The following is a 56,708-nucleotide window of genomic DNA, read 5'->3' on the forward strand; positions in this document are numbered from 1 at the left end:
GCGGCTGGAACCGGTAACCAGGATGGTGTCAGGCATGGGGAGACTCCTGCGGGCCAGCTTCGCCCAGGTAGCTGGCCGCCTGCGGCGGGCTGAAAACGTTCAAGCGGGCCGTGGCATGAATACCCGGACCGTGCAGATGACATTCGAATACACCCATGCCGTTCTCGTCTTCGAGCGAGCGTTGGGCATGGATGTGCAGTTCGGCACCGGCGGGAAAACACTCGACGTTGCATTCGAACTTGCGGGTGCCGAGCAAAAAGCCCAGCCCTGCGGGTTTGCCCTGGGCGCGGGCGCGGCAACCGGCGAAGGCGGCAATGCTCTGGGCCATCAGCTCGATGCCGACCCAGGCCGGCAGGCTGCCGTCGAGGCGATTGAACAGGCCGCCAGGGCGCACGGTCAAGCGGGTCTGAACCTGCTCCTCATCGAAGGATTCGACCGCATCGATCAGGATCATGTCGCCGGCATGGGGCAGAAGTTCGGCCAGGGGCCAGGTGATCATGACGCGTCTCCGAGTATCAGGCTGACATTGTTGCCACCGAAGGCGAACGAATTGCTCATCAGTCGCCGCGGCCCTGCAGCGGGCAGGCGCTGGCTGGCGTCGATCAGGTTCAGTGCCGGTAGTTGCGGGTCGATCGCACCATCCCAGACGTGAGGCACCAGGCGCCCCTCGGGATTGTGCGCCGACAGGCTCAACCAGCAGAACGCCGCTTCCAGCGCGCCGGCCGCACCCAGGGTGTGACCGGTCATGGGTTTGCTCGAAGAGCAGGCCAGCAGGCTGCCGAACAGGGCATGCACGGCCTGGCTCTCCATGGCGTCGTTGTGCGCAGTGGCGGTGCCGTGCAGGTTCAGGTAGTCGATCTGGGCAGGCTGCAGACCTGCATTGTCCAGTGCCTTGGTCATGGCCTGCAAGGCGCCCTTGCCCTGTGGGTCGGGGGCCGAGATATGGTGCGCATCGGAGCTGGCGCCGGCGCCCAGCAGGGCAACAGTGGGACCTTCCCGGTTGGCGTCGCGGGTCATCAGGAACACCGCAGCCGCCTCGCCAATAGTAATGCCGTCGCGGTTGATCGAGAACGGATTGCAACGTTGTGCGCTGACCGCCTCCAGTGCGCTGAAGCCATTGAGGGTGAGCTTGCAGAGGCTGTCGACACCACCGCAGATCACGGCATCGCACACACCCAGGTCGAGCAACCGGCGGGCGCTCATCAGGGCGCGGGCACTGGAGGTGCAGGCAGTGGAAATCACATAGGCCGGGCCGCGCAGTTGCAGCCAGTCGGCGAGGAAATTGGCCGGGGCGCTGAGCTCTTGCTCGGCATAGTCGTAGCCAGGCGGGAACTGTTGATCACGCAGGTAATGAGCGATACCGTCGCCCGCTTCGGCGATGCCCGAGGTACTGGTGCCCAGGACGATGGCCACGCGCTCGCTGCCGTGGCAGGCGATGGCTGCGCGGATAGGCGCGATGATCTGCAAACAGGCTTCGTACAGCAGTTGGTTGTTGCGGCTGTGCCGTGACTGCAGTGCTTCCGGCAACGCCAGCAGCGCGCCTCGAACAGCGGCAACCGGTACGCGCTTCTGCGGTACCCAGCCCACTTCTTCGCGCACCCCGGCGCAGTCGCCGGCAAACAGCTTTCGGGCGACATCGGCCTGATCGCGCCCCAGGGCGCAGACCAGGCCCAGGGCATTGAGAAAGGCGGTCATGGCGGCGTCTCGCTGGGTAATGGGCTGACTAGATAACGCAGGCCCTGCCCAAGGTTCAAGGTGAAGTCATCGACTTCACGGTAATCGACCCGCCAGCGTTCGCCCAGCCAGCGCTGCTTGCCTTGCTGACGGGCATCGGGATAGCGCTGTTGCAGTTGTGCGTCGGGTGTCAGGGCAAACAGCAGGGCAGCAAACAGTTCCCGCGCCGCCGGGTTGGGTGGCAGCAGGCCGTCAGCTTGCCACAGGCCGTGGTCGAGCAACTGCCGCGCCTGGGGAATACCCAGCAAGTCGAGCATCGACCAGCGCAGGCTGCTGCCCTCTTGCTGGATCACCAGCAACCAGTCCTGGCGTAGCTCGGCCTGCTCGCGCCGGATGTGCAACTGCATCGGCAGCGCCAGTGCAGGCAGTTTATCGGGCAGCGGCGGCTGGCTGGCGCAGGCACTGAGCAGGGCAAGGGCAAGTGTCAGCAACAGGTGTTTCATGGCTGCTCCTTGTGCCGGATGGCGGCCCAGGGGGCGAGAAGGAAGCTGAACACCAGCCCCAGGCTCACCGCCAGGCCAAAATTGCTTACCGCCGGCGTCTGGGACACTGCCAGCAGGCCGAACGACAGCCATGTCGTGGTGGCGGCCAGCAAGGTTCCCAGCAGACTGACTGCGGCGCCGCCAATCTGTTCGTGCATGAGGATGGCGTAGTCGACGCTGATGGCGGTGACCAGCAGCAACCCGAACAGGCTGAACAGGGTCAGTGGCTGGCCCAGCCAGCCGAGGCTGGCCAGGCTGCACAAGGCGGCCAGCAGTGGCAGGGCGACGATGCGCAGGGCTCCGCCCCTGCCGAACGGAACGATCAGCAGCACCACGATCAGCGCACAGGACAATAGCTTGAGTTCGGCGGCGCTGACTTGGGTAGCGGCGAACACCCGGTTCAACTCGCCGAGGCGGTCCACCGGTTGTACGCCTGCCAAACCATCGGCCTGTCTCTGCAGCGAGGCCGGGTCAGTCAGGCCCTGCAGGCTGACCATCGCCGCGACGCCCTGAGTGTCGGCGCCCAGCCACAATGTGCGCCAGGGCTCGCCCAGAGGGCCGCTGAGGGCCTGATCGATGCCCAGGGGTGGCAGTGCCTGCAGCTGGCTCAGCTCCGCCTGCAATGCGCCTAGGGGCACGCCCAGGGCCAATAGCGGCTGCCAGTGCGCGGGCAGCTTGCCCAGCGCATCGCGCAACTGCTGTTGTTCCACGGTGCTGGCGACCAGTTGGTTGAGCATCCTGTAGCCCTTGAGCTTGCCGGCTTCGACCAGCGCGTCGAGACGCTCGCCCAAGGCGCTCAGGCGGCCAAGCAACTCGGCCTCGTCGGCAGCGCGCACCAGGTAGAACTGGCTGGTCGGCTGGTAGCCGGTAATGCGCGCGACGGCGCGGGCTTCAGCGAGCAGTTGCGGCGAACTGTCGACCCATTGGCGGATATCGTTGCGGCTGTCCAGCCGCCACATGCCGGCGGCGCAGAACAGGACCAGCAGGCCGAGCAGTACCGGGCTGGGCACCTTGGCCAGAAGCCCGGCGCGCAGGTTCATCAGCCACTGCGCAACCTGCAGCGGCCATTGTGCCGGTTGCAGGTTGACGCCCTTGAGCAGGGCTGGCAGCAGGCACACGGCACTGAGGTAGGCGCCGAGCAGACCGGCGGCGGAAAACACCGCGATCTGGGTCAGCGCCGGGAAAGGGGTGAAGGCCAGCGCCAGGTAGCCGATGCAACTGGTGACCAGGCTCAGGCTCAGCCCTGGGAGGGTCAGGCGCAGTGCTGGCCAGGCCTGCCAGGGGCGCAGGCTCCAACTCTTCGAGAGGTAATGCAGCGGATAGTCCACTGCCACACCGATCAGGCTCGAGCCCAGCACCAGGGTAATCACATGCATCTGGCCGAACAGGGCGACGCAGGCCACGGCGCCGAACAGCATGCCAACCATTACCGGGACCAGCGCCAGTAGCACGCGCAGGCGCCGGAAGGCCAACAGCAACAGCAGCACGATGCCGACTGTAGCGCCACCGCCGACCCAAGTGATTTCCTGGCTGGCCTGGCGCTGGCCGTTGGCGGCGTACAACAGGCCGCTGGCGGCCAGCAACTGGGCGCCTTGCCGGGTGGCTTGCCGACGACTGTCGTCGAGCAGGCCGGCCACCTGCAGCGGCAGTTTCACATCGAAGGCGTTGCCCTGGGTGTGGGCACGCAGCAACACCCAGGTCTGGCCGTCGGCCTCGGCCAGCAGGGTACCGCTGGCGGTATCCAGTTGCACCGAAGCCGGCCGCGGTTGGCTGCTCTGGATGCGTGCAGCGAGGCCCAGCCAGTCGTCCTGGCTGGGCACCAGGCTGATCCCGGCGAACGGGTCATAAAGGCTCTGCACCCGCTGTTCGACAAAGGCCTGGGGATCATCGGTCAGGACCTGGCGGTCAGTGGGTGAGAGCATCGCCAGGCGGCCTTGCAGCAATTGCTCGCGCACCGCCTGCAGGTCGGCCTGCACGTTCCATTGGACCTTGTTGAACACGCCGCTGGCCTGCCACTGCTCACCCAGTTGCCGAGCCAGGGCGATGGCCTGTTCGCGTTGCGGATGGCCGACCAGTACCAGCATTTCGCTGTTCAAGGGTTCCTGCATGCGCTGTTCGGCGCGCTGCACCAGTGGGTCCTGGGCGTCGCCGGGCACCAGGGTCATCAGGTCGGCATTGAGCGGCGCCCCGCGATGCCACTGCCAGCCGGCCAGGGCCAGGACCGCGACCAGCAGCACCAGGAACAGCCGCGGCAACCAGCGCTCACTCGGCAAAGTCGCGGCGCTCCGTGTCGCTCAATTGGCTGGCGCTGCTGCTCGAGGGCAAGCGCAGCACGGTGCTGTCGCCCTGGGTTTCGAGCATCTGGATGCGCTCGACAAATTGGCCGCCGTCGATGTCGATCTGTTTGAACACCTGCTTGAGCAGCATCGAACGCGGTGTCAGGCGCAGTTGCCAGTGTTGCGCATCACCTTGCAGGCTGAGCTCGAAGTCGCGCTGCAGGCCGCTGCTGTCGCCTTGCAGCACGGCGAAGAACAAACGGTTCTGCTCGGCACCGGCGCTCTTGTTCGGCAGCGTCTGCCAGCCCTGCGGATCACGGCGTGAGATGCCCTTAGCATCGAGGCGGTAGTCCTGCTTCAGCGGCGTTTGCAGCAGCCAGAGCAACCCATGGTCGCGGGCCAGCACGAACTGGCCCTTGCTCACCAATGGCTGGGGCAGGGCGCGCAGGTGTTTTTCCTGGATGAACGGGCCCTTGACCACTGGCGGCTCACCGAGCTGCCTGCTCAGCTCATCCAGGCCAAAGGCCTGGGCCAGGCCATAGGCAAGCATGAGGGTGGCGGCCAGCAAACTGCGCAGCAGTGCCTTCATGCGAGCACCCTGGCCACGGCGTCGAGCATTGCCTGGGGCGAAGCCAGCTGCATTTCGCCGCTGGCGATCTCTACCGCCACTTGCACGGAGCTGGCGCGGGTCATGCGCTCGCCGGTGACGGCGTCGCTGATCAGGTAGTTGATCTTCAGGCGGTTCTCCCATTCCACCAGGCTGGCGCGTACGGTCAGGCGCTGGCCGAAAATGGCACCGCGCACGTAGCGCAGCTGCAGGTCGATCACCGGCCACGCGTAGCCTGAATCGCGCATCTGCAGGTAGTTATGGTCGAGCCGGTCGAGCAGCGCGCAGCGCGCCACTTCCAGGTATTTGACGTAGTGGCCGTGCCAGACCACCTGCATGCTGTCGACATCAAAAAACGGCACCTGCACTTCGCTGTCGACGTGCAGCACTCCCTTACTGCGCATGCAGCCTCCAGTGTTGTTCGGCAATTCGGTTCAGGCACAGGCGCAGGTCGCCGTCCAGGGCACGGTCTTCGATGACCGGGGCGAAGTCGGCCAGCAGTTCGTGGTGCATGGCAGCCAGGGCCGGCGGCAGGTCGCGGGCATTAACTTCGCGGCTGCGCAGCCACACGCCTTGATGGGCCGCCAGCAGGGTTGCGGCGGCCACCTGTTCGGTCAGTTCCAGTACCCGCAACGCGTCGCGGGCGGCGATGGTGCCCATGCTGACTTTGTCCTGGTTGTGGCACTCGGTGGAGCGCGAGAACACGCTGGCTGGCATCGTCTGCTTGAGGGCTTCGGCGGTCCAGGCGCTGGCGCCGATCTGCACGGCCTTGAAACCATGGTTGAGCATCGCTCGCTCGGCGCTGGCGCCCGACAGGTTGCTGGGCAGGCCATGGTTGTAGCGCACATCCACCAGCAAGGCGAACTGGCGGTCGAGCAGGTCGGCGACGTTGGCCACCAGGTTCTTCAGGCTGTCCATGGCAAAGGCAATGTGCCCGCCATAGAAGTGCCCGCCGTGCAGTACACGTTCGGCGTCGGCGTCGATGATCGGGTTGTCGTTGGCGCTGTTGAGTTCGGTCTCGATGAAGCCGCGCAACCAGCCCAGGCTGTCGGCCAGCACGCCTAGCACATGAGGTGCGCAGCGTAGCGAATAGCGGTCCTGCAGGCGGTGCAGGGGCGCGGTGGGGGCGTCGATGGCCAGGTCCCGGCGTAGCCAGGCGGCGACCTGCATCTGCCCGGGGTGCGGCTTGGCGGCGAACAGGCGCTCGTCGAAGTGTTCCGGGTTGCCTTGGAGGGCGACCACGTTCAATGCAGTGATGCGGGTGGCCAGCTTGAGCAGGTAGTCGGCGCGGGCGTAGGCCAGGCAGGCAAGGCCGGTCATCACGGCGGTGCCGTTCATCAGCGCCAGGGCTTCCTTGGGGCGCAGCACCAGGGGCGTCCAGCCCAGTTCACGGTGAACGTCGGCGGCGTTGCGGCGTTCGCCGTTGTACATGACCTCACGTTCGCCCGATAGGGTGGCAGCGACGTAGGACAGCGGCGTCAGGTCGCCACTGGCACCCACCGAGCCTTCTTCCGGGATCATTGGCAGGATGTCGTGGGCGAGGAATGCCTGCAGGCGCTCCAGCAGTTCCACCCGCACCCCCGATACCCCCTGGCACAGCGACTGCAGCCGCGCCGCCAGCACTGCACGGGTCGAAGGCGCATCCAGCATCCGGCCCAGGCCGCAGCCATGGAAGGTGTACAAGTGCCGGGGCAGGGCCTCGACATGTTCCAGGGGTACTGCCACCACGCACGAGTCGCCGTAGCCGGTGGTCACGCCGTAGATCACCCCTTCCTGGTTCAGCAAGGTGTCGAGAAACTGCGCGCCACGGGCGATGCGGGCACGGTAGGGGGCGTCGTCCTGCAGGCGGCTCGCGGCCTGGTGATGGGCCAGGGCCAGAACGTCTTCAATCGCAAGCGGCGACTCGCCGAAGGTGACAGGCTCATGCACGGGCATCGTCATCGGTCTTCCAGAAAGGGTAGAAATTGAACCATTGCTGCGGTGCCTGCAGGCAATAATGCCCCAGGCGTTCGGCGTAGCGCCCGGCCCACTCGACGATCACCTGGTCGCGTTGGCCACGGCGCCATTCGATGGCGGTGGCGAAAGGTTCGAGCATCACCTGATAGCGCCCTTGCTGCTTGAGGCAGAACAACAGGTTGAGCGGGCACTTGAGCAGCCCGGCCAACAACCAGGGGCCCTGGGGAAACGCCGCCGGATGGCCGAGAAAGTCTACCTCGACGGTACGCGCGCCGTGCAGCGGCACGCGATCACCGGCAATCGCCAGCCACTCGCCGCGCTCCAGGCGCTCGCTCAGTTGCAGCATGATCGCCGGGTCCAGCTCGCTGACCTGGATCAGGCGCAAGTGCGTGGCCCCGGCTTCGCCGAGCAGGCGATTGAAGCGTTCGGCATGCTTGGTGTGGACCAGCACATTCATGGTCACCTGTTCACCCAGTTCGGCCAGGGCGCGACAGACTTCCAGGTTGCCCAGGTGGGCACCGACCAGCATCTGACCGCGCGCGCCGCGCAATTGCTGGCGCAGCTGGGCCGGGTCGATGATTTCGATCTGCTCCAGGCGCAGCTTGCCGTTCCACACGTCGAGCTTGTCGAGCAGGGCATCGGCAAATGCCATGAACTGGCCAAACACCCGCCAGTGGCTGGGTCGCAAGGCAGGGCGGCTGCTCCAATCGGCCAGGCGCTGCTGGTATTGCCAGGCGCTGCGCCGGGCTTGTCGGCCAAACAAAAAGAAGTACAGCACCACGCCGTAAAGGATCGGGCTGAGCAGGCGCCTGCCAAGTACCCGGGTGCCCAGGGCGGTCAGTTTCATCAGCCAGAAACTGCCCCGCTCCTGTTGCTCGGCCCAGTGTTGTTCGCTGCGGCTCATGCCTGCCACCGCCGCCAGAGAATTACCGGGGCACGCAGCAACATGCCGAAGAACAGCTTGGCGTGCATCCGGGAAATCAGCGCGTTGTCGTGAACCAGGCGGAAGTGCGACAGGCCGTCGGCCGGGTAATGGACCCGGGTCGGCAGCCAGTGCATGGGCTGGTTGCGCCAGGCCAGGCGCACGAGAATCTCCGTGTCGAAGTCCATGCGCTTGCCCAGCTTCACCGAATTGATCAAGGCCAAGGTGGGCATCAGCGGGTAGACGCGAAAACCACACATCGAGTCGCGGATCTGCAGGGACAGGGTGTTGATCCATACCCACACATGGGTGAGGTAGCGGGCATACAGGCGACCCTTGGGCACACTGGCATCGAACTGTGGATAACCGCAGATCAGCGCCTGCGGGTGTACCTCGGACTGTTCGAGAAAACGGCGGACATCGCTCAGGTCGTGCTGGCCGTCGGCATCTACCTGCAGTGCATGGCTAAAGCCCAGGTGCGCGGCCTCGCGCAGGCCGACCATGACCGCGCCCCCCTTGCCCTGGTTGACCGCAAGCGACACCAGGTGAACCTGCTGGTGGTCGGCCAGTTGGCGCAGTACCGTGGCACAGGCCGGGCTGCTGGCGTCGTCCACCAGCACGCAGGGCAATCCGCCAGCCAGCAGCTCGGCGACCACTGCCGGTACGGCGCGCTCATGGTTGTAGACCGGGATCACCGCACAGGGCTTATGCACCGATGGCCTCCAGCACGATGCGGCCGCTGGAGCAGGTTTCACCCGCAGCACTGTAGGTGAAGTAGAGCTTGCCGCGCTCGCTGTCGAAGCGCAGTTGCAGCTCCAGCAGGTCGCCTGGGCGCACCACGCGCTGGAACTTGATCACTTCCATGCCGACAAAGCGCCGAGGACAGTCCAGCAGCGCCTGGCCCAGTTCGATGGCCCAGTCGACCTGCACCACGCCAGGCAGCACCGGCGTCTGCGGGAAGTGCCCGCTGAAGTAGGCAAGGTCGGCCGACACGGCAAGTTGCAGGTGCAGTTCGTGGCCTTGCTGCGTCTGGCTGACGACCTCGGGGCCGGTCGTGCGCGGTGCGTGCAGCAGCGTTTCGACGTCAGCCTGGGGCAGTTTGCCCTGGCTGTTGAACGGCAATTGACGCAGCAGGCGCCAGCGTCGCGGCAGGGCGAGGGCTTCGCAGTGCTGGCTCAGGTGCGTGCGCAAACCTTCGGTGATGGCGCGTCGGCCCTGGTTGCGCAGAGCGTGCAGGCCGGCCGCACTGAGCACCAGCAAGGCGCCCAGCGAGGCGCGGGCTTCCTGGACCACGGCCAGCCGTGTGTCTTCGACCCAAGGGTGTTCCAGCAGGGCTTTTTCCAGCATCGGCAACGAGATGCGCTTTTCTTCCAGTTTGACGATGCGGTCCAGTCGCCCGAGCAGGCGAAAGCGTCCATCGGCGGCGAACTCGACGGCATCGGCGCTTTGCTCGACGTGCCCTGCGGGCAGGTAGGGCGACGCGATACGCAGTGCTCCTTCGGCGTTCTGGCCCAGGTGTACACCGGCGAACGGCTGCCACAGGCTGTCGCCCTGGCGCCAGGCGATGCCGCCGGTCTCGGAACTGCCAAGAATTTCGGTGGGCCATTGCCCCAGGCGTTGCTGCAAGGCGCGTGCGGCCCCGGCAGGCAACTCGCCCCCGGAGGAGAACACCCGGCGCACCTGGCTCAGGGCAGGCCAGTCGAGGTTGTCACTCATGCGTTTGAGCAGGGCGGGGCTCGCGACCCAGGCGAAGGCCGGGTGCTGGCGGCTGGCGCGCTGCAGGTCTTCGGGGAAGGGCAGTTGGCGACGCAGGAACGGCCGGCCTGCGCACAGAGGCCAGAGCACGCGAAACAGCAAGCCGTAGATGTGCTGGGCGGCGACACTGCCGATGATGCAGGCCGTGCCCAGCTCGGCGCCCCAGCAGTGTTCCAGGGCCAACACTTCGTTGGCCAGTTGGCGCAGGGTCTTGTCGATGCGCTTGGGTTCGCCACTGGAACCGGAGGTACACAGGCTCAGGCGGCAGGTATCGAGGTCGAGGTCGGCGGCGGCCAGGGGCGCTTGGTACAAGGTTTCAAGTGCGTGGTCCTGTTCGCTGACCCACAGATCGACAGCGTCGTGCCAGCGCAGGCGGGTCTGGGGCTGCAAGTCGGCGGGCAGGAGCACCTGTACACCGGCGCGCCAGGCCCCCAGCAGAGTAATGGCGAGATCCGCGGCATCCTCCAGGTGTACGGCAACGCTGCGAACGCCACGGCGTTCCAGGCCCGCAGCCAGTTGCAGGGCTTTGGCACAAAGCTCGGCATGGTCCAGCGCCGGATCCAGAGTGACCGGACGCGGCGCAGGTGCCGGGTGCAGGAGTTGCTCAAGGTTAAGCCAGCTCATGAGCGTCCTCGCACGCGTTGTCGTATCAGCCGTTCAATGGCGAATAGCAGGCCCATCAAACCGTAGGCGATCAGGCCGTTGTACAGGGTCCACCAGCTCAGGGGCGCCCACAGGGTCAGTGCCGTGGCGACCAGGCCGTTGGCCAGGAAGAACACGCACCAGGCCTGAGTGACCTGGCGCGTATAGCGGATTGCCGCTTGGGGCAGTTGCGGCTCGCGCAGCCGCGCCAGACGCTCGACTACTGGCGGGCCGAACTTCAGGCTCAGGCCGAACAAGCCGAGCAGGCAGGCATTGATCAGCACCGGGTACCAGCGCAGCAGCGCCGGGTTGTCGAGCAGTGCCAGCACGGCACAAAAACCGATGGCCACCGCTGCCATCCAGTGGCTGCCGGCGCGGCGCGGTTCGCTCAGGGCGCGGGCCAGCCACAGCCCTGCCAGCAGCAGGCCGAATTGCCAGGGGGCAAAATGGGCCATGCCGAAATACACCGCAAAGGGGTACAGCAGACCGGCCACGACCAGGCCGAGGCCGACCAGGCGCTTCATGCCGCCGGGCTGACCAGGCGGTACACCGCCTCGACCACGTCATTGACGGTACGCACGGCCTTGAAGTCTTCAGCGGTGATTTTCTTGCCGGTCTGGCGTTTGATGTGATCGAGCAGGTCGACCGCATCGATGCTGTCGATTTCCAGGTCCTTGTACAGGTTCGAGTCCAGGCTGATGCGCTCGGGCTCCAGTTCGAACAATTCGACCAGGGCATCGCGCAGGGTATTGAAGATGTCTTCGCGGGTTTGCATGGTGCTGTCTCAGGCGGCCTGTTTGGCAGTGACGAAAGCGGCGAGGCTGGTCACGCTGGTGAAATGGTTGCGGGTGTCCTTGGCGTCGGCATCGATCTTGATGCCGTACTTTTTCTGGATGGCCAGGCCAAGTTCCAGGGCGTCCACCGAATCCAGGCCAAGGCCTTCGCCGAACAGGGGCTGATCGTCGTCGATATCCTCGGCGCTGATATCTTCCAGACCCAGTGCCTCGATGATCAGCAGCTTGATGTCACGGTTAAGGTCTTGCTGTGGAACGCTCATCTGTGGCGAGCTCCTTGATGAAATACTGGTGCAGGTAATCGTTGAGTTTACGTGAGGCCTGGGGGGCAGGCCCGAGGGCTGCAAATGCCTGAGGGTCGATATCCTCGCCGATCTGCAGGCTGAAGTGCACTCGGCGCAATGGGATACGGTACCAGGCCTCGGCCTTGGTCAAGGTGGTGGGGGTGACCTTGATGGTCACCGGTGTGATGATCTTCGCACCGCGCAGGGCGATTGCGGCCGCACCGCGATGAAAGGCGGGCGTCTCGCCGGGCGGGGTGCGCGTGCCTTCGGGGAAGATGATCAACGTCTGGCCTGCGTGCAAGGCGGCGGCCGCGCTGTCGAGCATGTCCATGCTGCCGTCGTTGCTGATGTACTGTGCCGCGCGCACCGGACCGCGGGTGAACAGGTTGTGGAACAGGCTCTGCTTGACCACGCAGTTGGCCTGGCGTACCCGGCCGATCAGAAACACCACGTCGATCAGTGACGGATGATTGGCGAGGATCATCTGGCCGGGACGCCCGAGCGTGTTTGCGCCACGCACCTCATACGTCAGCACGCCGCTCACCGCCATGAAACGCACGAAGCGCCAGAACAGCCAACTGATGGTATGCCGGGTTCGCTGGCGAAGGCGCGTGCTGTCGCCGGGCAGGCACGCCAGCAGCGGGATGACCAGCACCCGCAGGCACAGGCTGCCGACACCGAACAGACCGAAACTGAATGCGGTGGCGAACAGTCGCCAATAGTAGGCATCCCGTGGCCGGTTCAAGGCTTGCGCCGCCAGGTCCATGAACGGCGCTTCCCGGTATGGGTAAAAGTGACCTGGCCAGTCAGCAGGTTGCGCAGCCAGCACAGGGCGTGTGGTTCGTTGTCGGGGTGCGAGGTGGTGCTGCTCTGCTGGGCCAGGGTCCAGGTGTCACCGGGGGTCAGCAGCAGTGCCAGCGCATAGTCGAACGGCACGTCGTCGACCCAGTCGCGGTAAGCCTGGGGCGGAAGTTCTTCAACGACGATCAGCAGCACCGCCGGTGCGCCATCGTGCAACAGGCCGGCGGCTTCCAGCACGCCTTGCTCGAAACCGTCACCGGCGCCGGCAAGGGCGGTCATTTCGGCGCTGGAGTCGCGCATGATCGACCACAGGCCGATCACGGCGTTATGCACCGAGAGGCTGAACTGGGTGGGGGAGAGCGGTTGTTCCCGGGCCAGGTCGCTGAGGAGGGCGAAGGTGCGTGGGGTTTCCCCGTGTCGGCAGACGAACACCAGCGGCAGGTCCTCCAGCCCTTCGGCCAACGGCCAGCCGACGGCGAAGGCCATGCGTGCCAAGCGGCTCAGGCGTCGGCGCTGCATGGCAGGCAAAAACGACACATCCGGCGCCTGATCGGTCGGCGCTAAGGGCTGGCTTGCCTGGCTCCAGTGCTGCCAGTCGGCAGTCGTCTGCAGGCCTGGCGCCCAGGCTCGCCACTGGCTGATGTCGAATGTGATCACGATGGTTGTTTTCCGCCCTGAGGGACTGCCTTGCCGAGGGTGCTGCAGCTGTTGAACTGGCAGGGTTTGGCGCTAAAACCGAGTGGCGCGCATTATCCCGGTGACTCCGGCGGGTAGCAAATGCTGGTTGCACATTCGCCCGCCAGTAAAAGACCTCGAAGGATCTGCTTCGTCAGACTAGCCTGTTTTTTCCCGACAGACGGTAGCAAGCGGTTGTCGGTCGATTCCTTGGCATCTTGAGCATACGGTGCTGGTCAAGCCTGCGCCGGCACCACATACTCGGTCATTCCCTGATACACGGAGGTCATTCCATGCGGCGCGTGGTGTTCAATCAGAAAGGTGGCGTGGGCAAGTCGAGCATTGCCTGCAACCTGGCAGCGGTGAGTGCCAATGAAGGCTATCGAACCTTGCTGATCGACCTGGATGCCCAGGCAAACTCGACCCAGTACCTGACCGGGTTGACCGGTGACGACATTCCCATGGGGATTGCCGATTTCTTCAAGCAGACCCTGTCTTCGGGCCCGTTTGCCAAGAAGAACAAAGTCGATATCTACGAAACCCCCTTCGACAACCTGCATGTGGTGACCGCCACCGCCGAGCTGGCCGACCTGCAGCCCAAGCTTGAGGCCAAGCACAAGATCAACAAGCTGCGCAAACTGCTCGATGAGCTGAGCGAAGACTACGACCGGATCTACCTGGACACACCGCCAGCGTTGAACTTCTACGCCGTTTCAGCGCTGATTGCGGCAGATCGTGTATTGATTCCTTTCGATTGCGACAGCTTTTCCCGCCAGGCGCTGTATGGCCTGCTGGCCGAGATCGAGGAACTCAAAGACGATCACAACGAGGATCTTCAGGTTGAGGGCATCGTCGTCAACCAGTTCCAGGCCCGTGCCAGCCTGCCCCAGCAGATGCTCGACGAGCTGTTGGCCGAAGGCCTTCCGGTGTTGCCGGTCTACCTCAACAGTTCGGTGAAGATGCGTGAATCACATCAGGCCAGCCTGCCGCTGATTCACCTGGAGCCCCGGCACAAGCTGACGCAGCAGTTTGTCGAGCTGCATGCCTTGCTTGAAGAGAACGCCTAGTAATTGATCGCGGGGCAAGCCCGCTCCAACCTGTAGGAGCGGGCTTGCCCCGCGATGGCTTTCAAATTCCCTGGCTACGCAGCCACTCCAGCAACTGCTGAAGTGGAAACGCACCGCTCTGGCGCGCTACTTCCCGGCCATTCCTGAACAGGATCAGGCTGGGAATCGACCGAATCCCCAATTGCCCCGACAACTGTTGATTGGCCTCGCTGTCCAGCTTGGCCAGGCGGCACCGGCCGCTCAGCTGCTTGGCCGCTTGTTCAAAGATCGGGGCAAAGGATTTGCACGGCCCGCACCAATCGGCCCAGACGTCGATCAACAGCGGCAGGTCGCCCTTGATCTGGCTGGCGTAGTCGCCCTGTTTGAGCTCGAAAGGCGTGTTCAGCAGTACCGGGCTTTTGCAGCGACCGCATTTTGGCGAATCGCCCAGGCGCTCGCCCGGGATACGGTTCAGCCCGTTGCAGTGCGGGCAGGGGATCAGCAGGGGTTCAGTCATCAAAAAAACTCCGTAGCAGCGGCGGTGCGACGCTTCGACTTGCCTCGCGATTGTCAGGATGAGCAACTGATTGCCAGGTGCTTGCCCCACTCGGGCGGACGCTCGGCATAGGCCGCCATTCCCGCCTGTTCTTCAAACGGCTTGCACAGTACCTGGTGCAGGCGCCGCACTTCTTCGTAGTCACCGCGTTCAGCTGCTTCAATAGCACGCTGGGCCAGGTAGTTGCGCAGGATATACAGCGGGTTGACCGCGTGCATGCGCTCGCGCCGGCCCTCGGCATTGCCGGGTTCGCGGGCTACACGGGCCAGGTAGTCCTCTGACCAGCGATCGAAGCCTGCAAGGTCGATGAAGTCGTCGCGTACCACCCGCAGTGCCTGCTCGGCATCCTGGTCTCCCAGTTTGCGGAAGAACAGGGTGTAGTCCACCGCGCCCGGTTGCATCAGTTGCAACAGCCGTTCTATCAGTTGCTTGTCGTCATCTTCTGCCTCGGTCAGGCCCAGGCGACGGCGCATCAGGTGCAGGTAGTGGGCTTCGTACAGGGGCAGGAACAAGGCCAGGGTGTCCTTGAGCGCCTCGACGCTGATGAACGGCGTCAGGGCCTGGGCCAGGGCGCTGAGGTTCCAGTGGGCGATCGGCACCTGGTTGCTGTAGCTGTAGCGGCCCTGGTCGTCGGAATGGTTGCAGATGAAGTTGGCGTCGAAATCGTCGAGGAAGGCGAACGGGCCGAAATCGAAGGTGATGCCCAGGATCGACATGTTGTCGGTGTTCATCACCCCATGGCAGAAGCCATAGGCCTGCCACAGCGCGATCAGCTCGGCATTGCGCTCGACAATGCTGCGAAACATCGCCAGGTAGGGCTCGGGTTCGGTTTGGCATTCGGGAAAGTGCAGGCTCAGCACATGCTCGGCAAGCTGCCTTTGTTGCTCGGGCTGGCGGGTGTAGTAGAAGTATTCGAAGTGGCCGAAGCGCACATGGCTCGGTGCCAGGCGCAACAACATGGCGGCGCGCTCCTGGGTTTCGCGCCATACCGGGGTGCTTGAGCCGATCACGCACAGGGCGCGACTGCTGGGAATGCCCAGGGCATGCAGGGCTTCGGAGGCCAGGAACTCGCGAATCGAGGAGCGCAGTACGGCGCGGCCATCGCCCATGCGCGAGTAAGGCGTCTGGCCTGCACCCTTGAGGTGCAGGTCCCAATGCTCGCCGGCATCGTTGTACACCTCGCCCAGCAGTAGGCCGCGGCCGTCACCCAGGCGCGGGTTGTACGAACCGAACTGATGCCCGGAATACACCATGGCCCGGGGTTCGGCCTCGCTCCACAGTTTGTGCCCGCCAAACAGCTCGGCGAACACCGGGGAGTGTGCTTCGGTGGGGTCAAGGTCGAGCAGTGCCATGGCCGAGTCGCTGGCCACCACCAGGCGTGGTTCGGCGATCGGCTCGGGCAGCACGGAAGTTGAGAACGCATCGCCCAGGCGGGCGAAGCGGTTGTCGAAGGTCAGTTCGTCGAGGGCTTTCAACGGCCATCTCCTGCAGAATATCCGATCATTCTGCAAGGGTATGGCCGTTGGCGTCCAGTCAGGCCGGCTTGGCGGGTGCGTCGCCGTCGGGCTTGCTGTCGTCGGGGCCGGTAGGCAGTACGGTCTTGTCCAGGCTTTCGACCGGGACCATCTTGTACTCCTGACCCTGCATGTTCTTCAGGTAGATCTCCATCTGCCGGAACGAGATGTTGATCTTCTGCTTCTTGAACTCTTTGTTGATGAAGCGGTTGATCTCATCCAGCACCGGGTTGCGGTCGCCCAGGTCCCTTACGTGCATGCGCAGTTCGTGGTCCAGGGTGCTCTCGCCGAAGTTCAGGAAGTAGACAATCGGCTCAGGCTCCTTGAGCACCCGTGGGTTGTCGTTGGCTGCCTTGAGCAGCAGGGTGCGCACCAGGTCCAGGTCCGAGCCGTAGTCGACGCCGAGTTTGAGGGTCACCCGTGTGATGGTGTCGGTCAGCGACCAGTTGATCAGTTGTCCGGTGATGAAGGTCTTGTTCGGGACAATGATGTCCTTGCGGTCGAAGTCGGTGATGGTGGTGGCGCGGATACGGATCTTGCTCACCGTACCCGACAGGTTGCCGATGGTGATGGTGTCGCCGATCCGCACCGGGCGCTCGAACAGGATCATGATGCCGGAGATGAAGTTGGCGAAGATTTCCTGCATACCGAAACCAAGGCCGACCGAGAGGGCTGCGACCAGCCACTGCAGCTTGTCCCAACTCACACCCAGGGCCGACAGCGTCGAGACGAACCCGACGCCGGCAATCACGTAGGACAGCAGGGTGGTGGTGGCGTAGGCGCTGCCCTGGGCCAGGTTCAGGCGCGACAGCACCAGCACTTCAAGCAGGCCCGGCAAGTTGCCGGCCAGGGCAATGGTGATGCCGATGATCACCAGCGCGCCCAGCAGGTCGCTGAGGCTGATCGGCACCATGCTCATGGTCGCGCCCGTGCCGCTGGTGTACTCGTACAGGGTGATGTTGTCGAGGTAGGCCACCACGCTGATCAGGTCGGACCAGACCCAGTACAGCGCCGCGATGAAGCCGCCCAGCAAGGCCAGGCGGATCAGGCGCAGGGACTGCTGGTTGACCTGCTCGATGTCCAGGGTCGGTTCTTCGACGATGACTTCGCCATCGAGCCCTTCCTTGGTGGTCTGCTGGCGCTTGCTCAGTGCCCGCTGGTAGGCCAGGCGCCGTGCGGCTACCGCCAGGCCGCGAACGAAGGCGGCCTCGATCACCAGCCAGAACATCAGGAGGTAGAGGGTATCGATCAAACGGTCGGTGAGCTTGAGCGCGGTGTAGTAGTAGCCAAAGCATACGGCGATGAACAGGGCCACTGGCAGCACGGTGAAAGCCACGCCGACGAACTTGCGAAACAGCGAGGTGTTCTGGTGGGTCGGGCTGCTCAGCAACAGGCGGCTGAGCAGCCAGGCCATCAGGGCATAGCAGGTCAGCACCACACCGATGCCCAGTACGTCGTCCGCCAGTGCCGAAGGTTGGTGTTCAGCCACCGCCACCACGCCGACCAGGGCCAGCACCACGGTACCGAGGCGACGAATCCAGCCACGCAGGAACTCGACCTGGGGCTTTTCCCAGCGGAAATGCAGTTCGGCCACGCCGCCAGGCGCCAGGATCCGGTAGGCGGTGTAGAACACCAGCCAGGCCTGGGCGATCTGCAGCAGGGCCGCGCCGAGGTTGGCGTTCTGGCCACGGGCATCGATCTGCAGGGCCAGGCCGCACAAGGCCAGGCCCAGGCTCAGTGGCATGGCCAGGAGAATGTTGACCAGAATCGCCTGGGGTGTGTGCCACTGGCTGTCGCGCTTGAAGTGGCCAACGTCCTGGTGAACCTTGTTCAGGCGCGCATACAGGTACTTGCGTCGCCACAGCAGGGCGCCGATCAGCAGCAGCAACGGCAGGAACAGCAGCGGCCGCTGGCTCAGGCCATCGGCCAATTCCTTCAGGCCGGAGCCCCAGGGCAGGCTGACCACTTGCTTTTGCAGGCGCTCGGGGACTGTGCGCAACCACTCGAAATCCAGCGGCTTGTTGCTGGGAATCCAGAACATCTGCTCATCCAGGGTGGTGCGCAGGCTCTGCGAGGTGCTCAGCAGTTGCTTCTGGTTCAGTTGCAGGGTGATGGATTCGTTGAGCAGGGCGCTCAGTTCGCGGTTCAATCGTTCCAGCAGGTCACTGCGGGTGATCGCCACTTCCAGCAAGGCTTTGCGCAGCTGCGGGGTGACGTCCTCCTGCGGCTGGTTGGCCAGCAACTTGTCGACATAGCTGCTGGGGCTGCTGATTTGCTCGCGCTGCTGGTTGACCTCGAACTGGTACAGGCGGATGTCGGCAATCTGGTCGGCCAGGTCGCGGTCGACTTTCAAGTGCGGCAGTGCCTGCTTTTGCTTGTAGAGGATCTTGGACAGCAGCAGGCTGCCCTTGAGGACGCTGATCTGTTCGTCCAGGGCCTGGTCGGCCTGCGTCAGGCTGTCGAGCTGCTGCTTGGTCTTGAGGTTCTGTTGGGTCAGTTCATTGAGCCGGTCGGTACTGCGCAGCAGGTAATCGGAAAGCTTGAGGTTGGCCGCGCTCTCGGTGGCCAGCAGGGTGCTGCCACCGGCTTTCTGGGCTTCAAGGGATTGCTCGGTAACGGTTTGCTGGGATTGGGCGAGGCGCTTCTGGTTGATCAGCGTCTGCAGGTCCTGGATCTCTTGCTCCATGCGGGTGACGCGTTCGATCAGCAAGTCGTGCTGGCTGTTGCCCAGGTCCTGCAGCAGGCTGTTGCCGGCCAGCTCCTGGCGGCGCAGCAGGGTCACGGCATTGAGGGCGGCCAGCTCGGCATTGAGCTGGTTGCGCTGGTCGGCAGTCAACGGCTTGCCGGCGTCCTTGCCCGCCTTGAGCGTGTTGTTGATTTGCTGGGTGCGGGTCTGGTTGGCGCTGATTTCGGCCTGGGCCCGCTCCGGGCGGGTTTGCGAGGTGATGGTCAGACTGTTGGCTTCCGACAGCGCCTTTTGCAGCTCACCCTGCTGGGTGGTGCGCTCGGCCAGCATCTGCTCCAGCTGCGGCACGCTCAGGGCTGCGTAGCGCTGGGCCACGGGAATCACTTTGCTGTCGTTGAGCTTGGCCAGTTCGCGTTGGTTTTCGCGGGTCTGGTTGGGTGCGTCACTGAGCTGTTGCTTGAGGGCGGCGAGCTTTTTCTCGCTGTCTTCCTTGCTGCCAAGGAAGGTCAGGGTCTGCTCCAGCACTTGCTGCAGGGCTTTCTGTTCAGCCTCGGGCAGCTTGCGCTCGGCGATCTTGTCGAGGCTGGACTGGATGGACGCACTGGTCGGCGGTTCTGCCGCCCAGGCGAAGGAGAGGGACAGGCACAGCCCGAGCAGGGCTGCGCAAACATAAATGCGCAGGGACATAGGCAGAAAATTCATGCAACCAGAGGCGAAGTTCGGAGTTTAAAGGAACAATCCGGGGCCGGGTCGAGTTCCTTCGGGGAATTTGACGCCCACTTTGAGGATCTTGTTCCCTTCCATCACCGCCACCGTCCATAGCGTGTTGTTCCATTCGATCTGGTCGCCCACCACTGGCGCGCCGCCAACCTTCTGCGCAATGAAGCGGCTGAGCGGCATATGCGGGTCCTGGCCGTCGAGCTGCAAACCGTACAACGCCGCTACAGCCCCCAGTTCTGCGTCACCTTCGAGCACGAAGTCACCAAAGAAGCGCAGATCCAGACCGCGCTGCGGCGCCTGGCTGAACAACTTGCCGAGGGCCGGAAGGTTGTGTTCGTGACCGATCACGCAGAGCAAGTCATCGACTTCCAGGGTGGTACTTCCCGACGGGTGGAGCAGTTGCTGGCCGCGAAACAGGGCAGCGATACGGGTGCCCTCGGGCATTTTCAGCTCGCGCAGGGCGGCGCCGATGCACCACTTTTCCGCGCCCAGGCGATAGACGAACAGCTCCCACTCACTGGTGATATGGACTTCCAGGGCCGAACGGGAGATGGGCGCAGGGTCCGGTGGTACGGTGACCTTGAGCAACTTGGCCATCCACGGCAGGCTGGTGCCTTGCACCAGCAGCGAGACCAGCACGATAAAGAAGGCCAGGTTGAAGAACAGCTGGGCGTCGGGCAGCCCGGCCATCAGTGGGAACACAGCCAGAATGATGGGAACCGCGCCGCGCAGGCCGACCCAGGAGATGAACGCCTTTTCCCGGCCATGGAAAGCCTTGAACGGCAGCAGGCTGGCGATCACCGACAGTGGCCGGGCGAAGATGATCATCCACAGCGCCAGGCCCAGGGCCGGCAGGGCGATGGGCAGCAGGTCGTGGGGGGTGACCAGCAGGCCGAGCACCAGGAACATGCCGATCTGCGCCAGCCAGGCCATGCCGTCGAGCATATGCAGGATGCCGTGGCGGCTGCGGATCGGGCGGTTGCCCAGCACCAGGCCGCACAGGTACACCGCGAGGAAGCCGCTGCCGTGCAGGGCGTTGGTGAGCGAGAACACCACCAGGCCGCCGGCGATCACCAGGATCGGGTAGAGACCGCCGGCCAGATTGATCCGGTTGACCAACTGCAGCATCAGCCAGCCACCGCCCAGGCCCATCAGGCCGCCGATACCGAACTCGCGCAGCAGGTGGCCGAGCAGGCTCCAGTGCAGGCCGGTCTGGCCGCTGGCGATCATCTCGATCAGGGTGACGGTAAGGAATACGGCCATCGGGTCGTTGCTGCCCGACTCGATCTCAAGTGTAGCGGTGACCCGCTCGTTCAGGCCCTTGCCACCCAGCAGCGAGAATACCGCCGCAGCGTCGGTAGAGCCGACGATGGCGCCGATCAGCAAGCCCTGGATCAGGCTGAGATCAAACAGCCAGGCAGCGACCATGCCGGTCAGGCCCGTGGTGATGAGCACGCCTACGGTGGCCAGCGACAGGGCTGGCCACAGGGCCACGCGAAAACTCGCCACCCGTGTGCGCAAGCCGCCGTCGAGCAGGATCACGGCCAGGGCCAGGTTGCCCACCAGGTAAGCGGTTGGATAATTGTTGAAGATGATGCCGCCACCATCCACGCCGGCCAGCATGCCGACGGCCAGGATGATGACCAGGATCGGGATGCCCAGTCGGGAAGACAGTGAGCTGACCAGAATACTTGCACCTACCAGCAATGCGCCGATCAAGAACAGGCTATTGATGGTGGACGCATCCAAAGGCGGTACTCCGGGGAAAAGCAGAAAGGGGACCGGCTTGAACAAGCAGGTCGCATGCCAACTGATTCTAACCTGAGGGCTTGGCGAGCTGTAAAGCGTTCCGTGGCGTTGATTTCAAATGCCTGGTGCGGTGGTGGATAGATGACACCTCGTCGCAGGGGCACTGGGTTGAAGTGAGGGCCCTTCCATTGCGCCAAGGTCCCACGCCATGCCCGACTATGCCCTTACTCCCGTTCAGCCGCAGGCCAATGCCACGCTGCAAGGCATCGCTGAGCGCTATACGGCCAACTTTCCCACCCTGCATAGCCTGGCGCGCCAGGCTGCCGGGCACATCGTGCGCGACCAGCTGGGGTACTGGATGGACCCCGACCGCATCTACTGGCATCGCTTCAATGCTGCGATCAGCAGTCACCTGACCTATACCGGTTGGCGGCATGAGGGCAGGCCACTGCGTTCGATGACCTTGAGCGAGCTGACCCTGCGGCGTTTTCTGGTCGATGAACAATCCAACAGCGATCTGCTCAGTCTCTACGGTGGCTTCTACCGGGTCGATGGCGCCTTCGGCCGATATGACCAAACCTGCGAAGTGAGGCTGCTGCCGGCAACAGTGCAGCAGGCCTTCTGGGCGCTGGATTTCCAGCCCGTCTACCTGGAAGCGGTAACGAAGTTCTGGAGCGATGCAGGTGAAGACTTCTGTTTGCTGGCACGGGCGGGTTTTCTTGCCGCGGTTGCGCGCGCCAGGTTGGCGCGAGAGGACGCCGAGGCGTTGTGTGCGGCGGTCGTGCCGGGCGCGGTGCTTCCTGTGGGCCTGCAGCAACTGCGCAGTAAGCCTGCGCTGGCGCGCGACTCGCCGTTTCGCCATTGCCTGCTGGGTGGCTACCGGGCCCGCGACCTGTTCTGGCTGACGCTGCCGGGCGGGCGCCAGGTGCTGTACCTCTGCGGGCAGGGTGGCAGCGAGTTGCAGGTGTTCGCCAGCACGGCGGACTTGAACACCTGGGTTCGCCGGCAAGTGCATGACACACCGAGCCGTGAGCGCTTCATCGCTCATTTCCTTGGTGACGCGGCGGCGCTGGCCGATCACGGTGATGCCCTGCAACGACTGTGTGATCAATTGCAGAGCGCAACGGTTTCTCTGGTTCGGGCCCGTCAGGCGATTCGCGGGGATGTCTTCGACAGCGTGTACCGGTCGGCTGTTGACCAGCTGGTACGTGATGCCCGGGCACGCACCACGTCAAACAGCGCGCTGGACAAGGCCCAGTGGCTGGAGTACCTGAAGCTCGTTCCACGCTTTGCCACGCCTGCGGCCCTGCTCTGGTGGCCGTTGGCAGGCCTGGCCCTGGGCGCCGGTGTCGGCAACCTGGTCCTGCATGTGGATCAGGCATTGCACGCGCCGCTGCAGGCGCAGCGGCGGGCGGGATGGGTGGCGGCGTTCATTGATGTGCTGTTTATCCTGATCGATTCGCAGATGCTCCGGGCTGGAGAAGTAGTGGAGTCGCCCGGGTTGATCGATGCACCGGCCCTGTTGCCTGAGCAAGGTTATGTGCCCGGCTCGCTGCGCACGTTGGAAGGTGGGGGGCAGGCTGTGCCGGGGTTGGATGGCCCGTTCTGGGACTTGCACATGCGCGCCTCGGCGGATGAACTGCTGGCGGTTTCCGATCTGGCCCTGGCCCGCCAGCGTGCGTTGCTGGTGCAGGTGCCACGCGCCGACCTGGATGCCTTCGGCCAACCGTTTCGGGTGTACTGCGATGAGCTGGGGTTCCATGCGCGCAACATCAGGCAGTACACCCACTCGCCGCAGCGCTACAACAATCTGCTGCGGGGCCTGGCAATGGAGGACGCGCCGGCTGCCAACGTAGCCAGGGTTCATGATCTGGCCGAGGAGCTGGAGCTGCTCGGGGGCGACAATCAGGTGCGCCTGTACCGGGTCGGCATTGGCGGCAGGGAGACATCCGGGGCGTACTGGCGTGAGGGACGGGTCAAGGTCGGGGACCGTTTGCTGACCACGGATTTCACTTCGTTCACGGAGAACCCGTACATGGCCTGGGAGTTTTTCAACCAGCCGACAGTAAAAGCGGGTACCGCCTTCGAGGAAGGTGCCGTTGTGTATGTGCTGGAGCCAGGTGGAGCACGGTGTGCGGTGCCGGTGGCGGCGTTTTCCGACTTGCCGCATGAGGCCGAATCGGTAGTGCTGCCTGGAAGCTATTTGCAGGTGGAGGGCATTACTGAAGTCAGCGGCGAGCATTACCGGTTTATGCAGGTACGGTTGCGGGCGCTGGAGGCGGGGGGCGGGGACGCGTACGAACTGCGTACCGGGCAGCCGTTTGATCGGGAGCGGTTTGCGCAGCGTCTGGGGGAGGATGGAGGTTCAGTGGTGGAACGATTTTTTCTGCGGTATTGAGTATCGCCGGGCAAGCACGCTCCTACGGTGTAGGAGTGCGCTTGCCCGGCGAGGGTATTACGCCTGCTTCACTTCACGCATCGGCTTGCCTTTGACCGGCGCGCCGTTGGCCACGTAGTACTTGGCATTGCTGCGCGGCAGCGGCTGGCGGCCACGGATCTTGTCGGAGATTTTCTCGGCGATCATGATCGTGGTGGCGTTCAGGTTACCGGTGATGATGATCGGCATGATCGAGGCGTCGACCACGCGCAGGCCTTGCATGCCATGCACGCGACCCTGGCCATCGACCACGGCCATCTCGTCGTCGCCCATCTTGCACGAGCACGACGGGTGGAACGCGGTTTCGGCGTGTTCGCGGATGAACGTGTCCAGCTCTTCGTCCGTCTGCACGTCGGCGCCCGGGCTGATCTCGCGGCCACGGTACGGGTCCAGTGCTGGCTGGGCCATGATTTCGCGGGTCAGGCGGATGCCATCGCGAAATTCCTGCCAGTCCTGCTCGGTAGCCATGTAGTTGAACAGGATGCTCGGGTGCTGGCGCGGGTCCTTGGACTTGGCCTGGATGCGGCCGCGGCTTGGCGAACGCATCGAGCCCATGTGGGCCTGGAAGCCGTGTTCCTGTACGCCGTTGCTGCCGTTGTAGTTAATCGCGACAGGCAGGAAGTGGTATTGGATGTTCGGCCACTCGAACTCGGGACGGGTGCGGATGAAACCACCCGCCTCGAACTGGTTGCTGGCGCCGATGCCGGTACCGTTGAACAGCCACTCGGCACCGATGGCCGGCTGGTTGTACCAGAGCAGCGACGGGTACAGGGAAACCGGCTGGGTGCAGGCGTATTGCAGGTAGAGCTCGAGGTGGTCCTGCAGGTTCTCGCCAACGCCTGGCAGGTCGTGGACCACCGGGATGTCGAGGTTCTTCAGCAGTTCGGCCGGGCCGACACCGGAACGCTGCAGCAGTTGCGGCGAAGCGATGGCACCGGAGCAGACGATGACTTCCTTGCGGGCACGGGCTTCGACGCGCTCTTCGCTGGCGCCGACCAAGTAGGTCACGCCGATGGCGCGCTTGCCGTCGAACAGCACACGGTCCGTCAGGGCGTGGGTGACGATGGTCAGGGTCGAACGCTTCTTGGCGGTGTCCAGGTAGCCACGGGCGGTGCTGGCGCGACGGCCTTTTGGTGTGACGGTACGGTCCATCGGACCGAAACCTTCCTGCTGGTAGCCGTTCAAGTCTTCGGTACGTGGGTAACCGGCCTGCACGCCGGCTTCGACCATGGCATGGAACAGTGGGTTGTTGCCGGCTTTTGGCGTGGTCACGCTGACCGGGCCTTCGCCGCCGTGCCAGTCGTTCGGGCCGATGTCACGGGTTTCGGCCTTGCGGAAGTACGGCAGGCAGTCCAGGTAGGTCCAGTCTTCAAGGCCTGGCAGTTGTGCCCAGCCGTCGAAGTCCAGGGCGTTGCCGCGGATGTAGCACATGCCGTTGATCAGCGACGAGCCACCCAGGCCTTTGCCACGGCCGCATTCCATTCGGCGGTTGTCCATGTGCGGCTCTGGGTCGGTCTCGTAGGCCCAGTTGTAGCGACGACCCTGCAGCGGGAAAGCCAGGGCGGCCGGCATCTGGGTGCGGAAGTCCATGCGGTAGTCGGGGCCACCGGCCTCCAGCAGCAGGACAGTGACGCCTTCGTCTTCGGTCAGGCGGGTCGCCAGGGTGTTACCGGCCGAGCCGGCACCGACGATGATGTAGTCGAATTCATGGGACATGTTCTGTTCCCTCTTTGGCAGTAGGCAGGAAAAACGGGAAGCGCCCGGGCCTGTGCGGCCCGGGCGCGGCTACAGGGGTGCTTAGAACACCGAGTTGTAGTTGCCCAGTTCTACCTGTACCGATTTGATGCGCGTGTACTGAGCCAGCGAGCTCACGCCGTTCTCACGGCCGACACCGGATTGCTTGTAGCCACCAACCGGCATTTCGGCTGGCGACTCGCCCCAGGCGTTGATCCAGCAGATACCGGCTTCAAGCTGGTGGATGATGCGGTGGGCGCGGCTGATGTCGTTGGTGCATACGCCAGCGGCCAGGCCGAAGTCGGTGTCGTTGGCACGACGGATGACTTCTTCTTCGCTCTCGTAGGAGAGGATGCTCATCACTGGGCCGAAGATTTCTTCCTTGACGATGGTCATGTCGTCACGGCAATCGGTGAATACGGTTGGGGCCACGAAGGCACCCTTGGCGAATTCGCCGTCGGTCAGACGCTCGCCGCCGCACAGGACGCGTGCGCCTTCTTCCTTGCCTTTGGCGATGTAGCCCAGCACGTTTTCCATGTGGGCGAAGCTGACCAGCGGGCCGAAGTTGGTGTTCTCGTCTTCAGGGTTGCCAACGCGGATGCGGGCAACGCGCTCGGCGATCTTGGCTTCGAAGGCGGCTTTCATCGAGGCGGGCACGAATACGCGGGTACCGTTGGTGCAGACCTGACCGGAGCTGTAGAAGTTGGCCATCATGGCGATGTCGGCGGCGCGATCCAGGTCGGCGTCTTCGCAGATGATCAGTGGCGACTTGCCGCCCAGTTCCATGGTGACTTCCTTGAGCGAGGAGCTCGAGGCGCTGGCCATGACTTTCTTGCCGGTGTCGGTGCCGCCGGTGAACGAGACTTTTTCGATGCGTGGGTGCTCGGTCAGCCAGGTGCCGACTTCACGGCCGCTACCGGTCAGGACGTTGAACACGCCGTCGGGCAGGCCGGCTTCGGTGTAGATCTCGGCCAGTTTCAGGGTGGTCAGCGAGGTGACTTCGCTCGGCTTGAAGATCATCGCGTTACCGGCCGCCAGGGCAGGTGCGGATTTCCACAGGGCGATCTGGATCGGGTAGTTCCAGGCGCCGATACCGACGGTCACGCCCAGCGGCTCGCGGCGGGTGTAGACGAACGAGCTGTCTCGCAGCGGGATCTGCTCGCCTTCGATGGCAGGTACCAGGCCGGCGTAGTATTCCAGCACGTCAGCACCGGTGACGATGTCGACGTAGCGGGTTTCGGAGTAGGACTTGCCGGTGTCCAGGGTTTCCAGGGCGGCCAACTCATCGTTGCGCTCGCGCAGAATGTCGACGGCGCGGCGCAGGATGCGCGAACGCTGCATGGCAGTCATGGCGGCCCAGACTTTCTGGCCGCGCTCGGCGCTTTCTACTGCGCGCTCGACGTCTTCTTGGGTGGCACGTTGCACCTGGGCGAGGACTTCGCCGTTGGCCGGGTTGATGGCGTCGAAGGTAGCGTCGCTGGAAGCGTCGACATAACCACCATCAATGTAGAGTTTTTGCAGTTCGAAACGGGCCATAGTGTCCTCGCAAGTGCATTGTGTAAGTGGCTATCCGAGCGTCGCTCCTGCTTTTTTGGCATTTGCGGCGCGTAGTGGTTCAGAGGCCCGTGCTTGTGTGTTCGGGCTCGTCTGCTTCGCCAGTTGTAGATCCATGTATTCGTAAGCGATTTGTTTCGCCTGGTCGGTGTCGAAGGCCTCTCCGGACAACGCTCCGCGCAGCCACAGGCCGTCGATCAGGGCTGCCAGTCCTCGGGCTGCGGTGCGTGCCTCGGACAACGGCAGGACGCGGCGGAACTGGCAACACAGGTTGGAATACAAGCGGTGATCGTTGATCCGCTGCAACCTGTGCAAAGACGGCTGGTGCATGCTGGAGGCCCAGAAGGCCAACCAGGTTTTCATTGCCGGGCCGTTGACCTGACTGGCGTCGAAGTTGCCTTCGATGATCACCTGCAGGTGGGCACGCGGGCTGTTGTCCTTGAGCGCCTGCCGGTTGGCGACGACGTTCTCGCTCAGCACGCTCATCAAGTACTGCATGGTCGCTGCGATCAGGCCGTTCTTGTCCTGAAAGTAGTGACTGATGATGCCATTCGACACACCGGCCAAACGGGCGATCAGCGCAATGCTGGCGTCACCCATCCCGACCTGGTCGATTGCCAGCAACGTGGCTTCGATCAATTGCTGGCGGCGAATGGGTTGCATACCGACCTTGGGCATCTTGCAAATCTCCTCAGGCCTGCGAGCAGTCGACGAGCGGCTGCCTCGGCAAAGGCCAGTCTATTTTGTTTTGATTGAACGTTCAATCAACAAAGAATAAGCTCTGCGACAATCTGTGCCATTGACAGACTTTTCCTACAGTCTGCGAGCACAAATTGGCACCCCAAAAAGACGTGTAACCCCCGGAATACAAGGTGTTGACGGGTGTAAGCGGCGCGTTGAACAGATCTGCCGAGCGGTACTGCACTGCCCGGCCAACCCTTGGAGCGGGGTGTCAGGCCTGTTTTTTTTCAACGTATTCGATTCGGGATCACGGTTTTTCAAGGTGCTTTTATAACACCTGACGCAGTGGGGCTATTGCACCATTTGCGCAGGCAACGGTTGTTTCGTTTCTCTCGCACTGCCCGGAGCCTATGTGCAATGAGTTCTGCCTCCCTAATCAAGACCCCTGCCGAGAGGGTCCGGGTCAATAGCGTGGTGTTCTACACCTCGACGCTGCTGATCCTGCTTCTGACTGCCTTGCTTATCGCTGTACCCGAAACCGCTGGCCAACTGCTGGGTCAGGCGCAGGCCTGGCTGTCGCGCAGTTTTGGCTGGTACTACATGCTGGTGATTGGCGGCTACCTGGTATTCGTCATCGTTCTGGCGTTCTCCAACTTCGGCAAGCTCAAGCTTGGCGGCAAGGACGACACGCCGGATTTCAGCTACGGCGCGTGGGCCGGGATGCTGTTCTCTTCCGGTATTGGTATCTCGCTGCTGTATTTCGGTGCCTCCGAGCCGCTGGACCACTACTTCAATCCGCCGCAGGGCTCGCCGCAGAGCCTGCAGGCGGCCCGTGAAGGGTTGCAGCTGACCTTCCTGCACTGGGGCCTGCACGGCTGGGCCATCTATGCTCTGGTCGGCCTGGCCGTGGCTTACTTCGCCTACCGTCACAACCAGCCGCTGGCCCTGCGCTCGGCGCTGTATCCGCTGGTGGGTGAGCGTTGGGTCAAAGGTGCTGCCGGCCATACCGTCGACATCTTCGGTATGTTCGTGACCCTGCTGGGCCTGGTGACCAACCTGGGCATCGGCTCGATGCAGGTGTCCTCGGGCCTGGAATACCTGTTCGGCATGGAGCACAGCAACACCAACCTGCTGATTGTGATTCTGGTCATGAGCACCGTGGCGACCATTGCTGCGGTGTCGGGTGTGGAGAACGGCATCCGTCGCCTGTCCAACCTGAACATCATCCTGTTCAGCGGCCTGTTGCTGTTCGTGCTGCTCAACGGCCCGACCCTGCACCTGCTCAACAGCTTCGTGCAGAACATCGGTGATTACCTCAACGGTGTGGTGCTCAAGACCTTCGACCTGTACGTGTATGAAGGCGATGGCGCCAAGTCCGAGCGCTGGCTGGGCCTGTGGACCCTGTTCTACTGGGCCTGGTGGATCTCCTGGGGCCCGTTCGTCGGCATGTTCATTGCCCGTATCTCCCGTGGCCGTACCGTGCGCGAGCTGGTGGCCGGCGTGCTGCTGATTCCGCTGGGCTTCACCCTGGCCTGGCTGTCGATCTTCGGCAACACCGCGCTGGACCTGGTAATCAACCAGGGGGCGGTGGAGCTGGGACGATCAGCGCTGGAACAACCGTCGATGTCGATCTACCAGCTGCTCGAGCACTTCCCGGCAGCCAAGATCGTCGTGGGTGTAGCGGTGTTCGTCGGCTTCGTGCTGTTCCTGACCCCGGCCGACTCCGGCGCGGTGATGATGGCCAACCTGTCGTGCAAAGGCGGTAACGTCGACGAAGACGCACCGCACTGGCTGCGTATCCTCTGGTCGGCCATCATCACGCTGGTGACCATCGGCCTGCTGTTTGCCGGTAACTTCGAGGCCATGCAGACCATGGTGGTGCTGGCCGGCCTACCGTTCTCGGTGGTGCTGGTGCTGTTCATGTTCGGCCTGTACAAGGCCATGAAACAGGACAGCCAGGTCGAGCAGGAGCAGGCTGAACTGGCCGCCCGTGGTCGCCGTGGCTTCAGCGAGCGCCTGAGCCAGCTGGATCTGCAACCGACCCAGGCGGTGGTGCAGCGCTTCATGGACAAGCGCGTCAGCCCGGCCTTGAAGGAAGCTGCAGCACAGTTGCAAGTGCTGGGCTTCCAGGTCCAGACCCGGGTCGGCCAGTCGCGTTCGGCCATGGGCCTGCGCATCGAAATGGATGAGGGCAACCCTTTCGTCTATGAAGTCAGCCTCGACGGCTACCTGGCCGCGCCAAGCGAGGCGCCGGTCGAAGGCGAGAGCGAGGTACGCCAGCGCTTCTATCGCGCCGAGGTGTACCTGCACAACGGCAGCCAGGAATACGACCTGATGGGCTTCACACCCGAGCAGATCACCCGTGATGTGCTGGATCAGTTCGAAAGCCACCGCCAGTTGCTGGGGCGTGTCTACAGCTGATAAAGGCTGATTGACGGCAGAGGGCCCTGTTCCAAGGAACAGGGCCCTTTTGGTTTGTGCGCGGTACCAGGCTGGACAGTCACACAGGGGACCGGCACTCTTGGCGTTGCCAAGGAGCCCGGTGCCATCATGTTCAAGCGTCTTGTTCTGTTGCTGTGCAGTTGCCTGTCGTTCGCCCACGTTGCCCGCGCGGACGACCCCATGGTGCTGCTGACCGAAAACTTCCCGCCCTACAACATGTCAATCAACGGCAAGAGCTTTGCCCGCGACGAGGGCATCAACGGTATCGCCACCGACATCGTGCGCGAGATGTTCAAGCGCGCCGGGGTGCCTTACACCCTGACACTGCGCTTCCCCTGGCAGCGTATCTACCAGCAGGTGCTGACCACGCCCGGCCATGGGATTTTCGTCATGGCCCGCCAGCCCGAACGTGAGGCGCTGTTCAAGTGGGTGGGGCCGATCGGCCCGGATGACTGGATCCTGCTGGCGCCAGAAGACAGCGACATCAGGCTCGACAGCCTGGAGGACGCCCGGCGCTATCGCATTGGTGCCTATAAGGGCGATGCCATCGGCAACTTCCTCACCAATAAAGGGCTAAAGCCGGTGTTGGCGCTGCGAGACCGCGACAATGCGCAAAAGCTGATCAAGGGCGAGATTGACCTGTGGGCCAGTGGTGATCCGGCCGGACGCTACTTGGCACGGCAGGTGGGTGTCAGCAAGCTGAAGACCGTGCTGCGTTTCAACGGCGCCGAGCTGTACCTGGCGCTGAACAAGCAGGTGCCCGATGAGGTGGTGCGCAAGCTCCAGCAAGCCCTTGAGCAGATGCGCAGCGACGGCTTTGTCGAGACGGTGTTCGCCCACTACTTGTAGATGCCGTTGCGGCCGTGGCCTGTCATGGCCCGGTTGCTGCGCTCGGCGATCATCTGGCGAATCTCGATCCATTCGATGCCTTGGGCCTTGAGCCTGGGCAGCTCGCGTTCCAGTACTTCCAGCGTTTGTGGGTATGGGTGGCCGATCAGCACCGCCGAACCTTGTTTGCGCGCCAGGGCAATGCCCTGTTGCAGCTGCCCGGCGATGGCCTCTGTGGTGCGCACATCATCGAGGAACACATCCCTAGAGACGCTGGCCAGGCTGGCGTTCTGCGCCGATCGGGCCGCGACCGTGGCAGCGCTGGTGCGGCTGTCGACAAAAAACAGGTCACGCCGTTGCAGCTCGCTCATCAGCCAGGCCATAGGGCCGGCCTCGGCGGTCATACGGCTGCCCATGTGGTTATTGATGCCTGCGGCGTAGGGCACCTTGGCCAGGGCGGCATCGAGTCGGCGCTCAAGCTCCGGCAGCGGTGTGCCGGGATGCCAGGCGTAGGGGCCGGTGGCAGGGTCCATGGGCATGTGCAGGATCACCGTCTTGCCGGCGCGATGGGCCTCGCGGGCAAAATCGCTGGCGTGGGGGGTGTCGGGCATGATCGCCAGGGTTACTGGCCCGGGTAGCGCCAGGGTGCGGGAATCACGGGCCGGGTTCTGACCGAGGTCGTCGATGATCAGGCTGAGGTAGGCTTTGGCCGGTTGAGCCGATGCCGCCAGGGCGGCACCGCTCAACAGGTACAGCAGGGTGAACAGCAGGCAACGCATCGACTGGCCTTATTTACCCTGGGTGATGCTCAAGCCCTTGAGCAGGCTCAAGGCCTGGCTGAGCTGGAAGTCATCATCCTGTGGGCGAGCCTTGCTGCTGGCCGCCTTGCCGGACGGACGGTCGGCGCCGCCGTTGCCGTTGCCCAGGTGGCCCTGCAGGTCGGCTTCCTTGAAGTTTTCGGTGTCTTGCTCGGCGGTGATCTTGGCGCGACGCACCTCGATGTCCGGAACAATGCCCTGGGCCTGGATCGAGCGACCGTTGGGGGTGTAGTAGAGCGCGGTGGTAATCTTCAAGGCGCGGTCGTTGTTCAGCGGCAGTACGGTTTGCACCGACCCTTTGCCGAAGCTGTCGGTACCCATCACTACGCCGCGTTTCTGATCCTGCAGGGCGCCGGCGACAATTTCCGAGGCCGAAGCGCTGCCGCCGTTGATCAATACCACCAATGGCACCGCCTCGCTGGCGTCGGCCGGGTCGGCCGAGAAGCGCAGCTCGGAGTTGGCGATGCGGCCCTTGGTGTAGACGATCAGGCCCTTGGTCAGGAAGTGGTCGGCCACTTCCACCGCCGACTGCAGGACGCCACCGGGGTTGTTGCGCAGGTCCAGTACCAGGCCGCGCAGCTTCTTGCCGTTGTCCTTGCGCAGCTTGGCCAGGGCCTTGCCGACTTCTTCGCCGGTCTTGACCTGGAACTGGGTGATGCGGATGTAGCCGTAGCCGTCTTCGAGCAGCTGGCTCTTGACGCTCTTGACCTGGATGACTGCACGGGCAAGGGTCACGTCGAACGGATTACCGCCGTCGCGAACCAGGGTCAGGGTGATTTTCTCGCCAACCTTGCCGCGCATCTGGTCGACAGCCTCGGTCATGGTCTGGCCGCGGGTCGGGTGGCCATTGATCTTGACGATCAGGTCGCCGGCCTCGATACCGGCACGGGATGCCGGGGTGTCGTCGATGGGGGAGACCACCTTGACGAAGCCATCTTCCATGCCGACTTCGATGCCCAGGCCGCCGAACTCGCCGCTGGTGCTTTCCTGCAGCTCCTGGAAGTCTTCCGGGCCCAGGTAGGCCGAGTGCGGGTCGAGGTTGCTGAGCATGCCCTTGATGGCGTTTTCCAGCAGGGTCTTGTCATCCACAGGTTCGACATAGGCTGCCTTGATCCGGTCCATGACCTCGGCAAAGGTGCGCAGTTCGTCCAGCGGCAGCGGCGCCTTGGCCGTAGCCGCCGTAGCCGGTACCGAGGCAGGCTTGGCGGGCTCGGCCGCCTGGGCCAGGGACGCGCCAAGGGCCATGGCGATGGTCAGGGCCAGCGAGGTGAGGCGAGGCGAATACAGCATGTCGAACGAACTCCTGATCCTGGTAGCGCTCCGTAGGGAGCTTCGGCGTAGCCCGATAGTGCGCTACGCCGCTAAATAGGGGGTTGGTGGTACCTATCCCTGGGCACGGCACCATTGTGCGGGGTCGCTGGGGCGGCCCTGCTGGCGGATGGCGAAGTACAGTCCCGAGCTGTTCTGGCCGCCGCTGTTGCCGACAGTGGAAATAGCCTCGCCGGCCTTGACGACGTCTCCGGCGCTCTTGAGCAGGCTCTGGTTATGGCCGTAGAGGCTCAGGTAGCCATTACCATGGTCGAGAATGACCAGAAGTCCAGCGCCGCGCAACCAGTCGGCAAACACCACCCGGCCACCATGCACGGCACGCACCTGGCTGCCGGGGGAGGCACTGATCATCACGCCGTCCCACTTGGCTCGCGAATCGTCGCCGCGGGTTTCACCAAAGCGCGCGAGCAATCGACCATTGACCGGCCATGGAAGTTTTCCCCGCGCCGAAGAAAAAGCGCCGCCGAAGGTCTCGCCGTTGCTGGAAACCAGCGGGCCAGGCAGCGGCTTGGGCTTTTTCGGGGCATCGCTGTTGGCTGCCAGGGCTTCGCGCTGGCGTTGTTTTTCCGCTTCCTGCGCAGCCAGCAGCGCCTTCTGGCGAGCTTCTTCCGCTTCGCGAGCCTGGCGGGCGAGGGTTTCTTCGATGGTCTTGAGGACCTTGGTCAGATCGGCCTGGTCCTGCTCGCGGGCCTGCAGCTTCTGGTCGCGCGCTTTTACATCGTTATTGAGCTTGGCCAGCACCTGCTGGCGTTCGGCGCGAACCTTTTCCAGCTCCTGGCGCTGGGCATCGAGGTTGCCTTGCTGGGCCAGCAACTGGGCCTGTTGCAGGCTGATGTCCTGTTCGACATTGGCGAGCTGGCGCAGGGTTTCGTTGAAGTTGCGCAACTGCTCCAGGCGTGCCTGGCTCAGGTAGTCGTAATAGGTCAGGGTGCGGGCGAATTTTTCCGGATTCTGCTGGTTGAGCAGCAGCTTGAGGTATTCCTCGCGACCGTTCTGGTAGGCCGAACGGGCCTGGATGGCAATCAGGCGTTGTTGTTCAACGCGGGCGCTCTGGAGTTTTTTTTTCTCGTGATCAAGGCGCTCCAGCTCGCCCTCGGCCTTTTTTAGTTCCTGTTGCAGGGCCTCCACCTGCTTTTCCAGCTTGCCGATGTCGGTTTCTGTGCTGCGCAGGTCTTTCTGCACACCGGATTTTTCCTGCTGCAACTTGCCGAGCATTTTTTTCAGCTCGGCAATGTCCTGGCGCGTGGCGTCCAGTTGCTGCTGGGTTTGCGCGCGCTCGTCGGCAAACGCCGGGCTGAGCAGGCAAGACAGGGCTAGTACGATCAGGGCGCGAAACATGGAGTGGGCGGCACCAGGGATGGAGACGGGCCTAGTATGCCCGCCACAGGCTGCAAAAAAAACGGCTTTAGCGCCAAGCGGCAAACCAGAAGCGGCAAGAAAAGCGAGCGCTCGCCCGCTGTTTCTTGCCGCTCGAAGCGTGCTGCTTACCGCTTCAGCCGTCGATCAAAATCGACGTGCCTGTCATTTCTGCAGGTTTTTCCAGGCCCAGCAGTTTGAGCATGGTCGGTGCCACGTCGGCCAGTACGCCGCCTTCGCGCACCTTCAGGTCACGCTTGCCGACATAGATGAACGGTACTGGCTCAGTGGTGTGCGCGGTGTGCGCCTGGCCTGTGCATTCGTCTTCCATCTGCTCGACGTTGCCGTGGTCGGCGGTGATCAGCGCTTCGCCGCCCACTTGGTCGAGGGCCTCGACGATGCGCCCAACGCACAGGTCCAGGGCTTCGACAGCCTTGACCGCGGCTTCGAACACGCCGCTGTGGCCGACCATGTCGCCGTTGGCGTAGTTGACCACGATCACGTCGTAGCGCTGCTGTTCGATGGCCTCGACGATGCGGTCAGTGACTTCCGGCGCGCTCATTTCGGGCTGCAGGTCGTAGGTAGCGACCTTCGGCGATGGGATCAGGATGCGCTCTTCGCCTTCGAACGGCTCTTCGCGGCCACCGGAGAAGAAGAACGTCACGTGGGCGTACTTCTCGGTTTCGGCGATGCGCAGCTGGGTCTTGCCGTTCTTGGCCAGGTATTCGCCGAGTACGTTGTTCAGGCTACCCGGGGCGAACGCGGCCGGGGCCGGAATCTTGGCCGAGTACTGGGTCAGGCCGATGTAGGCGGCAAGCTTGGGCAGGCGTGTGCGCGGGAACTCATTGAAGTCGGCTTCGACGAACACGCGCGACAGCTCGCGGGCACGGTCGGCGCGGAAGTTCATGAAGATCACCGCGTCGCCGTCTTCGACTTTTACCGCGTCCCCGATGCGTGTGGCTTTGACGAATTCGTCGCTTTCGCTGCGGGCATAGGCCGCTTCGAGGCCAGCTACGGCGGTGTCGGCGGTGTATTCAGCGGTGCTGTCGACGATCAGGTTGTAGGCGGTGGATACGCGGTCCCAGCGGTTGTCGCGGTCCATGGCGTAGTAGCGGCCGATGAGGCTGGCGATGCGGCCCTTGCCCAGCTTGGCGAAGGTGGCGTCGAGCAGCTCGATCGAGGATTGCGCGCTTTTTGGCGGGGTGTCGCGGCCGTCGAGGAAGGCGTGCAGGTAGATTTTCTCGGCGCCACGCTGTGCGGCCAGTTCGGCCATGGCGATCAGATGATCCTGGTGGCTGTGCACGCCGCCATCGGAGAGCAGGCCGAGGATGTGCACGGCCTTGCCGGCGCCCACCGCCTTGTCGACCGCGCCGCAGAGCACGGCGTTCTCGAAGAACTCGCCGTCCTTGATGGCCTTGGTCACCCGGGTGAAGTCCTGGTACACCACGCGGCCGGCGCCGAGGTTCATGTGGCCGACCTCGGAGTTGCCCATTTGCCCGTCAGGCAGGCCGACGTCCATGCCGGAACCGGAGATCAAGCCGTGCGGCTGGGTGGCACGCAGGCGATCGTAGACTGGCGTGTTGGCCGAATAGATGGCGTTGTAGTCAGGGCTTTCGCTGTGACCGAAACCATCCAGGATGATCAGGACCAAGGGTTTTGGCGTGCTCGTCATCAATCCCACTCACGGTTGTTCAGATGATAAAGACACGCATTTTAGGGCATATTGGTCAGGAATGACGAATTAACCTTGTTTGCGACCGGGCACGGGCCGACGGACTGTAGCCACTTGGCAGGATTTACTGGCCATGAGCCGGTCGGGCGGGCTTTGGCCGACCTTGGGTGCTGTGTATACTGGCCAACATTTTTAATGGCCTGGATCACCTTCCGATGGTTGCTCACCTGATTGAATTCGCAACAAAACACTATTTGCTGGTCGGTATTTTCATCGTTCTGTTGGTGCTGCTGATCATCCACGAAGCACGCAAGGGCGGCCGCAGCCTGAGCACCGGCGAACTGACTGCACTGGTCAACGCCGACAAAGGCCTGGTGATCGACATCCGTTCGACCAAGGACTATTCGGCGGGCCACATCGTTGGCGCCCTGAACATTCCACAGGACAAGTTCGCTGCCCGCATGGGCGAGCTGGAAAAGCACAAGGCCAAGACCCTGATCGTGGTCGATGCCATGGGCCAGCACGCCGGCACCACTGCCCGCGAACTGCTCAAGGCTGGCTTCACCGCCGCCAAGCTGTCGGGCGGCGTGTCGAGCTGGAAGGCCGACAACCTGCCGTTGGTGAAGTGATATGAGCGACGTCATCGTCTACTCCAGCGATTACTGCCCCTACTGCTCGCGGGCCAAGTACCTGCTCGAGAGCAAAGGTGTGGATTTCAAAGAGATCAAGGTCGATGGCAAGCCGCAGGTGCGCGCCGAGATGAGCCAGAAGGCCGGCCGCACTTCGGTGCCGCAGATCTGGATCGGCAGTACCCACGTCGGCGGTTGCGACGACCTGTATGCCCTTGAGCGCGCCGGCAAGCTCGACGCCCTGCTCAAGGCTTGAAGCAGAACCCCTATAAAGAACCTGGAAAGAAGGATCTGTCATGACTGATCAACAGAACAACGACGCCGCCGCCGCAGCTGAAGACAACTCTCCACAGTTCTCCATGCAGCGCATCTACGTGCGTGACCTGTCGTTCGAGGCGCCGAAAAGCCCGGCCATCTTCCGTCAGCAGTGGGAGCCGAGCGTCGCACTGGACCTGAACACCAAGCAGAAAGGCCTGGAAGGCGACTTCCACGAGGTCGTGCTGACCTTGTCGGTGACCGTGAAGAACGGCGACGAAGTGGCGTTCATTGCTGAAGTGCAGCAAGCCGGTATCTTCCTGATCAAGAACCTGGACGCGGCTTCGATGAGCCACACCCTGGGTGCCTTCTGCCCGAACATCCTGTTCCCGTACGCGCGTGAAACCCTGGACAGCCTGGTCACCCGCGGTTCGTTCCCGGCGCTGATGCTATCGCCGGTCAACTTCGACGCCCTGTACGCCCAGGAAATGCAACGCATGCAGGAAGCAGGCGAAGCGCCTTCGCTGCAGTAAGCCTTGCGACGTATTGAAAAAGCGCCCTGATGGGCGCTTTTTTTATCGCGGGGCGACTCAGGCAAAGCCTTGCTGTCGCCACGCCTCATACACCGTCACCGCCACCGTATTGGACAGGTTCAAGCTACGGCAGCCCTCGCGCATCGGCAGGCGCAGGCGCTGTTCGGCAGGCAGGCTGTCCAGCACTTCGGCAGGCAGGCCACGGCTTTCCGGTCCGAACAAAAAAGCATCACCCGGATGGAACGCCACTTCGTGGTAAGGGTGCGAAGCCTTCGTGGTGAAGGCGAACAGGCGTGGCTGGCCAAGGCTTTCCAGGCAACTGGCAAGGTCGGGGTGGCGCTTGAGCGGAGCATACTCGTGGTAATCCAGCCCGGCGCGACGCAGGCGCTTGTCGTCCAGCTCGAAACCGATGGGCTCGATCAGGTGCAGGTGGCAGCCGCTGTTGGCGCACAGCCTGATAATGTTGCCGGTATTCGGCGGAATCTCTGGTTGAAAGAGGATGACGTGAAACATGCACGGCTCCGAATATAAAGATGGCGAGCATTCTACTCCTGAACCGGACCCGCGTTCGCAGCTCTGGCCACGGGTGCTGTTTTCCCTGGCCATTCTGGGCATGCTGGTGGGCTTGATGATCGGTCGCCTGACCACACCTGAACCTCGGCTGCTGGAGCAGGTGCAGGTGGTCGAAGGTGGGCTGGACCTGTGGTTCAACGAGGAACCCAAGCTGCACGGCGAAGAAGTCGAAGGCACCCTGGCGCTGCTGTTCGATGCCCAGGGCAAGGCGGCGCGTGGCCAGTTGCTGCTGCAGGGCAAGCCTGTCAGCTGGCGGGTTCAGAAGAGTGATGGCGGGTTGCTGGTGACCCTGGTGGCGGCCCGTCCCCTGCACGGCGATTGGGCCGGTGCAGAGGACGATGGGCACTGGCGGGTGCAGGTGCGACTGCGCGAATAAAAGAGGGGAATCCCCGGCCTGCCTGTACCAAGGTCCCCAAAACTGGAGTACTCATACTAATGCAGGGTGTGTGCCAGTTTTGTTGCAGTGCGCAAAATGGTGGGTTTGGCGGGGTTTCGCGTTATCTGAAAGGGATTCTGTGCCTTAGCGCGGTGCGTGGGGCACAGGTTCGGTGCAGTTTTCGCGGGGCAAGCCTGCTCCTGCGGCAGGAGCGGGCTTGTCCCGCGATCGCTTTTAACCCTCGTCGTCGCCGTCCTCGTCACTGCCATCGACCTTCATCCCCAACTCCTTGATCTTGCGCGTCAGGGTGTTGCGTCCCCAGCCCAATAGCACGGCCGCATCGCGACGACGCCCGGCGGTGTGCTTGAGGGCGGTCTCGATCATGATTCGCTCGAAGCTCGGCACCGCGCTGTCGAGCAGGCTCGACTGGCCGCGTGACAGCGCCTGGTCAGCCCACTGGCGCAGGGCTTGCTCCCAGTTGGTGACCGGGGCGGCGTCTTGAGGCAGGTTGAGCAGCTCCGGCGGCAGGTCGCCGACATGCACTTCCCGGCCCGAGGCCATTACGGTGATCCAGCGGCAGGTGTTCTCCAGCTGGCGTACGTTGCCGGGCCAGGGCAGGTTGCGCATGTACTCTTCGGTCTCGGCCTTGAGCAACTTGGGCTCTACCGCCAGCTCCTGGGCCGCCCGGCCAAGGAAGTGACGAGCCAGGGTCGGGATGTCTTCGCGACGGTCGGCCAGGCGTGGAATATGGATGCGGATCACGTTCAGACGGTGGAACAGGTCTTCACGAAACTTTCCGGCCTGTACCAGGGTTTCCAGGTTCTGGTGGGTGGCGGCGATGATGCGTACATCGACTTTCACGGGTACATGACCACCGACCCGATAGAACTCGCCGTCGGCCAGTACCCGCAGCAGGCGTGTCTGGGTGTCGGCCGGCATGTCGCCGATCTCGTCGAGGAACAGCGTGCCGCCATCGGCCTGCTCGAAGCGGCCGCGACGCAGGTTGGCTGCGCCGGTGAAGGCCCCTTTTTCGTGCCCGAACAGCTCGGACTCCATCAGGTCCTTGGGAATGGCGGCCATGTTCAGGGCAATGAACGGGGAGGCTGCGCGTGGGCTATGGCGGTGCAGGGCGTGGGCGACGAGCTCTTTGCCGGTGCCCGATTCGCCATTGATCAACACGGTGATGTTGGAGTGGCTCAGGCGACCGATTGCGCGGAACACCTCCTGCATCGCCGGCGCTTCGCCGATGATTTCCGGGGTGCGGGTCAAGGTGGGGGCAACGTCCAGGCCTTGCTGTTCCTGGGCGTGCTGGTTGGCGCGCTTGACCAGCGATACCGCTTCATCGACGTCGAACGGTTTTGGCAGGTACTCGAACGCTCCACCCTGGTAGGAGGCCACTGCGCTGTCGAGGTCCGAATGTGCGGTCATGATGATCACCGGCAGGCGCGGGTGCTGCTCGCGGATCTGCGCCAACAGGTCCAGGCCACTGGCCCCGGGCATGCGGATGTCGGAGATGATCACGTCCGGCTGCTGGCGTGCCAGGCGGCTCATGACACCATCGGCGCTGTCGAAACTCTGGGTGGTCATGCCCTCCTGTTGCAGGGCTTTTTCCAGGACCCAGCGGATGGAGCGGTCATCGTCGACGATCCAGACGGTTTCACTACGGCTCATGAGGCGGAGGCTCCTTGTTCCAGTGGCAGGAAGATCGAGAAGGTGGTGTGGCCAGGATGGCTGTCACACTCGATCAGGCCCTGGTGCTGGCTGATGATGTTCTGGGTAATGGCCAGGCCCAGCCCGGTACCGTCCGGACGGCCGCTGACCATGGGGTAGAAAATGGTTTCCTGCAGCTCGGCCGGAATACCCGGGCCGTTGTCGATGATTTCGACCTTGGCCACCAGGCGATGGCGGGTGTGGCCGATGGTGAACTGGCGCATCGCGCGGGTGCGCAGGCTGATGCGGCCCAGGCGCAGCTCATTCTGGCCGCTGATTGCCTGCATCGCGTTGCGCACGATATTGAGTACCGCCTGGATCATCTGTTCACGGTCGATCAGTACGTCCGGCAGGCTCGGGTCGTAGTCGCGCGCCAAGGTGATGCCACCCTGGCTTTCGGCCTCGACCAGGCTGCAGACCCGCTCGAGCACTTCGTGGATGTTGGTCATTGCCAGCGACGGCAGTTTATTCGAGCCGAGCATGCGGTCGACGAGGTTACGCAGGCGGTCGGCCTCCTCGATGATCACGTTGGTGTAATCCTTGAGACCTTCTTCAGGCAGCTCCCGGGACAGCAACTGCGCCGCGCCGCGAATGCCGCCCAGCGGGTTCTTGATTTCATGCGCCAGGCCGCGCACCAGCATTTTGGTGGTTTCCTGCTTGGACAGCTGGGCTTCCTCCTTGGTGATGCGCAGCAAGCGATCACGCGGGTGGACCTCCAGCAACAGCAAGGTCTGGCCTTTGCTCAGGATTGGCGTCACCGCGTAGTCGACGGTCTGGGTCTGGCCGGTCAGGGAGGTCAGCTGCGCCTCGCGCTTGGTGAAGGGGTGGGCGTGCTCCACCGCCTGGCGCAAGGAGTTGAGTGCCTCGGGCGATTCGGTAAACAACTCGCTGATGAATTGCCCATGGCTGCGCTGGCCGCTGATGGCCAGGAGCATTTCCGCTGCCGGGTTCATGTACTCAAGACGCAGATCGGCATTGAGCAGGATGGTGGCAGTGGTCAGGTTGTCCAGTAGCAGTCGGTGCAGGGCATCGCTGATGGTCATGGCGCGTCGGTGACCTCTTTTGGTGATCTGCGGTTACAAGGAAAATGCAAAAATTAAACCAAAGCTCCGAAAAGAAGCGTAATCCCCTGAAATGGGGCCATGGCTGCGCAGGAAATCACTGATTTGCCTGGTATTGGCAGAAAATTGAACCAAATTGGGGTGTTTTCAGATTGGGCGCATCCCCTTATGCACCACTATAGAGCACTGTAGTTTTCGCGGGGCAAGCCTGCCGCTACCTGGCGACTGCTGCGCAGTCGATCGCAGCCTCGTTTCTCGGCAGCGGCTACGCATTGCAAGTCGAGCCTGGCCGCGAGGCGGTTTTGAAGGCAAAAAAAAGGCCTCCCGATGGGAGGCCTCTCTACGTCACGTCACGAAATCAGCAGCTGTAGTACAGCTCGTATTCCAGTGGGTGTACGAAGGTGCGGACCTTGATTTCTTCTTCGCTCTTCAGCGCGATGTAGGCATCGATGAAGTCGTCGGAGAACACGCCGCCCTTGGTCAGGAACGCACGGCCCTTGTCCAGCTCTTCCAGGGCTTCTTTCAGGCTGCCACACACCTGTGGGATTTCCTTGGCCTCTTCAGGCGGCAGGTCGTACAGGTTCTTGTCGGCGGCATCGCCTGGGTGGATCTTGTTCTGGATACCGTCCAGGCCGGCCATCATCAGTGCAGCGAAGCACAGGTATGGGTTGGCCGCCGGGTCCGGGAAGCGCGCTTCGATACGGCGGGCTTTCGGGCTGGAAACGTAAGGAATACGGATCGAGGCGGAACGGTTGCGCGCCGAGTAGGCCAGCATGACCGGGGCTTCGAAGCCAGGTACCAGACGCTTGTAGGAGTTGGTAGCCGGGTTGGTGAAGCCGTTCAGGGCCTTACCGTGCTTGATGATGCCGCCGATGAAGTACAGGGCGGTGTCGGACAGGCCGGCATAGCCTTCGCCGGAGAAGGTGTTCTTGCCATCTTTGGAGATGGACATGTGTACGTGCATGCCCGAGCCGTTGTCGCCGTACAGTGGCTTAGGCATGAAGGTAGCGGTGCGGCCGTAGGCGTCGGCAACGTTGTGTACGCAGTACTTGAGGGTCTGAACTTCGTCAGCCTTCTTCACCAGGGTGTTGAATTGCACGCCGATTTCGTTCTGGCCGGCAGTGGCAACTTCGTGGTGGTGTACTTCGATGACCAGGCCCATTTCTTCCATGGCATTACACATGGCAGTACGGATTTCGTGGTCGTGGTCGAACGGAGGTACTGGGAAGTAGCCGCCTTTGACGCCTGGACGGTGGCCTTTGTTGCCGCCTTCGACGTCCTGGTCGGACATCCATGAACCTTGCTCGGAGTAGATCTTGAACATCGAGCCGGAGATGTCGGACTTGAACTTCACTTCGTCGAAGATGAAGAACTCGGGCTCTGGACCGACGAAGACGGTGTCACCGATACCGGTGGTCTTCAGGTACTCTTCGGCGCGGCGGGCGATGGCGCGTGGGTCGCGGTCGTAGCCTTGCATGGTCGAAGGTTCGATGATGTCGCAGACCAGAATCAGGGTCGGCTCTTCGGTGAACGGGTCCAGAACGGCGGAGGAGTCGTCCGGCATCAGGATCATGTCGGAAGCTTCGATGCCTTTCCAGCCGGCAATGGAGGAACCGTCGAACATCTTGCCGGCTTCGAAGAAGTCTTCGTCCAGGGCATCACGCGACGGCATGGTCACGTGATGTTGAATGCCTTTGGTGTCCGTGAAGCGCAGATCAATCCATTTAACGTCATGATCTTTGATGAGTTGAACCGACTTCGACATAGTGTCCTCCGGGGTGGGGTAGAGCTTGCCTGTGCAGCCCTTGAATTTGGGTGATGCCGGGCGCGAATAGTCGGCCAAGGCAACCTGCCTCACAAGGGAGCAAATTGCATGCCAGTGCCCCGGTTTGGAATTTTTGCCCCATTCCTATGCGTTTCAGGGGCAATGAGCCGAAATGTCAGACAATTTATGCACCCTTAGGAGGCGTAAATGAGGTTGTAGGCACCAATTTGGTGCAGCGTAAACCTTCTGTACATTAATTGGTTAAACCTTGAGCAATTTCCGCTATAATCCGCGCCCCACTTTTTTAGTCGGCATTGCGCGCGCTGTTTTCAATGAAACTAATCGTAAAAGTCTTCCCAGAGATCACCATCAAGAGCCGCCCGGTTCGCAAGCGCTTCATCCGTCAACTGGGCCGCAACATCCGTACCGTGCTCAAGGACCTCGATCCTGCGCTCGCGGTTGACGGTGTCTGGGACAACCTCGAGGTGGTCACCCGCATCGAGGACGAGAAAGTCCTGCGCGAGATGATCGAGCGTCTGACCTGCATGCCGGGCATCGCCCACTTCCTGCAGGTCGACGAGTACCCGCTGGGCGACTTCGACGATATCGTCGCCAAGTGCAAGACCCACTTCGGTCACCTGCTGCCCGGCAAGCGCTTTGCGGTGCGTTGCAAGCGCGGCGGTCACCACGACTTCACCTCGATGGACGTCGACCGTTATGTCGGCAGCCAGCTGCGCCAGCAGTGCGGCGCCGCCGGTATCGACCTGCGCACCCCAGAGGTCGAGGTACGCATCGAGGTACGTGACAAGCTGCTGTATGTGATCCACAACCAGCACAAGGGCATCGGCGGCTACCCGCTGGGCACGCTGGAGCAGACCCTGGTGCTGATGTCCGGTGGTTTCGACTCCACCGTGGCGGCCTACCAGATGATGCGTCGCGGCCTGATGACCCACTTCTGCTTCTTCAACCTTGGCGGCCGTGCCCACGAACTGGGCGTGATGGAAGTCGCCCACTTCCTGTGGAAGAAATACGGCAGTAGCCAGCGCGTGCTGTTCGTCAGCGTGCCCTTTGAAGAAGTAGTGGGCGAGATTCTCGGCAAGGTCGACAACAGCTACATGGGCGTGACCCTGAAGCGCATGATGCTGCGCGCTGCGACCAATATCGCCGACCGCCTGGAGATCGACGCCCTGGTAACCGGCGAGGCGATCTCCCAGGTGTCCAGCCAGACCCTGCCGAACCTGGCGGTGATCGACTCGGCCACCGAGAAGCTGGTACTGCGTCCGCTGCTGGCCAGCCACAAGCAGGACATCATCGACCAGGCCAACGAGATCGGTACCGCCGAGTTCGCCAAACACATGCCTGAATACTGCGGCGTGATTTCGGTGAACCCGACCACGTGCGCCAAGCGTCATCGCCTTGAACATGAAGAAAAGCAGTTCGACATGGCTGTGCTCGAGCGCGCCCTGGAGCGTGCTCGCCTGGTGTCCATCGACCATGTGATCGATGAACTTGGCCAGGATATCCAGATCGAAGAAGTCAGCCAGGCGCTGGCCGGGCAAGTGGTGATCGACATTCGCCACCCCGACGCCCAGGAAGACCAGCCCCTGGAACTGGACGGCATCGAGGTCAAAGCCATGCCGTTCTACGCCCTGAACAGTCGCTTCAAGGAGCTGGACGCTACGCGCCAGTACCTGCTGTATTGCGACAAGGGTGTGATGAGTCGCCTGCATGCCCATCATTTGCTCAGTGAGGGACATGCCAATGTGCGCGTTTATCGTCCGACATAAAACGCCGGGGCTATATGGCGGGAGCATCCGCCATCGCCCTCCCGACCTGCGGGCCCGTTGAGTGCCATTCATTCATATTGGCCGCCTAGACTGGGCGGCAACCCGAATCCTCTGATCGAGATACACACGTGATCGAAAATCTGCGTAACATCGCCATCATCGCCCACGTTGACCATGGTAAAACCACCCTGGTCGACAAACTCCTGCGTCAGTCCGGCACTCTGGAGCGTAACGAGCTCAACGACGAGCGCGTCATGGACTCCAACGACCAGGAAAAAGAGCGCGGTATTACCATTCTGGCGAAAAACACCGCCATCAACTGGAACGGCTACCACATCAACATCGTCGACACCCCCGGCCACGCCGACTTCGGTGGCGAGGTTGAGCGTGTAATGTCGATGGTCGACTCCGTACTGCTGCTGGTCGACGCTCAAGACGGCCCTATGCCGCAAACCCGTTTCGTGACCAAGAAGGCCTTCGAAGCCGGCCTGCGTCCAATCGTGGTCATCAACAAGGTCGACCGTCCTGGCGCGCGTCCTGACTGGGTTCTGGACCAGATCTTCGATCTGTTCGACAACCTGGGTGCCACCGAAGAACAGTTGGACTTCAAAGTCGTCTACGCCTCGGCCCTGAACGGCATTGCCGGTCTGGACCACACCGACATGGCCGAAGACATGACCCCGCTGTACCAGTCGATCATCGACAACGTACCGGCGCCGGCTGTTGACCGTGACGGTCCGTTCCAGATGCAGATCTCGGCACTGGACTACAACAGCTTCCTGGGTGTTATCGGCGTTGGCCGTATCGCTCGTGGTCGCGTCAAGCCGAACACCCCGGTCGTGGCTATCGACGTCGACGGCAAGAAGCGCAACGGTCGTATCCTGAAGCTGATGGGTCACCACGGTCTGCACCGCGTTGACGTTGAAGAAGCTCAGGCTGGCGACATCGTCTGCATCAGCGGTTTCGACGAGCTGTTCATCTCCGACACCCTGTGCAGCCCTGACGCGGTCGAAGCGATGAAGCCGCTGACCGTCGACGAGCCAACCGTTTCGATGACCTTCCAGGTCAACGACTCGCCGTTCTGCGGTAAAGAAGGCAAGTTCGTCACCAGCCGCAACATCAAAGAGCGTCTGGACAAAGAGCTGCTGTACAACGTTGCACTGCGCGTTGAAGAAGGCGACTCGGCTGACAAGTTCAAGGTTTCCGGTCGTGGTGAGCTGCACCTGTCGGTTCTGATCGAAACCATGCGTCGTGAAGGCTTCGAAATGGGCGTTGGTCGTCCAGAAGTGATCATCCGCGAAGTCGACGGCGTCAAGCACGAGCCGTTCGAGAACGTCACCATCGACATCCCTGAAGATTCGCAGGGCAAGGTCATGGAAGAAATGGGTCTGCGTAAAGGCGACCTGACCAACATGGTTCCGGATGGCAAGGGCCGTGTACGCCTGGAATACAACATTCCAGCCCGTGGTCTGATCGGTTTCCGTAACCAGTTCCTGACCCTGACCAACGGTGCAGGTATCCTGACCTCGATCTTCGATCGCTACGCTCCGATGAAGTCCGGCCACATGTCCGGTCGTCAGAACGGCGTACTGGTATCGGTAGAGACCGGCAAGGCACTGACCTACTCCCTGGAAACCCTGCAGGCGCGCGGCAAGCTGTTCGTCGAGCACGGCCAGGAAATCTACAACGGTCAGATCGTTGGTCTGAACAGCCGTGACAACGACCTGGGCGTCAACCCTACCAAGGGCAAGAAGCTCGACAACATGCGTGCTTCGGGTAAAGACGAAACCATCGCTCTGGTTCCACCTGTTCGCTTCACCCTGGAACAGGCTCTGGAATTCATCCAGGACGACGAGCTGTGCGAAGTGACTCCTAAGTCGATCCGTCTTCGCAAGAAGATCCTCGACGAAGGCGAGCGTACCCGCGCTGCCAAGAAAGCCAAGGCTAACTAAGCCCGGCTGAAACGAAAACGCCCCCGGTCGCAAGGCCGGGGGCGTTTTTGTTTGTCTGCTAAGCCAATCGCGGGGCAAGCCTGCTCCCACTGTGGGAGCGGGCTTGCCCCGCGATGCGTCTAGCGGCGTGCTGCAGGTTTTGGAATGTACGCGCAATAGCCCGGGCGTGGTCCGATCCGCGGGTGGTTGCGGCAGGTGTCGGGGCGCTTGTCGTAAATGGTGCACAGGCGGCTTTTACGATCCAGGTACAAGCAGTCATCGTTGCTCATCTGCGCCAGGGTGAATATTCCCGACTTCTGATTGAAGCGCTGAATGATCCCGTCTTTCTGCAAACGCTTGGCGATGTTCTTTGGCGGCTCGCCCACCTCGAACTCATCCACCACGCCCATGCGGATCAGGTCTTTGATTTTCACTTCCGTCGGCAAGGAGCAGCAGGTCGAGTTGCAGCCTCCACACATATGGCTTTGGTATTTCTGCCAGGTATCCAGGCGGTCGACTTCGGCGGCGGCAATCAGGGTCGGTTTCATCAGGCTCAGGTTATTAGATGTTCTGGTGGGCGCGCGATCATACCGGAGTTGATCAAAATGTGAACAACCATTTGCCGGTTGCCCGTCTGCACGCTCGCTTTTGCGTACAAACTCCAGAACCTGCGCTGACGCTCTGTGTCGAAGGGTCTAGGCTGAACAGTCTCCATCCGCATTCGTCAACTTGCCCGAGGACGTCGCATGTCTCAGGAACCACTCGCACGTGACGCAGAGGTGGCCGCGTTTCGCACCGCTGTGATGGATAAATTGACTTACGCCGTCGGCAAGGACCCGGAGCACGCTTTCGAGCACGACTGGTTCGAGGCCATCGCCCTGGCGGCCCGTGATCACATGGTCGATCACTGGATGGATCACACCCGGCAGATCTACCGCAAGAGCCAGAAGCGGGTGTACTACCTGTCACTGGAGTTTCTCATCGGCCGCTTGCTCTACGACAGCCTGAGCAACCTGGGCCTGCTGGACATTGCCCGTGAGGCCTTGAGCGGGCTGGATGTCGATCTTGAGCGTATTCGCCTGCTGGAACCCGACGCGGCACTGGGTAATGGCGGCCTGGGTCGATTGGCGGCATGCTTCATGGAGAGCATGTCGACCCTGGGCATCGCGGCCCACGGCTATGGCATTCGCTACGAACATGGCCTGTTCCGCCAGGCGGTGGTCGATGGTTGGCAGCAGGAGCAGACCGAGAACTGGCTGGATTTCGGCAACCCCTGGGAGTTCGAGCGTGCCGAGGTGATCTACCCGATCAGCTTCGGCGGTAGCGTGGAAACCGTGCATGACGCCAACGGCCAGCAGCGCCAGGTCTGGTGGCCGGCCGAAACCGTCCGTGCGGTGGCCTACGACACGCCGGTGGTCGGCTGGCGCGGATCCAGCGTCAACACCTTGCGGCTATGGCGGGCGCGGGCGCTGGAGGAGCTGCACCTTGAGCGCTTCAATGCCGGCGACCATCTGGGGGCGGTAGCCGAAGTAGCCCGCGCCGAAAGCATCTCGCGGGTGCTGTACCCGGCCGACAGCACCGAGGCCGGCCAGGAGCTGCGCCTGCGCCAGGAGTACTTTTTTGTCTGTGCCTCGCTGCAGGACCTGCTGCGCCGTCACCTGAACATGCACGACAGCCTGCTCAACCTGCATGAGTCGGCGGCAATCCAGCTCAACGACACCCACCCCTCGATCGCCGTGGCCGAGCTGATGCGCCTGCTGGTCGACCAGCACGAGGTGCCCTGGGACACTGCCTGGCAACTGACCGTCGATACCCTGGCCTACACCAACCACACCCTGCTGCCCGAAGCCCTGGAAACTTGGCCGGTGGGGTTGATGGAGCGCATGCTGCCGCGGCACATGCAGATCATCTACCTGATCAACGCCTTTCATATCGACGCCCTGCGCGCCAAGGGCATTCACGATTTCGACGTGCTGCGCGCCGTGTCGTTGATCGAGGAAGACAATGGCCGGCGGGTGCGCATGGGCAACCTGGCGTTTCTCGGCTCGCACAGTGTCAACGGCGTCTCGGCGCTGCACACCAAGCTGATGCGCAGCACGGTGTTTTCCGAGCTGCACAAGCTGTATCCGGAGCGGATCAACAACAAGACCAACGGCATCACCTTTCGCCGCTGGCTTTTCCAGGCCAACCCACAGCTCACCGCCATGCTGGTCGAGGCCCTGGGCCCCGAGGTGCTCGACGATCCGCAAGGCAGGCTGCGGGCGTTGGAATCATTCGCCGACAAGCCGGCCTTCTGCAAGCAGTTCGCTGCCCAGCGCCTGCACAGCAAGCGCGCCCTGGCCAGCCTGATCCAGGAGCGCCTGGGCACCACGGTCAACCCCGAGGCGATGTTCGATGTGCAGGTCAAGCGCATCCACGAGTACAAGCGCCAGTTGCTCAACCTGCTGCACACCGTGGCCCTGTACCAGGCGATCCGCGCCGAGCCAGGCATGGGCTGGGTGCCGCGGGTGAAGATCTTCGCCGGCAAGGCGGCGGCCAGTTACCACCAGGCCAAACTGATCATCAAGCTGAGCAACGACATCGCCCGGGTGGTGAACAACGACCCGACCGTGCGCGGCCTGCTCAAGGTGGTGTTCCTGCCCAACTACAACGTGAGTCTTGCCGAAAGCATCATTCCGGCGGCTGATCTTTCCGAGCAGATATCCACCGCCGGTTACGAGGCATCGGGCACCAGCAACATGAAGTTCGGCCTCAACGGCGCGCTGACCATCGGTACCCTCGATGGCGCCAACGTGGAGATGAGCCAGGAGGTGGGGACCGAGAACATGTTCATCTTCGGCTTGAGCGCCCAGCAGGTCGAGGCCCGTAAGCGCAGTGGCGACTTTGGCGCGAGCACCGCGATCGGCGCCTCCCATCGGCTCAATGATGTGCTCCAGGCCATTCGTGGCGGGGTGTTTTCGCCCGACGACCCGGCCCGCTACGTGGGGTTGGTGGACTCGCTGGTAGCCTATGACCGCTTTCTGGTGTGCGCCGATTTCGATGCGTACTGGGAGGCGCAACTGCGTGTCGAAGCGCTCTGGCGCGACCCCAGGCAGTGGTGGCGCACGGCGGTGCTCAACACCGCGCGCATGGGCTGGTTCTCCTCCGATCGGACCATTCGCGAGTACGCGACGCAGATCTGGAGAGCCCTGGACTAAGCTGCATGCATCGGCCCGGGAGTGATGAACTCTCGGGCCGATGTGCCGTCTGATCGGGCAAGCGTGTCTCATTGCTCGCTAGCGCTTCACTCTCCCTGTAAACTGCGTGGGTTTTTATTACCCCATTCTTCGGAGCCTTACATGTCCCGCGTTACCCTGAGTCGCTATTTGATTGAGCAGACCCGCAGCAACAGTACCCCTGCCGATCTGCGCTTCCTGATCGAAGTGGTGGCGCGTGCGTGCAAGGAAATCAGCCACAACGTCTCCAAGGGCGCCCTGGGCGGCGTTCTGGGCAGCATGGGCACTGAAAACGTGCAGGGCGAAGTCCAGAAGAAACTGGACGTGATTTCCAACGACATCCTGCTCGAAGCCAACGAGTGGGGCGGTCACCTGGCCGGCATGGCGTCCGAAGAAATGGACAACGCCTACCAGATCCCGGGCAAATACCCGAAGGGCGCCTACCTGTTGGTATTCGACCCGCTGGACGGTTCGTCGAACATCGACGTCAACGTGTCGGTCGGCACCATCTTCTCGGTCCTGCGTTGCCCTAACGAGTATCTGAGCCAGAACGAAAGCCTGAACGAGCAGGCCTTCCTGCAGCCAGGCACCAAGCAGGTTGCTGCCGGCTACGCGATCTACGGCCCGCAAACCATGCTGATCCTGACCCTGGGCAACGGCGTCAAGGGCTTCACCCTGGACCGCGAGCTCGGCAGTTTCGTCCTGACCCACGAGAACATCAAGGTGCCGGAAACCACCGCCGAGTTCGCCATCAACATGTCCAACCAGCGTCACTGGGAAGCCCCGGTCAAGCGCTACGTCGGCGAGTTGCTGGAAGGTGAGACCGGCCCGCTGAAAAAGAACTACAACATGCGCTGGATCGCCTCGATGGTTGCCGACGTGCATCGCATCCTGACCCGCGGCGGCCTGTTCATGTACCCGCGCGATGCCCGCGAGCCTTCCAAACCGGGCAAGCTGCGCCTGATGTACGAAGCCAACCCGATGTCCTTCATCATCGAACAGGCCGGCGGTGCATCCACCGACGGCAACCAGCGCATCCTCGACATCCAGCCCGAGAGCCTGCACCAGCGTGTGGCGGTGTTCCTCGGTTCCAAGCAGGAAGTCGAGCGCGTTACCGGTTATCACCAGGAGTAAGTCATGCTCGCACCTTGGCAGCCGTTGCTGGAGTGGTGGTTCGGATGGGGCACCAGCCCCCAGGACGTCGCTGACGAGAAGAGTACGCTGTGGTTTGGCAAGCACCACGACGCCGAGGCGCAAGAGCGTTTCGGCGACCTGGTCGAACAAGCCCTGGCCGGCGGTCTGGAAGAGTGGCTGCAAAGCCCGCAGGGTTGGCTTGGCCTGGTCCTGCTGCTCGACCAGCTGCCGCGTATGATCTACCGCGACACGCCGCGTGCCTTCGATGGCGACCGGCGTGCCCAGGTGCTGGTGATGCAGGGTCTGGACAAGGCCTGGGACTATCAACTGCTGCCGATCCAGCGGGTGTTCATCCTGCTGGTGCTGGAACATGCCGAAGTGCTGGACTGGCAGAACGTCAGCATCGAACGCTATCGCTTGTTGCTCGATGCCCAACCCGACAGCGACCGGCGTTTGTTCGAGGGTTTCCTCGATTACGCCGAACAGCACCAGCGAGTGATTGCCCGCTTTGGTCGGTTCCCGCACCGCAATCTGATCCTGAATCGGCCAAGTACCGATGAAGAGATGGATTTCTTGCTGGAGCCGGGTTCGCGGTTCTGAGCTGGATTCAATCGTGGGGCAAGCCCGCTCCTGCCACAGGAGCGGGCTTGCCCCGCGATCAGTTTCAGATCCTGAAACTCCCCACCAGATGCTTCAACCGCTCGACCTGATGCTCCAGGTCATTGCAGGCACGCAACGTCGCTTGCAGGTTCTCCACCCCTTCCTGATTCAGCGTATTGATCTCGGTAATGTCGACATTGATCGATTCGACCACGGCCGTCTGCTCTTCAGTGGCGGTGGCCACCGACTGGTTCATGCCATCGATCTCGCCGATACGCTGGGTCACGCTGCCCAGTCGCTCACCCGCCTGGTTGGCGATCCCTACACTGTGTTCGCTGTGGCTCTGGCTTTCGGTCATGGTGCTGACCGCAACGCGGGCACCGGCCTGCAGTTCCTCGATGATGCGCTGTACCTGTTGCGCCGAGTCCTGAGTACGGTGGGCCAGGTTGCGGACTTCGTCGGCGACCACGGCAAAGCCGCGGCCGGCTTCACCGGCGCGGGCCGCCTCGATGGCGGCATTGAGCGCCAGCAGGTTGGTCTGCTGGGAAATGCCACTGATCACTTCGAGAATCTGGCCGATGTTCACCGTGTTGGCGTTCAGGGTCTCGATGTTGCCGCACGAATCGCTGATCTTCGCTGACAGCTGGTTCATCACCTCGATGGTCTGCTCGACCACCTGCTGGCCATCGGCAGCCAGGTTGCGTGCTTCGCTGGAGTGCTGGGAGGCGAGGGCGGCGTTCTGGGCGATTTCCTGGGCAGCGGCACCGAGCTCGTTGATGGCTGCTGCCACGCTGCTGGTGCGGCTTGATTGCTGGTCGGCATTGAAAATCGACGCGTTGGAGGCGCTCACCACCCGCAGGGCAACTTCGTTGACCTGGCCGCTGGCCGAGGCCACTTCGCGGATCGACTCGTGGATGCGCTCGACGAAGCGGTTGAATGACTGGCCCAGGCTGCCGAACTCATCCTGGCCGTGAATGGCCAGACGGCGGGTGAGGTCGCCTTCACCTTCGGCGATATCGTGCATGGCCCGGCCCATCACATGCAGCGGTTCCATCAGCACGCGAATCAGCACGCCGAGCAGGGCGATGATGATCAGCACGGCGATCACCGTGGCGATGATGGCCGTGGTGCGCAGCTCGCTGAGCATGGCGAAGGCGAAGTCCTGGTCGAGTTCCAGGGCCACATACCAGTCCGCCGACGGCACGCCGCTGACCTTGGTGAAAGTGATGAACTGGGCGTTGCCGCCGCGCTCGGTTTCCTTGAGCCCGCTGCCGATCTGCGGGGTGTGCCGAGGGTAGGCTTCGCTGAGGTTCTTCAGCACAAGCTTCGAATCGGGATGTACCAGGATCTTGCCGTCACCGTTGACGATGAACGCCTGGCCGTGACCGTCGAAGTTCAGTGCGTTGATGATCGCACTGATGCTGTCCAGGTCGGTGTCGGCACCGTTGATGCCGATCAGTCGGCCCTGGTACTGCACGGGTGTGGCCAGGGTGATCACCAGCTTGTTCGCCGAGGCCGAGATGTACGGTTCGGTGATGATGGTCTGCCCGGCACTGCTGGCGGCCTTGTACCAGCCCCGTACGCGTGGGTCGTAGTCCGCGGCGCGGTTGCCCAGCGGCACCGACTGCATGTAGCCGTCCTGGCCGCCGAAATAGGTCAGCAGGAAATTGCTGCCATACACCGGCAAATTGAGGCTACGAGTCAGGCTGTCTTTGCTGGCGCCATCGACGGCCACCTGCTGGGACAGTGACTGCAGGATCTGGATGCGGCTTTGCAGCCAGATCTGGATGTTGCTGCTGGTCAGGCTGCCCAGTTCCTGCATCGACGCCTGGGTGTTGGCGAGCAGCGTCTGGCGCTGGCGGTAGTCGTTGAACAGGATGAAGCAGGTAAAGGCGACAGCAACCACCAGGGCGGCGGCGAGCAGAATCTTGTGGCTGAACTTCAGGTTTTTTGTCATTGCGGAGTCTGTCTGCACAAGGCGGGTCAACGGAGAGGGCGCGGCAATACGTCGCAGCGCCGTTCTGTGTCGTCCGCTCCAGGCAAAAGATTAGGTCGTTGCAGGTCTATACGACCAAAGGCAGGGATTTGGCGTCAGGAAAGCGTGCAGCGCCGGGAACCAGAACCCGTTTTTCCCTTCTAAGCTGTCGGTAGGCCACTGCGCCTGCACCCTCATGTCCAGGAGTGACCCTTCATGTCGTTGCGTTCCCTCGCCCTGCTGTCCTTGTGCGTGTTTCTGACTGCGTGCAACAAGATCAATCAGGAAAACTATTCAAAGATCAAAGCCGGTATGGCGAAGGCCGAAGTCGAGCAATTGCTTGGCGCCCCCAAGGAGTGCTCCGGCGCACTGGGCATGTCCAGTTGCACCTGGGGTGACGAGAAAACCTTCATCAGCGTGCAGTACGCCGCCGACAAGGTGCTGATGTACTCCGGGCAGGGACTCAAATGAAACGGCTACACCTGCTGCTGGCCCTGTGCGCCGGCTTGATCCTGGGTGGCTGTGCCAACTCGGGAACGGGCCCGGTACCGCCCAAGACCGTCGAAAAGGTCGACCTCAAGCGTTATCAGGGCAAATGGTTCGAACTGGCGCGTCTGCCGATGTACTTCCAGCGCGACTGCGCCCAGTCCGAGGCGCACTACAACCTCAAGCCTGACGGTACGATGGGTGTGCTCAACCGCTGCATGACCCTTGAAGGCGAATGGCAGGAAGCCAGCGGCACTGCCTCGCCGCAGGAGCCAGGCAAGACCGACAAGCTCTGGGTAACATTCGACAACTGGTTCTCGAAAGTGCTGCCGGGTGGCATCAAGGGCGACTATTGGGTGCTCTACATCGGCGACGACTACCAGACCGCGCTGGTCGGTAATCCGGATCGCAAGTACTTGTGGATCCTGTCGCGCAAGCCGGTGATCCCGGCGCTGGAGCGCGAGAGCCTGCTGGCCAAGGCACGCCAGCAGGGGTATGACACGACCCGCCTGATCTGGCGGGTGTCGGACCGGGACATGGTGGCGCACAAGCGCTGATGGCTGTGGGAGCAGCGGTGCGGGTATTCCAGGCTGTGAATATTTGATGGTTGGACGGGCCTCTTGCGGGGCAAGTCGAGACGTCGCACCGCCGCTCCCACAGGATTTGTAGGAGCGGGCTTGCCCCGCGATCCGCTTACCCCAGCAACGTGCGCAGTACCCCGGCGAACGCCCGGGCACTCTCTTCCTCATCGGCATGGCGCCCCTGGCGCACTACCCACGTGCCGTTGACCATCACATCCCGCACCTGGCGATCGCCGCCGGCAAACAACCAGCGGTTGAGGATGCCGTCGTCACTGGCAGTGGCCAGGTACGGATCGTTGCCGTCGAGCACCAGCCAGTCAGCCCGTTTGCCCACCGCCAGCTCGCCTATCGGCTGCCCCAGCGCCTGGGCGCCGCCACTCAAGGCTGCGTCATACAAGGTGCGTCCGACCATCGGCTGATCGCCCCGGTACAGGCGATTGCGGCGCTGGTCGCGCAGGCGCTGGCCATATTCGAGCCAGCGCAGCTCTTCGACCACGCTCAGTGACACATGGCTGTCTGAGCCGATGCCCAGGCGACCGCCCTGGGCCAGGTAGTCTACCGCCGGGAAGATGCCGTCACCCAGGTTGGCCTCGGTGGTCAGGCACAGGCCGGCAACGGCACCGCTGCGGGCCATCAGTTGCACTTCATCGGGTTCGGCATGGGTGGCGTGGACCAGGCACCAGCGCGGGTCGACTTCGGTGTTTTCGAACAACCACTGCAAGGGCCGGCGCCCGCTCCAGCTCAGGCAGTCGTCGACTTCCTTCTGTTGCTCGGCAATGTGGATATGCACCGGGCAGCCTTTGTCGCTGGCCGCCAGTACCTGGGCAACCTGCTCCGGCGTCACTGCGCGCAGGGAGTGAAAGCACAGGCCCAGCCGTTGTGCCGGTTGGCGGGTCAGTTGCGGCACCAGTCGCGCCTGCAGGTCCAGATACTGCTCGGTGCTGTTGATAAAGCGCCGTTGGCCTTCATTGGGGGCCTGGCCGCCGAACCCCGAATGGCTGTAGAGCACGGGCAGCAGGGTCAGGCCGATGCCGCTGCTGCTGGCCGCCTGGCTGATGCGCAGCGACAACTCGGCAGGGTCGGCATAGGCTTGACCCTGGGTGTCATGGTGAACGTAGTGGAATTCGGCGACCGAGGTGTAGCCGGCCTTGAGCATCTCGATGTATAGCTGGCGGGCGATGACCTGCAACTGCTCGGGGCTGATCTTGCCGACCAGTCGGTACATCAGCTCGCGCCAGGTCCAGAAGCTGTCATTGGGGTTGCCGGCGACTTCGGCAAGCCCGGCCATGGCGCGTTGGAAGGCATGGGAGTGCAGGTTGGGCATGCCCGGCAGCAGCGGGCCTGCCAGGCGTTCGGCACCTTGGGCCGAGCCGCCAGGCTGAATGCGTGCCAGTAGGCCATCGGCGCCGACCTCGATACGGACGTTTTCGGCCCAACCCGTAGGCAGCAAAGCGCGCTCGGCAAAGAAGACGGACATCGACCCACACCTCATTGTGATTATTTGTATATACATATACAGACGTTTGCCTGCTGGGTAAACTCCGGCAAGCTACCGTTCATTCAACCGAACAAGGATATCTTCCGTGCCGACACCTCCTGTCTCCGCGCTGGTTGCCCAGATGGGCGAGGGTCCGGCGCCGCTGTATGCCCGGGTCAAGCAGATGATTGCCCAACAGATCCAGAATGGCAGCTGGCCGCCGCACCATCGGGTGCCGTCGGAAAGCGAACTGGTCACCCAGCTGGGTTTCAGCCGCATGACCATCAACCGCGCCTTGCGTGAGCTGACCGCCGAAGGATTGTTGGTGCGCATGCAAGGCGTGGGGACCTTCGTGGCCGAGCCCAAGACCCGCTCGGCGCTGTTCGAGGTCAACAACATTGCCGACGAGATCGCGGTCCGTGGTCATGAGCACAGTTGCAAGGTGGTGATCCTGGCCGAGGAGGCCGCCGGTTCCGAGCGCGCCCTGGCCCTGGACATGCGCGAAGGCCAGCGAGTGTTCCATTCTTTGATCGTGCATTACGAAAACGGCATTGCCGTGCAGATCGAAGA

Annotated in this window: 50 protein-coding genes and 1 pseudogene (2 of these 51 only partly in view); 16 read left to right on the forward strand and 35 right to left on the reverse strand. The window is 62.8% G+C overall.

Translation table 11 applies throughout. From position 1 onward, the window contains the following. The 16 genes in view from fabG to H621_RS0113720 are tightly spaced (at most 9 nt apart) and all read right to left on the reverse strand, a layout consistent with a single transcriptional unit that may run on beyond the window. On the reverse strand, positions 1-36 hold the 5' portion of the coding sequence (gene fabG / locus H621_RS0113645) for a 3-oxoacyl-ACP reductase FabG (RefSeq protein ID WP_028943938.1). It extends 693 nt beyond the left edge of the window; the window shows 36 of its 729 coding nt (coding positions 1-36); the start codon lies at positions 34-36; its stop codon lies off the left edge, out of view. Beyond that, positions 29-499, reverse strand: coding sequence for a hotdog family protein (locus H621_RS0113650; RefSeq protein WP_028943939.1), 471 nt, complete (start codon positions 497-499; stop codon positions 29-31). The genes fabG and H621_RS0113650 overlap by 8 nt, the downstream gene beginning before the upstream one ends. Then, complete coding sequence (locus H621_RS0113655; RefSeq protein ID WP_028943940.1) at positions 496-1,695, reverse strand: beta-ketoacyl-[acyl-carrier-protein] synthase family protein; 1,200 nt, start codon at positions 1,693-1,695, stop codon at positions 496-498. Before H621_RS0113655 ends, H621_RS0113650 begins: the two co-directional genes overlap by 4 nt. Beyond that, on the reverse strand, positions 1,692-2,177 hold the full coding sequence (locus H621_RS0113660; protein ID WP_028943941.1) for a hypothetical protein: 486 nt from the start codon (positions 2,175-2,177) through the stop codon (positions 1,692-1,694). Before H621_RS0113660 ends, H621_RS0113655 begins: the two co-directional genes overlap by 4 nt. Next, positions 2,174-4,489: an MMPL family transporter gene (locus tag H621_RS0113665; protein WP_028943942.1), complete on the reverse strand. Its 2,316-nt coding sequence runs from the start codon at positions 4,487-4,489 to the stop codon at positions 2,174-2,176. The genes H621_RS0113660 and H621_RS0113665 overlap by 4 nt, the downstream gene beginning before the upstream one ends. Next, positions 4,479-5,081 (reverse strand): outer membrane lipoprotein carrier protein LolA, encoded by a 603-nt coding sequence (locus H621_RS0113670; protein WP_028943943.1) that lies wholly within the window; start codon positions 5,079-5,081, stop codon positions 4,479-4,481. Before H621_RS0113670 ends, H621_RS0113665 begins: the two co-directional genes overlap by 11 nt. Further along, entirely contained in the window at positions 5,078-5,503 is a 426-nt protein-coding gene (locus H621_RS0113675) for an acyl-CoA thioesterase (protein WP_028943944.1), read from the reverse strand. The genes H621_RS0113670 and H621_RS0113675 overlap by 4 nt, the downstream gene beginning before the upstream one ends. Continuing rightward, positions 5,493-7,040, reverse strand: coding sequence for an HAL/PAL/TAL family ammonia-lyase (locus tag H621_RS0113680; RefSeq protein ID WP_028943945.1), 1,548 nt, complete (start codon positions 7,038-7,040; stop codon positions 5,493-5,495). The genes H621_RS0113675 and H621_RS0113680 overlap by 11 nt, the downstream gene beginning before the upstream one ends. Next, positions 7,021-7,959: a lysophospholipid acyltransferase family protein gene (locus H621_RS0113685; protein WP_028943946.1), complete on the reverse strand. Its 939-nt coding sequence runs from the start codon at positions 7,957-7,959 to the stop codon at positions 7,021-7,023. The genes H621_RS0113680 and H621_RS0113685 overlap by 20 nt, the downstream gene beginning before the upstream one ends. Further along, positions 7,956-8,690 carry a glycosyltransferase family 2 protein gene (locus H621_RS0113690; protein ID WP_028943947.1) on the reverse strand — a complete coding sequence of 245 codons (735 nt, stop codon included), beginning with the start codon at positions 8,688-8,690 and terminating at the stop codon, positions 7,956-7,958. The genes H621_RS0113685 and H621_RS0113690 overlap by 4 nt, the downstream gene beginning before the upstream one ends. After that, positions 8,683-10,356: an ApeI family dehydratase gene (locus tag H621_RS0113695; RefSeq protein ID WP_028943948.1), complete on the reverse strand. Its 1,674-nt coding sequence runs from the start codon at positions 10,354-10,356 to the stop codon at positions 8,683-8,685. The genes H621_RS0113690 and H621_RS0113695 overlap by 8 nt, the downstream gene beginning before the upstream one ends. Then, entirely contained in the window at positions 10,353-10,898 is a 546-nt protein-coding gene (locus tag H621_RS0113700; protein WP_028943949.1) for a COG4648 family protein, read from the reverse strand. Before H621_RS0113700 ends, H621_RS0113695 begins: the two co-directional genes overlap by 4 nt. Then, a complete protein-coding gene (locus tag H621_RS0113705; RefSeq protein ID WP_028943950.1) occupies positions 10,895-11,149 on the reverse strand; it encodes an acyl carrier protein in 255 nt (84 codons plus the stop codon). The genes H621_RS0113700 and H621_RS0113705 overlap by 4 nt, the downstream gene beginning before the upstream one ends. Before the next feature lie 9 nt (positions 11,150-11,158). Continuing rightward, complete coding sequence (locus H621_RS0113710) at positions 11,159-11,431, reverse strand: phosphopantetheine-binding protein (protein WP_028943951.1); 273 nt, start codon at positions 11,429-11,431, stop codon at positions 11,159-11,161. After that, entirely contained in the window at positions 11,406-12,218 is an 813-nt protein-coding gene (locus H621_RS0113715) for a lysophospholipid acyltransferase family protein (protein ID WP_028943952.1), read from the reverse strand. Before H621_RS0113715 ends, H621_RS0113710 begins: the two co-directional genes overlap by 26 nt. Next, positions 12,194-12,910 carry a beta-ketoacyl synthase chain length factor gene (locus tag H621_RS0113720; RefSeq protein WP_028943953.1) on the reverse strand — a complete coding sequence of 239 codons (717 nt, stop codon included), beginning with the start codon at positions 12,908-12,910 and terminating at the stop codon, positions 12,194-12,196. The genes H621_RS0113715 and H621_RS0113720 overlap by 25 nt, the downstream gene beginning before the upstream one ends. Positions 12,911-13,221: 311 nt before the next feature. Between H621_RS0113720 and H621_RS0113725 the strand changes: the two genes are divergently transcribed. Then, positions 13,222-13,995 (forward strand): ParA family protein, encoded by a 774-nt coding sequence (locus H621_RS0113725; RefSeq protein WP_028943954.1) that lies wholly within the window; start codon positions 13,222-13,224, stop codon positions 13,993-13,995. A 61-nt stretch (positions 13,996-14,056) separates the two neighbouring features. On the opposite strand, the gene trxC is transcribed toward H621_RS0113725, so the two are convergent. The 4 genes from trxC to H621_RS0113745 are packed head-to-tail and all read right to left on the reverse strand — an operon-like array spanning position 14,057 to position 21,199. Then, entirely contained in the window at positions 14,057-14,491 is a 435-nt protein-coding gene (gene trxC / locus H621_RS0113730) for a thioredoxin TrxC (protein WP_028943955.1), read from the reverse strand. 53 nt (positions 14,492-14,544) lie between these two features. Next, a complete protein-coding gene (gene selO, locus H621_RS0113735) occupies positions 14,545-16,005 on the reverse strand; it encodes a protein adenylyltransferase SelO (protein ID WP_028943956.1) in 1,461 nt (486 codons plus the stop codon). A gap of 58 nt (positions 16,006-16,063) precedes the next feature. Next, positions 16,064-19,417, reverse strand: coding sequence for a mechanosensitive channel MscK (gene mscK, locus H621_RS0113740; protein WP_028943957.1), 3,354 nt, complete (start codon positions 19,415-19,417; stop codon positions 16,064-16,066). 39 nt (positions 19,418-19,456) lie between these two features. After that, a complete protein-coding gene (locus tag H621_RS0113745) occupies positions 19,457-21,199 on the reverse strand; it encodes a potassium/proton antiporter (protein WP_028943958.1) in 1,743 nt (580 codons plus the stop codon). 208 nt (positions 21,200-21,407) lie between these two features. Between H621_RS0113745 and H621_RS0113750 the strand changes: the two genes are divergently transcribed. Further along, on the forward strand, positions 21,408-23,597 hold the full coding sequence (locus tag H621_RS0113750; RefSeq protein ID WP_051270533.1) for a dermonecrotic toxin domain-containing protein: 2,190 nt from the start codon (positions 21,408-21,410) through the stop codon (positions 23,595-23,597). A gap of 57 nt (positions 23,598-23,654) precedes the next feature. On the opposite strand, the gene betA is transcribed toward H621_RS0113750, so the two are convergent. The 3 genes from betA to betI form a co-directional block, all read right to left on the reverse strand. Then, on the reverse strand, positions 23,655-25,352 hold the full coding sequence (gene betA, locus H621_RS0113755) for a choline dehydrogenase (protein WP_028943960.1): 1,698 nt from the start codon (positions 25,350-25,352) through the stop codon (positions 23,655-23,657). Between the two features lie 81 nt (positions 25,353-25,433). Next, positions 25,434-26,906: a betaine-aldehyde dehydrogenase gene (betB, locus tag H621_RS0113760; RefSeq protein ID WP_028943961.1), complete on the reverse strand. Its 1,473-nt coding sequence runs from the start codon at positions 26,904-26,906 to the stop codon at positions 25,434-25,436. 30 nt (positions 26,907-26,936) lie between these two features. Next, complete coding sequence (betI, locus tag H621_RS0113765; protein ID WP_028943962.1) at positions 26,937-27,602, reverse strand: transcriptional regulator BetI; 666 nt, start codon at positions 27,600-27,602, stop codon at positions 26,937-26,939. Positions 27,603-28,022: 420 nt separating this feature from the next. Between betI and betT the strand changes: the two genes are divergently transcribed. Both betT and H621_RS0113775 read left to right on the forward strand, forming a co-directional pair. Next, positions 28,023-30,026 carry a choline BCCT transporter BetT gene (gene betT / locus H621_RS0113770; RefSeq protein WP_028943963.1) on the forward strand — a complete coding sequence of 668 codons (2,004 nt, stop codon included), beginning with the start codon at positions 28,023-28,025 and terminating at the stop codon, positions 30,024-30,026. 129 nt (positions 30,027-30,155) lie between these two features. Then, positions 30,156-30,896 (forward strand): substrate-binding periplasmic protein, encoded by a 741-nt coding sequence (locus H621_RS0113775; protein ID WP_028943964.1) that lies wholly within the window; start codon positions 30,156-30,158, stop codon positions 30,894-30,896. Here the strand turns inward: H621_RS0113775 and H621_RS0113780 are convergent. The 4 genes from H621_RS0113780 to gpmI form a co-directional block, all read right to left on the reverse strand. Then, positions 30,887-31,654: a divergent polysaccharide deacetylase family protein gene (locus tag H621_RS0113780; protein ID WP_028943965.1), complete on the reverse strand. Its 768-nt coding sequence runs from the start codon at positions 31,652-31,654 to the stop codon at positions 30,887-30,889. The two genes, H621_RS0113775 and H621_RS0113780, sit on opposite strands and share 10 nt — an antisense overlap. A gap of 9 nt (positions 31,655-31,663) precedes the next feature. Next, a complete protein-coding gene (locus H621_RS0113785; protein ID WP_028943966.1) occupies positions 31,664-32,983 on the reverse strand; it encodes a S41 family peptidase in 1,320 nt (439 codons plus the stop codon). 93 nt (positions 32,984-33,076) lie between these two features. After that, the gene (locus H621_RS0113790) at positions 33,077-34,360 is read right to left on the reverse strand and encodes a murein hydrolase activator EnvC family protein (protein ID WP_028943967.1); all 1,284 of its coding nucleotides are present in this window, start codon (positions 34,358-34,360) and stop codon (positions 33,077-33,079) included. A gap of 154 nt (positions 34,361-34,514) precedes the next feature. Then, complete coding sequence (gene gpmI, locus H621_RS0113795) at positions 34,515-36,050, reverse strand: 2,3-bisphosphoglycerate-independent phosphoglycerate mutase (RefSeq protein WP_028943968.1); 1,536 nt, start codon at positions 36,048-36,050, stop codon at positions 34,515-34,517. Between the two features lie 215 nt (positions 36,051-36,265). Here gpmI and H621_RS0113800 point away from each other — a divergent pair, with 215 nt between their 5' ends. The 3 genes from H621_RS0113800 to secB are packed head-to-tail and all read left to right on the forward strand — an operon-like array spanning position 36,266 to position 37,467. Continuing rightward, on the forward strand, positions 36,266-36,679 hold the full coding sequence (locus tag H621_RS0113800; RefSeq protein ID WP_028943969.1) for a rhodanese-like domain-containing protein: 414 nt from the start codon (positions 36,266-36,268) through the stop codon (positions 36,677-36,679). Position 36,680: 1 nt separating this feature from the next. Continuing rightward, complete coding sequence (grxC, locus tag H621_RS0113805; protein ID WP_028943970.1) at positions 36,681-36,935, forward strand: glutaredoxin 3; 255 nt, start codon at positions 36,681-36,683, stop codon at positions 36,933-36,935. 40 nt (positions 36,936-36,975) lie between these two features. Beyond that, positions 36,976-37,467 (forward strand): protein-export chaperone SecB, encoded by a 492-nt coding sequence (gene secB / locus H621_RS0113810; RefSeq protein ID WP_028943971.1) that lies wholly within the window; start codon positions 36,976-36,978, stop codon positions 37,465-37,467. 57 nt (positions 37,468-37,524) lie between these two features. Here the strand turns inward: secB and H621_RS0113815 are convergent, their stop codons facing one another. Beyond that, complete coding sequence (locus H621_RS0113815; RefSeq protein WP_028943972.1) at positions 37,525-37,980, reverse strand: tRNA (cytidine(34)-2'-O)-methyltransferase; 456 nt, start codon at positions 37,978-37,980, stop codon at positions 37,525-37,527. Here H621_RS0113815 and H621_RS0113820 point away from each other — a divergent pair. After that, positions 37,979-38,416, forward strand: coding sequence for a hypothetical protein (locus H621_RS0113820; RefSeq protein ID WP_028943973.1), 438 nt, complete (start codon positions 37,979-37,981; stop codon positions 38,414-38,416). The two genes, H621_RS0113815 and H621_RS0113820, sit on opposite strands and share 2 nt — an antisense overlap. Before the next feature lie 234 nt (positions 38,417-38,650). Here the strand turns inward: H621_RS0113820 and ntrC are convergent, their stop codons facing one another. The 3 genes from ntrC to glnA all read right to left on the reverse strand — a co-directional run bounded on the left by ntrC (position 38,651) and on the right by glnA (position 42,952). Beyond that, positions 38,651-40,087 (reverse strand): nitrogen regulation protein NR(I), encoded by a 1,437-nt coding sequence (gene ntrC, locus H621_RS0113825; protein ID WP_028943974.1) that lies wholly within the window; start codon positions 40,085-40,087, stop codon positions 38,651-38,653. Continuing rightward, positions 40,084-41,169: a nitrogen regulation protein NR(II) gene (gene glnL, locus H621_RS0113830; protein WP_028943975.1), complete on the reverse strand. Its 1,086-nt coding sequence runs from the start codon at positions 41,167-41,169 to the stop codon at positions 40,084-40,086. The genes ntrC and glnL overlap by 4 nt, the downstream gene beginning before the upstream one ends. A gap of 376 nt (positions 41,170-41,545) precedes the next feature. Next, the gene (glnA, locus tag H621_RS0113835; RefSeq protein ID WP_028943976.1) at positions 41,546-42,952 is read right to left on the reverse strand and encodes a glutamate--ammonia ligase; all 1,407 of its coding nucleotides are present in this window, start codon (positions 42,950-42,952) and stop codon (positions 41,546-41,548) included. A gap of 332 nt (positions 42,953-43,284) precedes the next feature. Here glnA and thiI point away from each other — a divergent pair, with 332 nt between their 5' ends. Next, positions 43,285-44,739, forward strand: coding sequence for a tRNA uracil 4-sulfurtransferase ThiI (gene thiI / locus H621_RS0113840; protein WP_028943977.1), 1,455 nt, complete (start codon positions 43,285-43,287; stop codon positions 44,737-44,739). Between the two features lie 128 nt (positions 44,740-44,867). Then, positions 44,868-46,691, forward strand: coding sequence for a translational GTPase TypA (gene typA / locus H621_RS0113845; RefSeq protein ID WP_028943978.1), 1,824 nt, complete (start codon positions 44,868-44,870; stop codon positions 46,689-46,691). Between the two features lie 119 nt (positions 46,692-46,810). Here the strand turns inward: typA and H621_RS0113850 are convergent, their stop codons facing one another. Then, a complete protein-coding gene (locus H621_RS0113850) occupies positions 46,811-47,218 on the reverse strand; it encodes a YkgJ family cysteine cluster protein (RefSeq protein WP_028943979.1) in 408 nt (135 codons plus the stop codon). Between the two features lie 198 nt (positions 47,219-47,416). On the opposite strand from H621_RS0113850, the gene H621_RS0113855 reads away from it, so the two are divergent. From H621_RS0113855 to H621_RS0113865, 3 genes are all read left to right on the forward strand, one after another. Next, positions 47,417-49,867, forward strand: coding sequence for a glycogen/starch/alpha-glucan phosphorylase (locus H621_RS0113855; RefSeq protein ID WP_028943980.1), 2,451 nt, complete (start codon positions 47,417-47,419; stop codon positions 49,865-49,867). A 141-nt stretch (positions 49,868-50,008) separates the two neighbouring features. Continuing rightward, the gene (locus tag H621_RS0113860; protein WP_028943981.1) at positions 50,009-51,019 is read left to right on the forward strand and encodes a class 1 fructose-bisphosphatase; all 1,011 of its coding nucleotides are present in this window, start codon (positions 50,009-50,011) and stop codon (positions 51,017-51,019) included. Between the two features lie 3 nt (positions 51,020-51,022). Then, the gene (locus H621_RS0113865) at positions 51,023-51,619 is read left to right on the forward strand and encodes a DUF924 family protein (protein WP_028943982.1); all 597 of its coding nucleotides are present in this window, start codon (positions 51,023-51,025) and stop codon (positions 51,617-51,619) included. Between the two features lie 64 nt (positions 51,620-51,683). Here H621_RS0113865 and H621_RS29230 read toward each other — a convergent pair whose 3' ends face one another. Next, positions 51,684-52,514: a methyl-accepting chemotaxis protein gene (locus tag H621_RS29230; protein WP_371919729.1), complete on the reverse strand. Its 831-nt coding sequence runs from the start codon at positions 52,512-52,514 to the stop codon at positions 51,684-51,686. Between the two features lie 24 nt (positions 52,515-52,538). Continuing rightward, a pseudogene (locus H621_RS29235) lies at positions 52,539-53,576 on the reverse strand (HAMP domain-containing protein); the annotation flags it as partial. Between the two features lie 234 nt (positions 53,577-53,810). On the opposite strand from H621_RS29235, the gene H621_RS0113875 reads away from it, so the two are divergent. Then, positions 53,811-54,065, forward strand: coding sequence for a hypothetical protein (locus H621_RS0113875; protein ID WP_028943984.1), 255 nt, complete (start codon positions 53,811-53,813; stop codon positions 54,063-54,065). After that, positions 54,062-54,637, forward strand: a complete 576-nt coding sequence (locus tag H621_RS0113880; RefSeq protein WP_028943985.1) for a lipocalin family protein — start codon at positions 54,062-54,064, stop codon at positions 54,635-54,637. Before H621_RS0113875 ends, H621_RS0113880 begins: the two co-directional genes overlap by 4 nt. A gap of 136 nt (positions 54,638-54,773) precedes the next feature. Here H621_RS0113880 and H621_RS0113885 read toward each other — a convergent pair whose 3' ends face one another. After that, positions 54,774-56,138: a formimidoylglutamate deiminase gene (locus tag H621_RS0113885; RefSeq protein ID WP_028943986.1), complete on the reverse strand. Its 1,365-nt coding sequence runs from the start codon at positions 56,136-56,138 to the stop codon at positions 54,774-54,776. A 142-nt stretch (positions 56,139-56,280) separates the two neighbouring features. Between H621_RS0113885 and hutC the strand changes: the two genes are divergently transcribed. Beyond that, on the forward strand, positions 56,281-56,708 hold the 5' portion of the coding sequence (gene hutC, locus H621_RS0113890; RefSeq protein WP_167332117.1) for a histidine utilization transcriptional repressor HutC. 283 nt of this gene lie beyond the right edge of the window; 428 of the gene's 711 nt are visible here — the first part of the coding sequence; its start codon is at positions 56,281-56,283; its stop codon lies beyond the right edge, outside the window.

This window comes from Pseudomonas vranovensis DSM 16006, from assembly GCF_000425805.1.
In the GTDB taxonomy this organism is placed as follows: Bacteria; Pseudomonadota; Gammaproteobacteria; order Pseudomonadales; family Pseudomonadaceae; genus Aquipseudomonas; species Aquipseudomonas vranovensis.

Coding starts and splice junctions, on each gene's coding strand:
- H621_RS0113880 (WP_028943985.1), top strand. CDS start 54,062: ATGAAACGGCTACACCTGCTGCTGGCCCTGTGCGCCGGCTTGATCCTG.
- H621_RS0113815 (WP_028943972.1), bottom strand. CDS start 37,980: ATGTTTCACGTCATCCTCTTTCAACCAGAGATTCCGCCGAATACCGGC.
- H621_RS0113820 (WP_028943973.1), top strand. CDS start 37,979: ATGCACGGCTCCGAATATAAAGATGGCGAGCATTCTACTCCTGAACCG.
- mscK (WP_028943957.1), bottom strand. CDS start 19,417: ATGTCCCTGCGCATTTATGTTTGCGCAGCCCTGCTCGGGCTGTGCCTG.
- H621_RS0113860 (WP_028943981.1), top strand. CDS start 50,009: ATGTCCCGCGTTACCCTGAGTCGCTATTTGATTGAGCAGACCCGCAGC.
- grxC (WP_028943970.1), top strand. CDS start 36,681: ATGAGCGACGTCATCGTCTACTCCAGCGATTACTGCCCCTACTGCTCG.
- secB (WP_028943971.1), top strand. CDS start 36,976: ATGACTGATCAACAGAACAACGACGCCGCCGCCGCAGCTGAAGACAAC.
- betB (WP_028943961.1), bottom strand. CDS start 26,906: ATGGCCCGTTTCGAACTGCAAAAACTCTACATTGATGGTGGTTATGTC.
- ntrC (WP_028943974.1), bottom strand. CDS start 40,087: ATGAGCCGTAGTGAAACCGTCTGGATCGTCGACGATGACCGCTCCATC.
- H621_RS0113695 (WP_028943948.1), bottom strand. CDS start 10,356: ATGAGCTGGCTTAACCTTGAGCAACTCCTGCACCCGGCACCTGCGCCG.
- H621_RS0113865 (WP_028943982.1), top strand. CDS start 51,023: ATGCTCGCACCTTGGCAGCCGTTGCTGGAGTGGTGGTTCGGATGGGGC.
- H621_RS0113800 (WP_028943969.1), top strand. CDS start 36,266: ATGGTTGCTCACCTGATTGAATTCGCAACAAAACACTATTTGCTGGTC.
- betT (WP_028943963.1), top strand. CDS start 28,023: ATGAGTTCTGCCTCCCTAATCAAGACCCCTGCCGAGAGGGTCCGGGTC.
- H621_RS0113725 (WP_028943954.1), top strand. CDS start 13,222: ATGCGGCGCGTGGTGTTCAATCAGAAAGGTGGCGTGGGCAAGTCGAGC.
- H621_RS0113775 (WP_028943964.1), top strand. CDS start 30,156: ATGTTCAAGCGTCTTGTTCTGTTGCTGTGCAGTTGCCTGTCGTTCGCC.
- H621_RS0113875 (WP_028943984.1), top strand. CDS start 53,811: ATGTCGTTGCGTTCCCTCGCCCTGCTGTCCTTGTGCGTGTTTCTGACT.
- H621_RS0113855 (WP_028943980.1), top strand. CDS start 47,417: ATGTCTCAGGAACCACTCGCACGTGACGCAGAGGTGGCCGCGTTTCGC.
- H621_RS0113850 (WP_028943979.1), bottom strand. CDS start 47,218: ATGAAACCGACCCTGATTGCCGCCGCCGAAGTCGACCGCCTGGATACC.
- H621_RS0113710 (WP_028943951.1), bottom strand. CDS start 11,431: ATGAGCGTTCCACAGCAAGACCTTAACCGTGACATCAAGCTGCTGATC.
- betI (WP_028943962.1), bottom strand. CDS start 27,602: ATGCCCAAGGTCGGTATGCAACCCATTCGCCGCCAGCAATTGATCGAA.
- thiI (WP_028943977.1), top strand. CDS start 43,285: ATGAAACTAATCGTAAAAGTCTTCCCAGAGATCACCATCAAGAGCCGC.
- H621_RS0113685 (WP_028943946.1), bottom strand. CDS start 7,959: ATGAGCCGCAGCGAACAACACTGGGCCGAGCAACAGGAGCGGGGCAGT.
- glnA (WP_028943976.1), bottom strand. CDS start 42,952: ATGTCGAAGTCGGTTCAACTCATCAAAGATCATGACGTTAAATGGATT.
- H621_RS0113700 (WP_028943949.1), bottom strand. CDS start 10,898: ATGAAGCGCCTGGTCGGCCTCGGCCTGGTCGTGGCCGGTCTGCTGTAC.
- H621_RS0113650 (WP_028943939.1), bottom strand. CDS start 499: ATGATCACCTGGCCCCTGGCCGAACTTCTGCCCCATGCCGGCGACATG.
- trxC (WP_028943955.1), bottom strand. CDS start 14,491: ATGACTGAACCCCTGCTGATCCCCTGCCCGCACTGCAACGGGCTGAAC.
- H621_RS0113680 (WP_028943945.1), bottom strand. CDS start 7,040: ATGACGATGCCCGTGCATGAGCCTGTCACCTTCGGCGAGTCGCCGCTT.
- betA (WP_028943960.1), bottom strand. CDS start 25,352: ATGTCCCATGAATTCGACTACATCATCGTCGGTGCCGGCTCGGCCGGT.
- H621_RS0113780 (WP_028943965.1), bottom strand. CDS start 31,654: ATGCGTTGCCTGCTGTTCACCCTGCTGTACCTGTTGAGCGGTGCCGCC.
- H621_RS0113715 (WP_028943952.1), bottom strand. CDS start 12,218: ATGGACCTGGCGGCGCAAGCCTTGAACCGGCCACGGGATGCCTACTAT.
- H621_RS0113705 (WP_028943950.1), bottom strand. CDS start 11,149: ATGCAAACCCGCGAAGACATCTTCAATACCCTGCGCGATGCCCTGGTC.
- H621_RS0113885 (WP_028943986.1), bottom strand. CDS start 56,138: ATGTCCGTCTTCTTTGCCGAGCGCGCTTTGCTGCCTACGGGTTGGGCC.
- H621_RS0113660 (WP_028943941.1), bottom strand. CDS start 2,177: ATGAAACACCTGTTGCTGACACTTGCCCTTGCCCTGCTCAGTGCCTGC.
- H621_RS0113675 (WP_028943944.1), bottom strand. CDS start 5,503: ATGCGCAGTAAGGGAGTGCTGCACGTCGACAGCGAAGTGCAGGTGCCG.
- H621_RS0113670 (WP_028943943.1), bottom strand. CDS start 5,081: ATGAAGGCACTGCTGCGCAGTTTGCTGGCCGCCACCCTCATGCTTGCC.
- H621_RS0113785 (WP_028943966.1), bottom strand. CDS start 32,983: ATGCTGTATTCGCCTCGCCTCACCTCGCTGGCCCTGACCATCGCCATG.
- H621_RS0113790 (WP_028943967.1), bottom strand. CDS start 34,360: ATGTTTCGCGCCCTGATCGTACTAGCCCTGTCTTGCCTGCTCAGCCCG.
- glnL (WP_028943975.1), bottom strand. CDS start 41,169: ATGACCATCAGCGATGCCCTGCACCGACTGCTACTGGACAACCTGACC.
- gpmI (WP_028943968.1), bottom strand. CDS start 36,050: ATGACGAGCACGCCAAAACCCTTGGTCCTGATCATCCTGGATGGTTTC.
- H621_RS0113750 (WP_051270533.1), top strand. CDS start 21,408: ATGCCCGACTATGCCCTTACTCCCGTTCAGCCGCAGGCCAATGCCACG.
- H621_RS0113655 (WP_028943940.1), bottom strand. CDS start 1,695: ATGACCGCCTTTCTCAATGCCCTGGGCCTGGTCTGCGCCCTGGGGCGC.